This window comes from Nocardia sp. (assembly GCF_025465275.1).
Taxonomy (GTDB): Bacteria; Actinomycetota; Actinomycetes; order Mycobacteriales; family Mycobacteriaceae; genus Nocardia.
In genome coordinates, this window is the sequence record NZ_JAODNK010000086.1 from 1 (window position 1) to 56,108 (window position 56,108).

General features: G+C 67.2%; 57 protein-coding genes and 1 pseudogene (1 of these 58 running past the window's edge). 29 read left to right on the forward strand and 29 right to left on the reverse strand.

Features of this window, described 5'->3' with window-relative positions:
* Positions 1-34 precede the first annotated feature (34 nt).
* Both JWN03_RS20380 and JWN03_RS20385 read right to left on the reverse strand, forming a co-directional pair.
* Positions 35-1,078, reverse strand: coding sequence for a heme/hemin ABC transporter substrate-binding protein (locus JWN03_RS20380; RefSeq protein ID WP_297617224.1), 1,044 nt, complete (start codon positions 1,076-1,078; stop codon positions 35-37).
* A gap of 21 nt (positions 1,079-1,099) precedes the next feature.
* Positions 1,100-2,056: an aldo/keto reductase gene (locus JWN03_RS20385; protein WP_297617226.1), complete on the reverse strand. Its 957-nt coding sequence runs from the start codon at positions 2,054-2,056 to the stop codon at positions 1,100-1,102.
* Positions 2,057-2,265: 209 nt separating this feature from the next.
* On the opposite strand from JWN03_RS20385, the gene JWN03_RS20390 reads away from it, so the two are divergent.
* The 5 genes from JWN03_RS20390 to mshC all read left to right on the forward strand — a co-directional run bounded on the left by JWN03_RS20390 (position 2,266) and on the right by mshC (position 6,853).
* A complete protein-coding gene (locus JWN03_RS20390) occupies positions 2,266-3,201 on the forward strand; it encodes an undecaprenyl-diphosphate phosphatase (RefSeq protein WP_366914456.1) in 936 nt (311 codons plus the stop codon).
* A 16-nt stretch (positions 3,202-3,217) separates the two neighbouring features.
* On the forward strand, positions 3,218-3,952 hold the full coding sequence (locus JWN03_RS20395; protein WP_297617232.1) for a histidine phosphatase family protein: 735 nt from the start codon (positions 3,218-3,220) through the stop codon (positions 3,950-3,952).
* Between the two features lie 26 nt (positions 3,953-3,978).
* On the forward strand, positions 3,979-4,566 hold the full coding sequence (locus tag JWN03_RS20400) for a DUF3090 domain-containing protein (protein WP_297617235.1): 588 nt from the start codon (positions 3,979-3,981) through the stop codon (positions 4,564-4,566).
* A gap of 3 nt (positions 4,567-4,569) precedes the next feature.
* Positions 4,570-5,355, forward strand: coding sequence for an SCO1664 family protein (locus JWN03_RS20405; protein ID WP_297617238.1), 786 nt, complete (start codon positions 4,570-4,572; stop codon positions 5,353-5,355).
* Positions 5,356-5,614: 259 nt separating this feature from the next.
* Entirely contained in the window at positions 5,615-6,853 is a 1,239-nt protein-coding gene (gene mshC / locus JWN03_RS20410) for a cysteine--1-D-myo-inosityl 2-amino-2-deoxy-alpha-D-glucopyranoside ligase (RefSeq protein WP_297617241.1), read from the forward strand.
* Positions 6,854-7,160: 307 nt separating this feature from the next.
* On the opposite strand, the gene JWN03_RS20415 is transcribed toward mshC, so the two are convergent.
* The gene (locus tag JWN03_RS20415; protein WP_297617244.1) at positions 7,161-7,769 is read right to left on the reverse strand and encodes a TetR/AcrR family transcriptional regulator; all 609 of its coding nucleotides are present in this window, start codon (positions 7,767-7,769) and stop codon (positions 7,161-7,163) included.
* A gap of 88 nt (positions 7,770-7,857) precedes the next feature.
* On the opposite strand from JWN03_RS20415, the gene JWN03_RS20420 reads away from it, so the two are divergent.
* The 3 genes from JWN03_RS20420 to JWN03_RS20430 are packed head-to-tail and all read left to right on the forward strand — an operon-like array spanning position 7,858 to position 10,321.
* On the forward strand, positions 7,858-8,283 hold the full coding sequence (locus JWN03_RS20420) for a nuclear transport factor 2 family protein (protein WP_297617247.1): 426 nt from the start codon (positions 7,858-7,860) through the stop codon (positions 8,281-8,283).
* Complete coding sequence (locus tag JWN03_RS20425; RefSeq protein ID WP_297617250.1) at positions 8,280-9,122, forward strand: NmrA family NAD(P)-binding protein; 843 nt, start codon at positions 8,280-8,282, stop codon at positions 9,120-9,122. Before JWN03_RS20420 ends, JWN03_RS20425 begins: the two co-directional genes overlap by 4 nt.
* Positions 9,119-10,321 (forward strand): alpha/beta hydrolase family protein, encoded by a 1,203-nt coding sequence (locus JWN03_RS20430; RefSeq protein WP_297617253.1) that lies wholly within the window; start codon positions 9,119-9,121, stop codon positions 10,319-10,321. Before JWN03_RS20425 ends, JWN03_RS20430 begins: the two co-directional genes overlap by 4 nt.
* Positions 10,322-10,503: 182 nt before the next feature.
* Here the strand turns inward: JWN03_RS20430 and JWN03_RS20435 are convergent, their stop codons facing one another.
* Positions 10,504-10,770, reverse strand: a complete 267-nt coding sequence (locus JWN03_RS20435; RefSeq protein ID WP_366914454.1) for a Tn3 family transposase — start codon at positions 10,768-10,770, stop codon at positions 10,504-10,506.
* A gap of 574 nt (positions 10,771-11,344) precedes the next feature.
* Between JWN03_RS20435 and JWN03_RS20440 the strand changes: the two genes are divergently transcribed.
* Together JWN03_RS20440 and JWN03_RS20445 are read left to right on the forward strand one after the other, a co-directional pair.
* Complete coding sequence (locus JWN03_RS20440) at positions 11,345-14,302, forward strand: crotonase/enoyl-CoA hydratase family protein (protein WP_297617259.1); 2,958 nt, start codon at positions 11,345-11,347, stop codon at positions 14,300-14,302.
* Positions 14,303-14,685: 383 nt separating this feature from the next.
* The gene (locus JWN03_RS20445) at positions 14,686-15,591 is read left to right on the forward strand and encodes an alpha/beta fold hydrolase (RefSeq protein WP_297617262.1); all 906 of its coding nucleotides are present in this window, start codon (positions 14,686-14,688) and stop codon (positions 15,589-15,591) included.
* 223 nt (positions 15,592-15,814) lie between these two features.
* On the opposite strand, the gene JWN03_RS20450 is transcribed toward JWN03_RS20445, so the two are convergent.
* Positions 15,815-16,711 carry an SDR family oxidoreductase gene (locus tag JWN03_RS20450; protein ID WP_297617265.1) on the reverse strand — a complete coding sequence of 299 codons (897 nt, stop codon included), beginning with the start codon at positions 16,709-16,711 and terminating at the stop codon, positions 15,815-15,817.
* A 131-nt stretch (positions 16,712-16,842) separates the two neighbouring features.
* On the opposite strand from JWN03_RS20450, the gene JWN03_RS20455 reads away from it, so the two are divergent.
* Positions 16,843-17,433, forward strand: a complete 591-nt coding sequence (locus JWN03_RS20455; RefSeq protein ID WP_297617268.1) for a TetR family transcriptional regulator — start codon at positions 16,843-16,845, stop codon at positions 17,431-17,433.
* Positions 17,434-17,575: 142 nt separating this feature from the next.
* Here JWN03_RS20455 and JWN03_RS20460 read toward each other — a convergent pair whose 3' ends face one another.
* Positions 17,576-18,007: a helix-turn-helix domain-containing protein gene (locus JWN03_RS20460; protein WP_297617271.1), complete on the reverse strand. Its 432-nt coding sequence runs from the start codon at positions 18,005-18,007 to the stop codon at positions 17,576-17,578.
* An 81-nt stretch (positions 18,008-18,088) separates the two neighbouring features.
* Here JWN03_RS20460 and JWN03_RS20465 point away from each other — a divergent pair, with 81 nt between their 5' ends.
* Positions 18,089-18,928 carry a class I SAM-dependent methyltransferase gene (locus tag JWN03_RS20465; RefSeq protein ID WP_297617274.1) on the forward strand — a complete coding sequence of 280 codons (840 nt, stop codon included), beginning with the start codon at positions 18,089-18,091 and terminating at the stop codon, positions 18,926-18,928.
* Positions 18,929-19,026: 98 nt separating this feature from the next.
* On the opposite strand, the gene JWN03_RS20470 is transcribed toward JWN03_RS20465, so the two are convergent.
* From JWN03_RS20470 to JWN03_RS20490, 6 genes and pseudogenes are all read right to left on the reverse strand, one after another.
* Complete coding sequence (locus tag JWN03_RS20470) at positions 19,027-19,683, reverse strand: enoyl-CoA hydratase-related protein (protein WP_297617276.1); 657 nt, start codon at positions 19,681-19,683, stop codon at positions 19,027-19,029.
* On the reverse strand, positions 19,680-20,303 hold the full coding sequence (locus JWN03_RS20475) for a TetR/AcrR family transcriptional regulator (protein WP_297617279.1): 624 nt from the start codon (positions 20,301-20,303) through the stop codon (positions 19,680-19,682). The genes JWN03_RS20470 and JWN03_RS20475 overlap by 4 nt, the downstream gene beginning before the upstream one ends.
* Before the next feature lie 175 nt (positions 20,304-20,478).
* The gene (gene fadD11 / locus JWN03_RS20480) at positions 20,479-22,275 is read right to left on the reverse strand and encodes a fatty acid--CoA ligase FadD11 (RefSeq protein WP_297617282.1); all 1,797 of its coding nucleotides are present in this window, start codon (positions 22,273-22,275) and stop codon (positions 20,479-20,481) included.
* 306 nt (positions 22,276-22,581) lie between these two features.
* Entirely contained in the window at positions 22,582-22,872 is a 291-nt protein-coding gene (locus JWN03_RS20485; RefSeq protein ID WP_297617285.1) for an SAM-dependent methyltransferase, read from the reverse strand.
* A gap of 1 nt (position 22,873) precedes the next feature.
* Positions 22,874-22,951, reverse strand: a pseudogene (locus JWN03_RS45535) (hypothetical protein); the annotation flags it as partial.
* A 112-nt stretch (positions 22,952-23,063) separates the two neighbouring features.
* A complete protein-coding gene (locus JWN03_RS20490; RefSeq protein WP_297617288.1) occupies positions 23,064-23,681 on the reverse strand; it encodes a TetR/AcrR family transcriptional regulator in 618 nt (205 codons plus the stop codon).
* A 94-nt stretch (positions 23,682-23,775) separates the two neighbouring features.
* Here JWN03_RS20490 and JWN03_RS20495 point away from each other — a divergent pair, with 94 nt between their 5' ends.
* Positions 23,776-24,600, forward strand: coding sequence for an SDR family oxidoreductase (locus JWN03_RS20495; protein WP_297617291.1), 825 nt, complete (start codon positions 23,776-23,778; stop codon positions 24,598-24,600).
* Between the two features lie 14 nt (positions 24,601-24,614).
* Positions 24,615-25,685, forward strand: a complete 1,071-nt coding sequence (locus JWN03_RS20500; RefSeq protein ID WP_297617293.1) for an NAD(P)H-dependent amine dehydrogenase family protein — start codon at positions 24,615-24,617, stop codon at positions 25,683-25,685.
* A 372-nt stretch (positions 25,686-26,057) separates the two neighbouring features.
* Here the strand turns inward: JWN03_RS20500 and JWN03_RS20505 are convergent, their stop codons facing one another.
* The 3 genes from JWN03_RS20505 to JWN03_RS20515 all read right to left on the reverse strand — a co-directional run bounded on the left by JWN03_RS20505 (position 26,058) and on the right by JWN03_RS20515 (position 30,035).
* Positions 26,058-26,771: a hypothetical protein gene (locus JWN03_RS20505; RefSeq protein ID WP_297617296.1), complete on the reverse strand. Its 714-nt coding sequence runs from the start codon at positions 26,769-26,771 to the stop codon at positions 26,058-26,060.
* 19 nt (positions 26,772-26,790) lie between these two features.
* A complete protein-coding gene (locus JWN03_RS20510; protein ID WP_297617298.1) occupies positions 26,791-28,536 on the reverse strand; it encodes a hypothetical protein in 1,746 nt (581 codons plus the stop codon).
* A 620-nt stretch (positions 28,537-29,156) separates the two neighbouring features.
* A complete protein-coding gene (locus JWN03_RS20515; RefSeq protein WP_297617301.1) occupies positions 29,157-30,035 on the reverse strand; it encodes an endonuclease/exonuclease/phosphatase family protein in 879 nt (292 codons plus the stop codon).
* A gap of 74 nt (positions 30,036-30,109) precedes the next feature.
* Between JWN03_RS20515 and JWN03_RS20520 the strand changes: the two genes are divergently transcribed.
* Together JWN03_RS20520 and JWN03_RS20525 are read left to right on the forward strand one after the other, a co-directional pair.
* Positions 30,110-30,967, forward strand: coding sequence for an alpha/beta fold hydrolase (locus JWN03_RS20520; RefSeq protein ID WP_297617304.1), 858 nt, complete (start codon positions 30,110-30,112; stop codon positions 30,965-30,967).
* 84 nt (positions 30,968-31,051) lie between these two features.
* Positions 31,052-31,432 carry a hypothetical protein gene (locus JWN03_RS20525; protein ID WP_297617307.1) on the forward strand — a complete coding sequence of 127 codons (381 nt, stop codon included), beginning with the start codon at positions 31,052-31,054 and terminating at the stop codon, positions 31,430-31,432.
* Positions 31,433-31,434: 2 nt separating this feature from the next.
* Here JWN03_RS20525 and JWN03_RS20530 read toward each other — a convergent pair whose 3' ends face one another.
* Together JWN03_RS20530 and JWN03_RS20535 are read right to left on the reverse strand one after the other, a co-directional pair.
* Positions 31,435-31,956, reverse strand: a complete 522-nt coding sequence (locus tag JWN03_RS20530; protein ID WP_297617310.1) for a hypothetical protein — start codon at positions 31,954-31,956, stop codon at positions 31,435-31,437.
* Between the two features lie 12 nt (positions 31,957-31,968).
* Positions 31,969-32,712, reverse strand: coding sequence for an SCO6745 family protein (locus JWN03_RS20535; protein WP_297617313.1), 744 nt, complete (start codon positions 32,710-32,712; stop codon positions 31,969-31,971).
* 217 nt (positions 32,713-32,929) lie between these two features.
* Here JWN03_RS20535 and JWN03_RS20540 point away from each other — a divergent pair, with 217 nt between their 5' ends.
* Both JWN03_RS20540 and JWN03_RS20545 read left to right on the forward strand, forming a co-directional pair.
* A complete protein-coding gene (locus tag JWN03_RS20540; RefSeq protein WP_297617316.1) occupies positions 32,930-33,640 on the forward strand; it encodes a metal-dependent hydrolase in 711 nt (236 codons plus the stop codon).
* Between the two features lie 157 nt (positions 33,641-33,797).
* Entirely contained in the window at positions 33,798-34,292 is a 495-nt protein-coding gene (locus JWN03_RS20545; protein ID WP_297617319.1) for a phosphoribosyltransferase, read from the forward strand.
* A 72-nt stretch (positions 34,293-34,364) separates the two neighbouring features.
* Here the strand turns inward: JWN03_RS20545 and JWN03_RS20550 are convergent, their stop codons facing one another.
* Both JWN03_RS20550 and gloA2 read right to left on the reverse strand, forming a co-directional pair.
* Positions 34,365-34,856, reverse strand: coding sequence for a peptidylprolyl isomerase (locus tag JWN03_RS20550; RefSeq protein ID WP_297617322.1), 492 nt, complete (start codon positions 34,854-34,856; stop codon positions 34,365-34,367).
* Positions 34,857-35,061: 205 nt separating this feature from the next.
* Positions 35,062-35,448, reverse strand: coding sequence for an SMU1112c/YaeR family gloxylase I-like metalloprotein (gloA2, locus tag JWN03_RS20555; RefSeq protein ID WP_297617325.1), 387 nt, complete (start codon positions 35,446-35,448; stop codon positions 35,062-35,064).
* Positions 35,449-35,823: 375 nt separating this feature from the next.
* Between gloA2 and JWN03_RS20560 the strand changes: the two genes are divergently transcribed.
* Positions 35,824-36,285 (forward strand): phage tail protein, encoded by a 462-nt coding sequence (locus JWN03_RS20560; protein ID WP_297617593.1) that lies wholly within the window; start codon positions 35,824-35,826, stop codon positions 36,283-36,285.
* Between the two features lie 7 nt (positions 36,286-36,292).
* On the opposite strand, the gene JWN03_RS20565 is transcribed toward JWN03_RS20560, so the two are convergent.
* The 5 genes from JWN03_RS20565 to JWN03_RS20585 form a co-directional block, all read right to left on the reverse strand.
* Positions 36,293-37,189, reverse strand: a complete 897-nt coding sequence (locus JWN03_RS20565; protein WP_297617328.1) for a fructosamine kinase family protein — start codon at positions 37,187-37,189, stop codon at positions 36,293-36,295.
* 236 nt (positions 37,190-37,425) lie between these two features.
* Positions 37,426-38,220 (reverse strand): helix-turn-helix domain-containing protein, encoded by a 795-nt coding sequence (locus JWN03_RS20570; RefSeq protein WP_297617331.1) that lies wholly within the window; start codon positions 38,218-38,220, stop codon positions 37,426-37,428.
* Between the two features lie 353 nt (positions 38,221-38,573).
* Entirely contained in the window at positions 38,574-39,440 is an 867-nt protein-coding gene (locus tag JWN03_RS20575) for an NAD(P)H-binding protein (RefSeq protein WP_297617334.1), read from the reverse strand.
* Positions 39,441-39,797: 357 nt separating this feature from the next.
* A complete protein-coding gene (locus JWN03_RS20580; protein ID WP_297617337.1) occupies positions 39,798-41,756 on the reverse strand; it encodes a CocE/NonD family hydrolase in 1,959 nt (652 codons plus the stop codon).
* Between the two features lie 178 nt (positions 41,757-41,934).
* Complete coding sequence (locus JWN03_RS20585; protein WP_441343034.1) at positions 41,935-42,471, reverse strand: sugar O-acetyltransferase; 537 nt, start codon at positions 42,469-42,471, stop codon at positions 41,935-41,937.
* 84 nt (positions 42,472-42,555) lie between these two features.
* On the opposite strand from JWN03_RS20585, the gene JWN03_RS20590 reads away from it, so the two are divergent.
* Together JWN03_RS20590 and JWN03_RS20595 are read left to right on the forward strand one after the other, a co-directional pair.
* Positions 42,556-43,455 carry a TIGR03619 family F420-dependent LLM class oxidoreductase gene (locus JWN03_RS20590; RefSeq protein ID WP_297617343.1) on the forward strand — a complete coding sequence of 300 codons (900 nt, stop codon included), beginning with the start codon at positions 42,556-42,558 and terminating at the stop codon, positions 43,453-43,455.
* A 94-nt stretch (positions 43,456-43,549) separates the two neighbouring features.
* Positions 43,550-43,903 carry an iron chaperone gene (locus JWN03_RS20595; RefSeq protein ID WP_297617346.1) on the forward strand — a complete coding sequence of 118 codons (354 nt, stop codon included), beginning with the start codon at positions 43,550-43,552 and terminating at the stop codon, positions 43,901-43,903.
* Between the two features lie 75 nt (positions 43,904-43,978).
* On the opposite strand, the gene JWN03_RS20600 is transcribed toward JWN03_RS20595, so the two are convergent.
* The 3 genes from JWN03_RS20600 to JWN03_RS20610 form a co-directional block, all read right to left on the reverse strand.
* Positions 43,979-45,262: a DUF4153 domain-containing protein gene (locus tag JWN03_RS20600; protein ID WP_297617349.1), complete on the reverse strand. Its 1,284-nt coding sequence runs from the start codon at positions 45,260-45,262 to the stop codon at positions 43,979-43,981.
* Between the two features lie 1,598 nt (positions 45,263-46,860).
* Complete coding sequence (locus tag JWN03_RS20605; RefSeq protein WP_297617596.1) at positions 46,861-47,808, reverse strand: HAMP domain-containing sensor histidine kinase; 948 nt, start codon at positions 47,806-47,808, stop codon at positions 46,861-46,863.
* Between the two features lie 251 nt (positions 47,809-48,059).
* Positions 48,060-48,749 carry a response regulator transcription factor gene (locus tag JWN03_RS20610; protein WP_297617352.1) on the reverse strand — a complete coding sequence of 230 codons (690 nt, stop codon included), beginning with the start codon at positions 48,747-48,749 and terminating at the stop codon, positions 48,060-48,062.
* A 156-nt stretch (positions 48,750-48,905) separates the two neighbouring features.
* Here JWN03_RS20610 and JWN03_RS20615 point away from each other — a divergent pair, with 156 nt between their 5' ends.
* The 4 genes from JWN03_RS20615 to JWN03_RS20630 all read left to right on the forward strand — a co-directional run bounded on the left by JWN03_RS20615 (position 48,906) and on the right by JWN03_RS20630 (position 51,905).
* Positions 48,906-49,457: a hypothetical protein gene (locus tag JWN03_RS20615; protein WP_297617355.1), complete on the forward strand. Its 552-nt coding sequence runs from the start codon at positions 48,906-48,908 to the stop codon at positions 49,455-49,457.
* A 274-nt stretch (positions 49,458-49,731) separates the two neighbouring features.
* The gene (locus JWN03_RS20620; RefSeq protein WP_297617358.1) at positions 49,732-50,301 is read left to right on the forward strand and encodes a copper chaperone PCu(A)C; all 570 of its coding nucleotides are present in this window, start codon (positions 49,732-49,734) and stop codon (positions 50,299-50,301) included.
* On the forward strand, positions 50,294-51,511 hold the full coding sequence (locus JWN03_RS20625) for a Dyp-type peroxidase (protein ID WP_297617361.1): 1,218 nt from the start codon (positions 50,294-50,296) through the stop codon (positions 51,509-51,511). Before JWN03_RS20620 ends, JWN03_RS20625 begins: the two co-directional genes overlap by 8 nt.
* A 58-nt stretch (positions 51,512-51,569) precedes the next feature.
* The gene (locus tag JWN03_RS20630) at positions 51,570-51,905 is read left to right on the forward strand and encodes a YnfA family protein (protein ID WP_297617364.1); all 336 of its coding nucleotides are present in this window, start codon (positions 51,570-51,572) and stop codon (positions 51,903-51,905) included.
* Positions 51,906-52,001: 96 nt separating this feature from the next.
* Here JWN03_RS20630 and JWN03_RS20635 read toward each other — a convergent pair whose 3' ends face one another.
* Positions 52,002-52,619, reverse strand: coding sequence for a TetR/AcrR family transcriptional regulator (locus tag JWN03_RS20635; RefSeq protein WP_297617367.1), 618 nt, complete (start codon positions 52,617-52,619; stop codon positions 52,002-52,004).
* Between the two features lie 81 nt (positions 52,620-52,700).
* On the opposite strand from JWN03_RS20635, the gene JWN03_RS20640 reads away from it, so the two are divergent.
* From JWN03_RS20640 to JWN03_RS20650, 3 genes are read left to right on the forward strand one after another with little or no spacing between them, the layout of a single operon-like run.
* Positions 52,701-53,051, forward strand: coding sequence for a hypothetical protein (locus JWN03_RS20640; RefSeq protein WP_297617370.1), 351 nt, complete (start codon positions 52,701-52,703; stop codon positions 53,049-53,051).
* A 7-nt stretch (positions 53,052-53,058) separates the two neighbouring features.
* Positions 53,059-54,351 (forward strand): MFS transporter, encoded by a 1,293-nt coding sequence (locus tag JWN03_RS20645; protein WP_297617373.1) that lies wholly within the window; start codon positions 53,059-53,061, stop codon positions 54,349-54,351.
* Complete coding sequence (locus JWN03_RS20650; RefSeq protein WP_297617375.1) at positions 54,348-55,046, forward strand: SGNH/GDSL hydrolase family protein; 699 nt, start codon at positions 54,348-54,350, stop codon at positions 55,044-55,046. Before JWN03_RS20645 ends, JWN03_RS20650 begins: the two co-directional genes overlap by 4 nt.
* Before the next feature lie 73 nt (positions 55,047-55,119).
* On the opposite strand, the gene JWN03_RS20655 is transcribed toward JWN03_RS20650, so the two are convergent.
* Positions 55,120-55,470, reverse strand: coding sequence for a hypothetical protein (locus JWN03_RS20655; protein WP_297617377.1), 351 nt, complete (start codon positions 55,468-55,470; stop codon positions 55,120-55,122).
* 207 nt (positions 55,471-55,677) lie between these two features.
* On the opposite strand from JWN03_RS20655, the gene JWN03_RS20660 reads away from it, so the two are divergent.
* Positions 55,678-56,108, forward strand: partial view of a glycosyltransferase family 9 protein gene (locus tag JWN03_RS20660; RefSeq protein WP_297617379.1) — the beginning only. Its footprint extends 559 nt past the window's final position; 431 of the gene's 990 nt are visible here — the first part of the coding sequence; the start codon lies at positions 55,678-55,680; its stop codon lies beyond the right edge, outside the window.

Consider the following 56,108-nt stretch of genomic DNA (forward strand, 5'->3'; position numbering starts at 1 on the left):
GAATCCTGTGCGTCGGGAGGGGTGGGGCGGTGGGTCATGCCGTTTTGTCGCCGTAGACGGCCTTGGCGAGGGCGGCTACTACGCGGCCGGTGTTGGGGCCGAAGCTGAGCAGGACGGCGTCGGACATGTCGACGACGCGTTTGTTGCGGCCGGCGGGGGTTTGGGCGATGCCGGGGATTTTTGCCAGGCCGTCGACGCCGCCTACGGAGGCCAGGCCGTCGGACATGACGAGGATGACGTCGGGGGCGGCGGCGATGAGGGCTTCGCTGGTGATCGGGACGAAGGGTTCCTTGACGCCCGAGGCGGTGCCGGCGTCGGTGCCGCCGATCGCGGCGACCAGTGAATCCGCGCCGGAGCCGGGGCCCGCGATCATGGTGATGGCGGTGCTGCGCAGGTAGAGGAACGCCATGCGCAGTTTCGGGTCCTGCTGCGGCACCGTCGCGATGGCGGCGGCGATCTCGTCGTGGGTGCGCTGGCCGAGCTTCTTGCCCGCATCGGGGACGCCGAGCGCGTTGGCAACCGCTTCGATCTGCGGGACGACCGCGTCCATGGTGCGCTGTGGGTCGAAGTAGACGACAGTGATGCCCAATGCCTTCAGCTGATCACGCATGACCGGGGTGGCACTGGTGCTGTCGGTGAGGAATACCGACGGACGCTGCGCCGCAATAGCTTCCACACTCATGCTGCCCGATCCGCCGGCCACGTTCGGTACATCCTTGACGGCCGGGAACGCAGCGGAGGTGGAGCGCCCCACCAGTTTCGACCCCAGCCCGAGCGCGTACACCGTCTGGGTGAGGGTGCCGTACCGATCGACCGCGATGATCCGGCTCGCATCGGTGACAGTCACGTCGCCACCTTCGAAGGAGTGCACCGTCACCGGCAACGTCGGGGTCGGCTCAGGCCCGATCGGCACCGGATTCGTATCAGCGATGGCGGCGGTGGCGGGCCCGCGCTGGCCCGCCGCCGTCGGACCGCTGCTGCTGGTGCAGGCGGTGGCGCCGATCAGCACGGTCGCCCCGAGCAGCACCAGCAGTGTGCGCAGGACGACGCCGGATCGGGCACTCACGGAACACCTCATGCAGGTAAGGCTAGCCAGGGCTCATTCTGTCCGTGCACTGACGTCGCCCAGTGCGGCGGCAATGGCCCGGGGCAGCTCCAGGGTTTCCGCGGCCAGCACGCCGGTGAGCTGGCCGATATCGCGCGCGCCGACCACCATGGTCGCCACACCCGGCTGGTCGCGAATCCACGCCAGCGCCACCGCCAGCGGTGAGGTGCCCAGGCCGTCGGCGGCGGTCACCACCGCATCGACGACCCGCACCGCGCGGTCGTCCAGGCCGGCATTGATTTCGGCGGCGGTCGCCTCGTCCGCGCCGCGCGAGTCCGCGGGCACCCCGTCCCGGTATTTACCGGTGAGAATGCCGCCCGCGAGCGGTGCGGTGGCGATGATGCCGAGCCCGTGATGCTGTGCGGCAGGGACGAATTCGTGTTCGACGCCCCGCGCCAGCAACGAGTACGGGGTTTGCGCGGCGGTCAATGGCGCGGCCGCGGCGAGCGTCGCCAGCTGCCAGCCGTCGTAGCCGCGCACTCCGGCATAGCGCACGCGCCCGGTGCGCACGGCGTATTCGAGTGTGCCCGCGACCTCTTCGAGCGGGGTGTGCGGATCCCAGGCCGCGACGGTCCACAGATCCAGGTGATCGGCGCCCAGCAGCGACAGCGTCTGATCGAGCTGGCGCATCATGGTGCGCCGCGAGGCGTCGACCCTCCAGCGCACCGGGGCGGGCCCGGCGGCCGGATCCGAACGCACCGGCGTCTGCCCCGAGCACACACTCAGCACCAGATCCTCGCGCCCGATTTCCCGCACCAGCGGTCCGAGGATGCGTTGTGCCGCACCATCGCAATAGGCGGGTGAGGCGTCGACGAGAGTGCCGCCCGCTTCGGCGAAGGCGACCAATTGTGCGGCCGCGTCGTCGGTATCGGTCTCTCTGCCCCAGGTGTGAGTGGCCAGGCCGAGGCGGGAGACTCGAAGTCCGCTGCGCCCCACCGTCCGCTGTTCCATCACCGCGCTTGCACTTTCGTCACACGCGTCAGCCTAAGCGCACATGTCCCCGCAGCCCCGCTATGCCTCGCGCGGCACGTCGGGTGTTCGCGGTGGCCGTGGCCGCGGCGGCGGCGCGGCCTGTAGGGTCGCGGCGAGTTTGCGTACGGGTGCGCCAATTGCGTACCGGCAGCCGACGATTCGGAACTGGAGTGTGTGTGGGCGAGTCGATGACGTGGGTGCAGGCCCTGATTTTGGGTCTGGTGCAGGGCTTGACGGAGTTTCTGCCGATTTCGTCCTCGGCGCACATGCGCATCGTGTCGGCGGTGTTCTTCGGTGACGATGCGGGCGCGTCGTTCACCGCGGTCACGCAGCTCGGCACCGAGGCCGCGGTGCTGGTGTACTTCGCCAAGGACATCTGGCGAATCCTGGTGGCGTGGTGCACGACTGTGTGGTGGAAGCTGACCGCCTACCACCCACCGCAGCTGCCCCTGCACGAGCAGCCGACCACACATCTGCCCGTCTACACCGAGGACGGTGCGATCGAATTCGTGCTCGACGAGGACGAGCAGCGCGAGCTCGACTACCGCGTCGGCTGGTATGTGATCATTGCCACCGTGCCGATCGGCGTGCTGGGTTTCCTGCTCAAGGACCAGATCCGTACCGGCGCACGCAATTTGTGGTTGATCTCGACCATGCTCATCGTGTTCGCGCTGGTGATCGCCGTCGCGGAGTACTACGGCAGCAAGCGGCGCCCGATCGAGGAACTGACCACTCGCGATGGACTCATCATGGGTTTCGCGCAGTGCCTGGCGCTCATCCCGGGTGTGTCGCGATCGGGCGCCACCTCCTCGGCGGGCCTGTTCCTGGGCCTGACTCGCGGCGCGGCCGTTCGGTTCTCGTTCCTGCTGGCGATTCCGGCGGTGGTGGCCTCGGGCCTGTTCAGCCTGCCGGACGCGTTCGAACCCGCCGGTGAGGGCCTCAACGCGTCGGGCACCCAGATTCTGGTCGCGACCATCGTCTCGTTCGTGGTCGGTTATGCCTCGGTGGCCTGGTTGTTGCGCTTCGTCACCAAGCACTCGCTGGACTGGTTCGTCGGCTACCGCATCGTGCTGGGTCTGACGGTCATGGTGCTGCTGACGACCGGCGTCGTGTCCGCGACCTAACCAGTAGGCTGTCCCGGTGACGGTGATCCTGTTGCGGCACGGCGTCTCCACGTCGAACACTGCCCACACTCTGGCCGGCCGCAGCGCGGGCGTCGATCTGACCGACCGCGGGCGTGAGCAAGCGCAGATGGTCGCGCAGCGGCTCGGGGCGCTGCCGATCGAGCACATCGTGACCTCGCCGCTGCTGCGGTGTCAGCGCACCGTCGCTCCGCTCGCGGACAAGCTCGGTATCGAAGCCGAACCCGAGGAGCGGCTGCTCGAGGTCGATTACGGCGACTGGACCGGGCGGGCACTGTCCGAGCTGGTCAGCGAGCCGCTGTGGAAGATCGTGCAGCAGCATGCGTCGGCGGCGGTATTCCCCTCCGGAGAAGGTTTGGCGCAGGTGCAGTTCCGTGCCGTGTCCGCTGTGCGCGAACACGACCGCCTGTTGGCAGAGAAACACGGTACTGATGTGTTGTGGGTGGCGTGCACCCACGGAGATGTCATCAAGTCGTTGCTGGCGGATGCGTTCGGCATCCATCTCGACGGTTTCCAGCGGATCGTGGTCGAGCCGGCCTCGATCAGCGTGGTCCGCTACAGTCCGACCGCTCCGTACGTGTGGCGGTTGAACGACACCGGCACGGATCTGTCGACACTGGCGGCGATTTCGCCCCGCACCGGTGGTGAATCGAGATCCGGACCGGTACCCGGCGGCGAAACGGGCACTACAGGTAGTGGCGATAATGGGGTTACGGAGCGCCCCGAGTCTTAGTGGTGAGTGAGCTTTCAGGAGGTGCCATGGGCCGAGCAATCCATATTTTCCGCACCCCCGATCGTTTCATCGCCGGCACCGTCGGCGAGCCCGGCGACCGCGCTTTCTACCTGCAGGCCGTGCAGGACCCGCGCGTGGTGAGCGTGTTGCTGGAGAAGCAGCAGGTGAAGGTGCTGGCCGATCGGATGGGTCTGCTGCTGGACGAGGTGGCGCGCCGCTTCGGCACCCCGGTGCCGCCGCAAGCGGCCGCTGTCAGCGATGTCGCACCGCTGGTCACACCCATCGAATCCGAATTCCGGGTCGGCACCATGGGTTTGGGCTGGGACGCGGATGCGGGCGCGGTGGTGGTGGAGCTGCTGGCCATCACCGAAACCGAGGTCGACGAGTCGGTGGTGCTCGATGACACCGAGGAGGGCCCCGACGCAGTGCGGGTATTCCTGACCCCGATCCAGGCGCGCGAATTCGCCTTGCGTTCCACGCGGGTGATCGAGGCGGGCCGGCCACCGTGTCCGCTGTGCGGGGAACCGCTCTCGCCCATCGGCCATATGTGTGTACGCACCAACGGGTACAAGCGGGGCGATATCTTCGGCGCCACCACCGAGCTAGAGGACTGAATCTTGACCGACCACCCGCTGCACACCGCCGATCTGACGGTGATCGGGCAGGTCACCACCGCCAGCAATGTGACGCTGGTGTGCGAGACCGACCCCGCCGAGTCCGGCGGAGCGGCCGTGCGCGTGGTGTACAAACCGGTGCGCGGGGAACGGCCGCTGTGGGATTTCCCCGACGGCACCCTCGCACAGCGCGAAGTCGCCTCCTACGTGGTGTCGGAGGCCCTGGGCTGGGGCGTGATTCCCGAGACCGTGCTGCGGGACGGGCCGTACGGGCCGGGCATGGTGCAGCGCTGGATCGACAGCATCGACGAGGGCCCGGAACTGGTGGACCTGGTCGCGGTGGGAGAGATCCCCGAGGGCTATCGGGAGGTGCTGCGCGCCCTGGATCCCTCGGGTCATCCGGTGTCGCTGGTGCATGCCGACGATCCGCGACTGCTGCGCATGGCGGTCCTGGATGTGCTGATCAACAATGCCGACCGCAAGGGCGGTCATGTGCTGTCCGGGGACGACGGGCGGGTGTACGGGGTCGATCACGGCATCTGCCTCAATACTGAACCGAAGCTGCGCACGGTGCTGTGGGGGTGGGCGGGAGAAACGCTTGCCGACGAATTGCTCACCGACATCACAGTTTTGGTGAAAGCGATCTCCGGTGAGCTGGGCGGGCGACTGTCGGAGTTGATCACCGACGCGGAAGTGGAAGCGCTCGCGGCGCGCGGGCAGGCGTTGCTGGAACAACCGGTGCTCCCGCAACCGACGGGGCAACGCCCCATTCCGTGGCCCGCGTTCTGATCCGGCTGTGTCTGATCCGGCTGTGTCTGATCCGGCTGTGTCTGATCCGGCTGTGTCTGATCCGGCTGTGTCTGATTCAGCTGTGTCTGATTCAGCTGTGTCTGATTCAGAAAACGTTGCTTGCATCATGATTTCAACCATTGACGTGCGCTATCACCCCATTGAAGTGCAGGTCGGCACTGTCGTTCCCGGGTGGTCCGGGGTACCGGTGACCGGGGGCGCGCGCCTTGGACGCCGGTCACACAGTTAATCTCGATTCATGCAGTCCTGGTCCGATACCGCTGTCCCGACCGTCCCCGGATCCGGACCGGCGTTACGTTTGTTCGACACCGCCGACCGGCAGGTGCGCCCGGTGACCCCGGGTAAGACCGCCACCATGTACGTCTGCGGCATCACCCCGTACGACGCCACCCACCTCGGGCACGCCGCCACCTACCTGACCTTCGATCTGGTCAACCGTTTGTGGCGCGATGCCGGGCACGAGGTGCACTACGTGCAGAACGTCACCGATGTCGACGATCCCCTGTTCGAGCGCGCCGACCGTGACGGCATCGACTGGCGCGATCTGGGCACCCGGGAGATCAACCTGTTCCGTGAGGACATGGAGGCGCTGCGCGTGGTGCCGCCCGCACAGTACGTCGGCGCGATCGAATCGGTGCAGGAGGTGGTCGAACTGGTCGACAAACTGCTGGCGTCGGGGGCCGCGTATGTGGTCGACGATCCGCAGTACCCCGATATCTACTTCCGCCACGACGCCACCGAGCAGTTCGGCTACGAGTCCGGCTACGACCGGGCGACGATGGACCGGTTGTTCGCCGAGCGCGGCGGCGACCCGCAGCGCGCGGGCAAACGCGATCCCATCGACGCGCTGCTGTGGCGGGCCGAGCGCCCGGGTGAACCGTCCTGGCCGGCGCCCTTCGGTGCGGGCCGTCCCGGCTGGCATGTCGAGTGTGCGGCGATCGCCTTGAACCGGGTCGGCACCGAATTCGATATCCAGGGTGGCGGCAGCGACCTGATCTACCCGCACCACGAGTACTCCTCCGCGCACGCCGAAGCCCTCGTGAAGGGCCGCCGCTTCGCCCGCCACTACGTGCATGCCGGCCTCATCGGCCTGGACGGCGAGAAAATGTCCAAATCCCGCGGCAATCTTGTGCTGGTCTCCAAGCTGCGCCGCTCCGGCACCGACCCCTCCGCCATCCGGCTCGGGCTGTTCTCCGGCCACTACCGCCAAGACCGTGAATGGTCCGACGCAGTCCTGACCGAAGCCCTCTCCCGCCTCGACCGCTGGCGCTCCGCCGCCGCGCTCCCCTCGGGCCCGCCCGCCGAAGACACCGTCGCCCGCCTGCGCCAGCACCTGGCCGACGACCTCGACACTCCCAAAGCCCTTGCCGCCGTGGACAGCTGGGCCCAGCAGGCCCTCGAGTACGGCGGCCCGGACACCTCCGCCCCCGGCCTGATCCGCGACGCGGTCGACGCCCTGCTGGGCATCACCCTGTAGTCGAGGACCCTCGGGATCCACTCACACATAGCTCGTCTCATCGAAGGCCCCCGCTACGCCCACTGGGGTTCCGGTAGTAATCGCCGAAAAAACAACGGATATGGCGTAGGCCCTGGTCAGGGAGGCTTGCTGACTTAATCGTCGTTGGGGTGCTGAAGAACTTGCGCCTGCACAATGTGCGGGTTTCGAGAGGACTTTTGCGAGTGGTGGCCTGCGATTTCGTGATCGCCGCGGAGACGCTCGCAGAGCTCTCGCACCTGATCGTTTGTGAGAAGCCCTACCCGTCAAGAACTCGCCCGATTCTCGATCAGGGCTCGGCGACCAACCCCTGTTGCGGGTCGGAGTCCAGGACCCTGGTGGCGAAGTTCGCCAGCTGCGCCCGCATCCTTTCGCGCGGTATGCGCTCTTGTCCGGCCAGTTGCTCGACGAGGTCCGCTCGGATGGCGGCGAGTAGGGCGTGGGCGGTGAAGTCGCTGTCGGTCAGGCCGGGGATCTGCTCCAGTACGGCTTGGACCAAGCCGTGCCACCGCACGTAATGCTCGGCCTGATACGGGCTGCTGCTCCCGCTTTCCTCCAGGGCCAGCGCGAGGCGCCGGTTGTCGAGTTTGAAACACAGGACAGCGTCTAGCAGGGCGGGCACGCGCTGGTGCGGTGGGGTAGCGGGCCCCAAGGGAGGTGGTCCGGCTTCGATGGCCTTCCTGATCGGTTCGAGTCGCGCCTCGTACAGCGCGCGGAGCAGCCCGGCGCGGTCGCCGAAGGCCCGGAAGAGCGTGCCCTTGCCGACGCCGGCCGCTGCTGCGATGTCGGCCATGGTGATGTCGTCGGGACTCTCGCCGCGGGCGAAGAGGGTGTCGGCGGCCGCGAGGACGGCATTCCGGTTACGGGCGGCGTCCTTGCGGACCTTGTGCTCGGGCATGCGGTTCCTCCGTTTGCAAAGCGGACCCAGGGTCCGTATCGTCAAAAGCGGACCTAAGGTCCGGATTCTATGCGATGGAAGGAGAGCAATGTCCGCACCGACTTCTCCGGCGGATCTCTACCGCCACAGCCTGAGGCTGCTACTGGACAAGAACATCGCCGGGTGGGTGGGCCTGTGGGCCGAGGACGGCATCATGGAGTTCCCCTTCGCTCCACCGGGCTGGTCCGAGCGGCTGGAGGGCAAGGAGGCCATCGCGGCCTACATGCGCAGCTACCCCGATCACATCGATCTGCACGACTTCCCTGACCTGCGGATCCACCAGACCACCGATCCGGACACCATCGTGGTCGAGATGCGCGGCGTCGGCCGTCTGGTGCAGACCGACGCTCCCTTCGACATGACCTACATCGCCGTAGTCACGGTTCAGGACGGGCACATCGTCTCCTACCGTGACTACTGGAATCCCCTGGCCGTCCTCGAACCCGGCACCGACTTCACCGGGAGCCGCCGATGACCACCACCGGCGCCACTTTGGTCATCGGCGCCACCGGCACCACCGGCAGCCGCACCACAGCGCAGCTGACGGCCGCCGGTCACCGTGTCAAAGCGGCCAGCCGTCAAGCCACCCCGATCCCGGGCGCCGAGCCGGTTCTGTTCGACTGGTACGACCCGGCCACCCACACTGCCGCCCTCGACGGCGTCGACCGCATCTATCTCATACCGCCCGTGGGCGAGTCCGACCCGGCACCGGTCATGCTGCCTTTCCTCCGGCAGGCCCGCACCGGCGGTGTACATCGCGCGGTGCTGCTGAGCTCCTCGGCCATACCCGAGGGTGGCCCTGCGGTGGGAACGGTGCATCAGGCCCTGCCCGATCTGTTCGAACAGTGGGCGGTGCTGCGGCCCTCGTGGTTCATGCAGAACTTCACCGGCACGCACGCGCACGCCCTGAGCGTCCGTGAAGACGGCATTATCTGGACCGCGACCGGGAGCGGCCGGGTCGGCTTCATCGACGCCGAGGACATCGCGGCCGTCGCCGTCCACGCTCTGACCGACCAGCAAGCCCCCAATACCGACCTCGTCCTCACCGGGCCTGAGGCCCTCAGCTACGACGAGGTCGCCTCGATCGTCACCGAGGTCACCGGTCGGCCCGTGGTCCACCGCGGTCTGTCCTACGAGCAGTTGCGCGATCGCCTCACGGCGGTGGTCCCGGTGGAGTTCGCCGTGATGCTGGCCGGCATGGACCGTGCCATTGCCGAGGGGGCGGAGGACCGCGTCACCGACACTGTCCAGCGCCTCACCGGTCGGCCCGCGCGGGCTTTGCGCACGCTTTGTGAAAGGGAGATGCTGCGATGAAGCAGCTGATGTTCCCAGACGATCAGCAGTTCTGGTTCGAGACTCTGCGCACTCTCGGCCTGGCCGTCTACGGCGGCTCGGACGTCGGTGAAGTCGTCGCAACCGCCTCGCAGGTCACCTCAGGGGACTACGACGGCTGGCACGATGCCTGGCTGTCCACCGCCCAGCGTCTGGAGGCCGAGGCCCGCGCAAGCCACCCTGTCAGTGCCCGGGACGGGCTACTGCGTGCTTCCACCTACTACCGGGCGGCCGAGTTCTTCCTGCACGGCAACCCCAGCGACCCCCGCATCGACCACGCCTACCAGCGTGGTGTCGCTTGTTTCCGTGATGCCGTCACCAGCATCCCCGGTATCACCCCCGTACAGATCCCGTATGAGGGCACCGTGTTGCACGGCTACTTCTATCGGGCGACGGGTGAGGGCCCGAAGCCGACCGTGGTCATGCACAACGGATTCGACGGCGCCGCCGAGGAGTTGCATTTCTCCGGCGCTGTCGGCGGACAGGAACGTGGGTACCACGTCCTGACCTTCGACGGCCCCGGGCAGCCTGCGGCCATCCACCGGGACGGGCTGACCTTTCGACCGGACTGGGAGAACGTGGTCGGTCCCGTCCTGGACTTCCTCACCCACGACCCGAGCGTCGACCCGGCCCGCATCGCGCTGCTCGGCGTCAGTCTCGGCGGCTACCTAGCGCCCCGCGCGGCGGCCTATGAGCCACGCCTGGCCGCCGTCGCCGCTGTCGACGGTGTCTTCGACGCCGTTTCCGCTTTGACCGCGCACCTCCCGCTGCCGCACGATGAGGTGGTCCAGCGCGCGGCAGCCGAGCACGACGAGGAATTGGACCGGATGATCGCCGACGCCCGTGAGCAGAGCCCGACTCTGCGCTGGGCCTGCGACCACGGGCGCTACGTCACGGGGACCTCGACCGACCGGAAATTCCTGGCCGCGTACGCCCGCTACAACCTGGGCGACGGAAGCGCGGAAAAGATCACCTGCCCCGTGCTGGTGTGTGAGGCGACCGCTGACCTGTTCTACTCCGCCGGCAACGAGTCCGACGCTCGCAAGCTATACCGGCACCTCACCGCGCCGAAAAAGCTCTTGAGCTTCACCGAGGAAGAAGGCGGCGACGCCCACTGCCACCCGGGCGCGCTTCGCCTGGCGGTGGCACGCATCTTCGACTGGCTCGACGACACGATCTGACCCGTCCAACGTCATGCGGATCGTTGGGGTTGCGCACATCGGAAACGAATCGCCTCTCAGGTGGCAGGGCATCCAGGGGCAACGCGGGGTCCCAGGTCCAGCCGGGTGGTCCGCATCGCGCCGGCGGATCGAGGTCGAGCACCCAAAAGGGTGGCGGCTCTCGCCGATGTTTCGGACCCCGATCAGAACAGGGTGTCTCGCACGCGTAGTGGCCGGTACCCGGTAGGCCCGAGCTGGGCCAGTTCGGCATCGATGTCGACCTCTATCGCACCGAAGAAGTTGATGTTCTCGCTGTGCGCCGGGGACACATGAGCCAGCACCTCGTCATCCACCCGGCGGCCCTCACGCCGCATCTGCTCCACCGCGAGCCCGAAATACTCTGTCGTCCAGGCGATTACCGCATCAGCGCCAAGCCAAGCACTACCAGCCCAAACCTGCATCCCGAGCACGAAACTAATTCTCCACCAAAGGATTACGCCTATCCGTTGTTCTTTCGGCGATTCCTACCGGAACCCCCCACTCCGGCAGCGCGGGCCTTCGAGTTCTCGTACACGAGTGGCCCCTTCGCGGATCGGCGACAGTCGTTCTTGCCCAACGGGCGATCGGCTGGACCGCGCGGCCGGTGTGCACAGCGGGCTCAGCACCCACACCTGCGGCGCGCGCTCCGCCCCCGCCGGCTATCTCGCGGCAGGTACGGGGCCTGGTGCTGTGGGCCGGTTACCGTCCCTGCCGACGGACAGCGGGTGCTCGGCGGCCTGCGTATCGCCGCATCCGGCCTGAGCGGTCAGGAATCGGCGCACGGCAGCAAATTTTGCCGCCCACGCGGTTTTGCGACCGCTCAGGCCGCGCCGCGCCGACCACGTTCACCTCTGCCGTGCTGATCATCGATCCTGCGGTGGGCGGCAAGGGGATTGCTGGTCGCGAGGCTGGGGCGGGGCAGTTGTCTGCGCCCTCTCCCGCTCACGGCGTGTTGGCGATACGGTGAGGCCTAAATGCTCTCATCCTCAATGAGGAGGTTCGACGGTGACTGCGGTACCCGGGTTCGATAAATTCCGTGCTGTGCGCAAGCAGCTGCGTGCGGGCGGTGATCTGCTGGGGGCGGTGCGCCGGGATCCACGGATCGTGCGTGATCTGGTCGCCGGATTCACCGGGCGTGCCGCCCAGGAGGAGCCGGTAGACCTCGGGGAGCATATTCCGCCCGCCGGGTTGAGCGAGTTCACCCGCAGTGCGCACGCGCAGCAGGGTGTGGACAGCGATGCGGCGGCGACACTGGCGTATCTGCTGGATTTGCAGCAGATTCCGGAGTGGATCACCTTCCATGCGGGCTGGCGCGGGGAGGCTCCCGGGCAGGCCGAGGCCGGGCAGCAGTTCGGGCAGGTCGCGAAATTCATGGGCATTCCCGCGGAGCTGCGGTGGACGGTGGTCGAGACCGGCGATGCGGGGTTGCAGTTGCGTGGCACCGGGCCGCAGGGGTTGACCCTCGGTTTGTGGATCACGGTCGCGGCGCAGGGGCCTGGTGCGATCGTGTACCTGGATGCGGGTTTGGCCGGGCAGCCGATCGACGGTCCGCTCGGGGCGACGGTGGCGCGCAGTCTCGGTGATTCGCTGCGTGATTCCCTGGCCGCCCTGCCCGCGAAGGTCGCCGATTCCGGCACCAGTTCACGGCCCTCTCGTAAGGCGGTGCGGCACAAGGCTTCCGGTGTGGTGCTCGCGCCGACGACACCGGTGCTGGTGGGTGTGGGTCAGGTGGTGAACCGGGTTCCGGACTCGGGGTATGTGGATCCGTCGGCGCTGGCGGTGCGCGCCCTGCGCCAGGCGGCCGTCGATACCGGTGCCGGGCACGCTCTGCTGGCGCGCGCGGATGCGGTGTTCACCGTGGCCCCGACGTCCTGGCAGTACCGGGATCTGGGTGCGCTGGTCGCTGCCGCGGTCGGTGCGGGGCAGGTCGATACCGTGCAGTCGAGTCCGTTCGGTGGTGACGGCGGCCAGCTGGTGATCAATGAGGCGGCGGCCGCGATCGCGGCCGGTGACTACGACATCGTGCTGGTGACCGGCGCCGAGGCCGGTGCCACGCAGGCGGCGGCGCAGCGTGCGGGAATCGAACTGCCATGGCCGGTGCAGGATTCGGCCGTGCGGCCCACCCGCACCGTCGGCATCGACAAGCCTGCCAACAATGGCGCCGAGACCGCGGCGGGCCTGCTGGCCCCGATCAATATGTACGCCTTGCTGGAGTCGGCGAACCGGCATCGCCTGGGCCACACCCCGGCCGAGCATGCGCAGGCCGTCGCCGAGTTGTGGTCGCGATTGTCGGCGGTGGCGGCGGCGAATCCGAATGCGTGGCAGCCGCACGAGGCCGGCCCCGCCGAGATCGCGACCGTCACCGAATCCAATCGCATGATCTCCGCGCCGTATACGAAACTCGAATGCGCCAACCTGACCGTCGATATGGCCAGCGGCATCATCATGTGCAGCGCCGCCGCCGCGGAGGCAGCCGGTATTCCGCAGGACAAGTGGGTGTTCCTGCATGCGGGGGCCTCGGGCGCCGACGAGTGGTTCGTCACCGAGCGCACCGAATTGGCGGCCTCCCCGGCGATCCATGCGCTGGGTGCGGCGGTGCTCGAGCACACCGGGCTGAGCGCCGAGGACCTGACTCATGTCGATCTGTACGCCTGCTTCCCGGTGGCGGTGCAGATCGCCGCACGCGAACTGGGTTTGCCGATCGACGATCCCAAGCGTCCGCTGTCGGTGACCGGCGGGCTGACCTTCGGTGGCGGGCCGGGCAACAATTACGGCGGGCACGCGGTCGCGACCCTGGTGCAGCGGTTGCGGGAGGACCCTGCCGCGTTCGGGCTGGCCACCTCGCTGGGCTGGTATCTGACCAAGCACGCCATGGGCGTCTATTCGGCGACCCCGCCCGAGACCGCCTATCGGCATCTGACTCCGGTGATCGAGCATCCCCCGGCCCGGCGCGCCCGCACCGGCTACGAGGGTCCCGCCGTGGTGGAGGCCTACACGCTGCCCTACGGCCGCGACGGACTGCCCGAGGCTGCCATCCTGAGTCTGCTCACCGACAAGGGTGAGCGAATCCTGGTGCGCACCACCGAGTCCGGCACCTTGACCGCTCTCACCGACGATGACTGGCTGGGTCTGCCGGTGACCGTCACCGGCGATCAGGTCAGCGTCACCGGCACCGAGCGCCTCGAGTTGCCCGCACCGCCCCCGGCGCCGGTGCTCATCGAGCGCCGCGGCCACGTCATGATCATTACGATCAATCGCCCGCATGCCCGCAATGCCATCGATCTGGCGACCGCGCTGGGCCTGGAACGCGCCATCGACGCCTACGAGGCCGACCCGCATGCCCGGATCGCCATCCTCACCGGTGCGGGCGGATATTTCAGTGCCGGAATGGATCTCAAGGCCGCCGCCCGCGGCGAGGTGCCGATCACCGAGAAGCGCGGCATCCTGGGCATCGTCTCGCAGCCCCCGCGCAAACCCCTCATCGCCGCGGTGGAGGGTCCCGCGCTGGCGGGTGGCTGTGAACTGGCCCTGGCCGCCGATCTCATTGTGGCCGCGGAGAATTCGACGTTCGGCATCCCCGAGGTCAAACGCGGTCTGGTCGCGGTGGGCGGCGGTGTACTGCGCCTGTCCCAGCGCCTGCCCCGCGCCCTCGCCATGGAGTTGACGCTCACCGGTGACCCCATCACCGCCGCCCGCGCCGCCGCCCTGGGCCTGATCAACCAGGTCGCCGCACCGGGCAAGGCCCTGGACGCCGCGCTGGAGCTGGCCGAGCGCATCGCCGTGAACGCACCCCTGAGCATCGAGGCGGGCAAGCAGATCATCGACCAGTGCCCGGATTGGTCCACCGCCGAAGCCTTCTCCCGTCAGGGCCAGGTCGCCGCGGCCGCCCTGTCCTCCGAAGATGCCGGCGAAGGTATGCGCGCCTTCGTCGAAAAACGCTCCCCGGTGTGGCGCGGCCGCTGACGCCGGACCTCCATGCGCTCGATATCCCTCACATCGAGGAATCTCACCGCGGCGGGATGGCACCGCCGATCGCGGCTGGCGGGTCGAGCCCGGCGTGGTCGCATGCTGACGAACTGCGCCGGGTGTGACACCCGCGGCGGATGCGGTACGTCGGCGGGCACTCCGGACGTACGGGACGGCAATAGCTTTGGCATCGGGCGGGACGGCGGTGACGCTCCCACTGAGCGGATGCAATCGCGGGCGATCGCGCGGATCGAGCGGTGAGCAAATATGGTGTCGCACAGCTGTTCTCGGCCGGTCACGCGGCCGGGAGCGCTGGTATGTGAATGATCGACGGCCTCGCCCGGAACGTGAGCGGTGGCCGAGTTCGAAGAGAGGTACCTATGACATCGGCTGATTCCGGTGAGTCCGCGCTCGAACTGCGCCGTGACGGGATGGTGTTGTCGGCCCGGCATTTCGGCGCCGATGACGGGCCGCTGGTGATGCTGTTGCACGGGTTTCCCGATACCCCGCACAGTTGGGACGGGCTGATTCCGGCGCTGGTGGGTGCCGGGTATCAGGTGCTGACGCCGTGGTTGCGCGGGTATACGCCCGATTCGGCGGTGCGGGGCGCACGGTACGACCTGATGGCGGTGGCCGAGGATATTGCCGCCTGGCATCGTGCGCTGGGTGGGCCGCCGACCCATCTGGTCGGTCACGATTGGGGTGCGTTCGCTGCCACGATTTTGGCGAAACAGCATCCGAAGCAATGGCTTTCGCTGACATTGCTGGCGATTCCGCCGTTCGGTGGCGGGTTCGCGCCGGGGGCCGCACGGTATCTGCCACGACAGGTGCTGATGTCCTCCTACATCCCGGTCATGCAATCGGGAGCCTCGCCGCGGCTGCTGAATCGTGACGGTGCGGCATTCGTGCGGCGGCTGTGGCAGCGCTGGTCACCGGGCTGGGAGTTCACCGACGCCGAATTCGCGCCCACCGCAAGCGTTTTCACCGACCGCGAAACGGCGTGGGCGACCACCCGCTACTACCGCTCCCTGTTCACGGTGCATCGCGCCCCGACCCGGGAATTCCATCGCCTGCTGCTCGCCGCCCCCGCCCCGATCCCGACCCTCGCCCTGGCCGGGCAGCGCGACGGGTGCATGTCACCGGATCTGCAACGCGTCCTCTCCGTAAGCGCCGGTGTCCCCGCCGCACAGATCCCCGACAGCGGCCACTTCCTGCATGCCGAACAGCCCGCAGCCGTCGCCGCACACCTGCTGCCACACCTGCACGCGCATTCCCGTTGGCCATAGACCCGATTCCTCAGCTGTGAGCCCGATTCCGAGCAGACCACGCCCACACGTGGGTGCGCCGATTCGGTTGCGGCAGCGGCCGTCGACGAGAGCCCAGGCCACCGGACTGCGCCTGTAGCCGCTGCCGGGGTTCGCGGTAGTTATCGCCGAATCGCACGCAGTTCGAGATGTTGCCCGGTCGAGAGTGATTCGGTGGTCCGAGACGCATGGGCCGCCGATCCGGTCAGTGCCCCGAGTACGCGCCGGCGTCGATGTCCTCGATGAGGGTCGGTCCGGTGGGCGTCCAGCCGAGCAGTTCCCGCGTTCGGGTGCTGCTCGATGCCAAGTCCATGGCGAAGAAGGTGCTCATCCAGCCGAAGTGGTCCTGGAGGTCCTCGGGGGCGATCGAGGCGACGGGCAGGTCGAACCTGCGGCCGATCGCCTCCGCGATCTCGCGGGTGGTGACACCCTGTTCGGCGACCGCATGCAGGCGGGCGCCCGCAGGCGCCTTCTCGAGGCCGAGGGCGGTGAGGCGAGCCGCGTCGGATCGGTGCACGGCGGCCCATCGGTTGGTCCCGTCACCGGGGTAGCCGGAGAGGCCCTTCGCGCGGGCGACCGCGGCGATGATCGCGATGAATCCGTGGTCGCGGGTGCCGTGCACGGTGGGTGCGAAGCGCAGGCTCACACTGTGCACGCCACGGTCGACGAACTCGAGCCCCAGGTTCTCGCTGCCGCCGCGCGGGGAGTCCGGGCCGTGTGCCGGGGACGCGTCGTCCTCGGTGGCGGGCCTGCCCTGCGCGAGGCCGGCGACGCCCGCTGCGAACAGGAACGGCCGGTCGCTGCCTGCGAGGGTGTCGCCGATGGTCTGCACTGCGGCCCGCTCGGCCGCGCTCGACACGGCCGGGTTGGCGAAGTCATGTTTGTTCGCGAGATGGATGACGGCCTCGGCGTCCTGCGCGCCGGCGCGGATGCTCCCGAGGTCGTCCAGGTCCCCGCGGCGGACATGGACGCCTTGGGCTTCGAGGGCCGCGGCGGAGGCGTCGGACCTGGCCAGTCCGGAAACCTTGTGGCCGTGGGCAATCAGTGCATCGACCGTGGCGGAGCCGATCCATCCGGAGGCTCCAGTGACGAAAACGTGCATGGTGTGATCTCCTACGCCGCCCCGCCGGTGAACGGGGCGATTGATCCGAGCGGTGGGTACCGCAACTGATGTCAGTCACTGACATACCTTACTCCTTCATGTCAGTGACTGTCATCGCTACACTCGACCGCATGGCACGTTGGGAACCGGGAGCCCCGGAGCGGCTGCAGAAGGCAGCGCTCGAGCTGTTCGCCACCCGCGGGTACGAGCAGACGACCGCCACCGAGATCGCACAGTCCGTCGGCCTGACCGAGCGCACCTTCTTCCGCTACTTCAGCGATAAGCGCGAAGTCCTGTTCCACGGGCAGGACGCATTCGTGCAGGCGTTCCTCACCGGCGTGGACACCGCGCCACCGGATGCCCCTCCGCTCGAGATCGTCGCCTGCGCCCTGCAGTCCGCGGCGTCCTCGTTCCCGGACGAGCGCCGACCCCACTCCCGCACGCGACAATCGGTGATCGAACAGAATCCGGCACTGCGAGAACGCGAGTCACACAAGCTCGCCGGCCTTTCCACGACCCTCGCCGACGCCCTGCGCGCCCGTGGCGTCGAGGACCTCGCCGCCACCCTGGCCGCGGAGTCGGGCGCCACCGTCTTCGGGATCGCGTTCACCCGATGGATCCGCGAGGGCGAGCAGCGATCGCTCGCCGACCTCTGCGCGGACGTGCTGCGCGAGCTGCTCATCCTGGCCGCACAGGCGACGGCCGCACGCAGCATCCCGTGACCGACTGAAGGCGGATGCCACCGGGTGCGCGAGTCAGCTCCGGCTGCGCTTGCACGGGCTGTGGTGTGCGGCAACCAGGCTCAACGAACAGGAGGTAGCGGCGCCACACCGTGCGCGCCACACCGCGGAGGGCGAGGCACGGTCACGCCGGTCCCGAGGGGACCTTCTTCGGATAGCCTGCGCGGCCTGCGGCGAGGATGTCCGCGAGCATGGCCCGGAAGGTGGGGCATTCCATGTGACTGGGGGCAGGGCAGGCGGCGGCGTGGCGGAGACTGTCGCGCATGGCGGCGAGCTGGGTGATGGTGTGGTCGAGTTCGTCGGCGCGGGCGCTGAGCATGGCGCGGTCGATATCGGGGCGGCCGTCGGGGGCGAACATGTGCGCGATGTCGTCGAGGGAGAAGCCGGCGGCGCGGCCCATGCCGATCAGGGCGAGCTGGTCCAGGACCGCGGGGGCGAAGAGGCGGCGCTGGCCGCGCCTGCCGGTGGAGGCGATGAGTTTCTTCTCCTCGTAGTACCGCAGCGTGGACGCGGGTACTCCCGAGCGGGCGACCACGTCACCGATATCCAGGTCCACGGCAACCCCTTGACCTCAAGTCGACTTGAACTGACAGAGTGGAGTTTCCACGTCCGGTGTCAGCAAGTAAAGGAGACTCCCATGGTCACCCAGCCGCAGCCCGCCGAGCAGACGACGCTATGGAACGGCCGGTCCGGGCAGGCATGGTCGCAGTCGGTGGGGCTGATGGATCAGGTGCTGCAACCCTTCGAAACCCTGCTGCTGGAATCGATCGCCGCCGGGTCGGGTGTGCGGATCCTGGATGTGGGGTGTGGTGCGGGCGCCACGACGCTCGCCGCCGCCCACCGCGTGGGGCCCGCCGGCGCGGTGGTGGGCGCCGATATCTCCGAGCCGATGATCACCGCCGCCCGTGCCCGTGTGGACGCTGCGCAGGCCCCGGTGAGTTTCGTGCTCGGTGACGCCCAGACCTATGCGTTCGATGCGGCGAGCTTCGATCTGATCATGTCCCGCTTCGGTGTCATGTTCTTCCCCGATGCGGTGGCGGCCTTCACGAACCTGCGCCGCGCCGCCCGCGACAGCGCCGCGCTGCGATTCCTGTGCTGGCGCGGCGTCGCGGAGAACCCGTTCATGACGACCGCCGAGCGCGCCGCAGCTCCACTGCTGCCGAATCTTCCTGCGCGCCAACTCGATCAGCCCGGCCAGTTCGCCTTCGCCGACGAGCAGCGGGTGCGCGCCATTCTCGACCAGAGCGGCTGGAGCGCTATCGGTTTCCGGCCGGTCGATGTGGAATGTGTGCTGCCCGAACAAGAGCTGATCCGCTACTTCACCCAGTTCGGCCCCGTCGGCTTGCACCTGCCCGACGTGGACGAGGCGACGCGCACCGAGGTCGTGCGGACCGTGCGCGCCGCCTTCGAACCGTTCGTACACGGCGACCAGGTCCGCTTCACCGCCGCCTGCTGGGTGGTCGACGCCGCCGCCTGATCCCACATCCCCCGACTGCGGCACATCACGACCAACAGGTGACAACAGCCGCGCGCTCGAGCTGCTCTATCGCGGCGCAGCGACCGCCTACCACCGACCTACAGCGTGGTCAGCGCCGCGACAGCGTCGGCGAACATGACGTGCTTGATCGCGGCGAAGGTGCCCGGATCCTTCGCGCCGAGCGGAGTGAGCAGTCCCCGTGCGGTATCGGTGACCTCGGCCTCGGGTGCGGTGGCGTCGATGAGGTCGTAGGCGAGGGCTTCCGGTGCCGGGAATCGGTGCCCGGTGGTCATGGACGCGATCGCCGATTTGGGGGTGAGTTTGGATTGGATGAGCGCCGCCATGCCCTTGGTGAAGGGGATGCGGATATCGGCTTCGGGGAAGCAGAAGTAGCCGCGGTCGGTGCGCATGACCCGGAAGTCGTGGGCGATGGCGAGCATGGCGCCGGCGCCGAAGGCGTGCCCGGGCAGCGCGGCGGCGGTGGGCAGCGGGAAGGCCAGCACGCGTGCCAGCAGCGCCTGCACCTGGCCCACATACCAGTCGGCGCGATCGCCATTGGCGCTGAGCCATTCCAGGTCCAGGCCGTTGGAGTAGAACTTGCCGCTCGCGGTGGTGAGCAGGGCGTGCGACCCGTCGGAGGCGGCCGTGTCGAGGGCGGCGTTGATCTGGTCGAGAAGTGCTGGGGAGAAACGGTTTTCGTCCCCGCCGAGGTCGAGGACGGCGATCTTGTCGTGGTGGGTGAGGGTGACGGTCATCGGTTGTCCTTCGCGGGTTGTGGCTTCTGTGGTGGTGGTCCGACGGCGAGCACCGCACGCACGGCGGCACGCAATTGTTCGCGGGCGAGAGGTGCGGCGAAGCGGTCGCGTTCGATGAGGATCGCGGTGGGCAGATCGACCAGGCAGATGGTCAGGACGTCGACGGCGGCGCCGTCGGCGCGCCCCCACAGCTCGCGGGCCAGCCGCTTCATGAGCGCGATCAGCGCACGCTGGGGAACGTCGAGTGCCTCGCGCACCGGATCGGACAGGTCTTCGTCATCGAGCAGGTCTTCGCGGCGCACGGTGAAGAACATTTTTGTCGAGAGCGGGAACCGGTGCGCGAAGTCGGCGGGCGCTTCGGCCGCCGCGATCACCGCCTCGTCACCGGTATGCCCCTGCACGAGATCGGCCTGCAGGCTGATGAATCGTTCGGCGGCGCGAATCCAGGTGCGTGCCAGCAGTTCCGCCCGGGAGGCGAAGGTGTGGTAAATCGCGCCGTTGGAGACGCCGGTGGCGGCCGCGACCGCACGAATGGTGACCGCGGCGGGCCCGGACCGTGTCGCGAGCGCCTCGGCGGCATCGAGCACCGTATCGGGGTCGTGCATGCGCGGTCTGGGCATACCTCGAACATAACAGAGCAGATGCTCCGTTACTACGGTGGTATGCGCCACGCGGGGGCCGGCGAGCGCCGCGACCGCGGACCACCGATCGGCCGCACCGCCGGGTGCGCTCCGGCGTTATGGACCGTGCCGATCCCGGCGGTGATGCCTATCGATCACCGCCACACGCTGTTCGCTACTGCGGTGCGGGTTCGTGCACGCCGTCGGCCAGGACCGCGGCGTACATGCTTTCGATCTCGGCGCCGTATTTCTCGGCGATCGGGTTGCGCCGCAGTTTCATCGTCAGGGTCACTTCGTCCCCGCCGGGCTCCCAGAAGGTCGGCAGGATGGTGAACCGTTTGATCTGCTCCACGCGCGAGAGGTGCGCATTGCCGGCGGCGACCCCGCGCGCGATCTCGGCGATCAGACCTTTGTCGGCCGCTAGCGCCGCCGCGGACGCGTCGGTCAAACCATGTTGCGCCGCATAGGGTTCCGCGGATTCGACGTCGAGCACGATGAGCGCGGTGTTGTAGGAGCGGCGGTCCCCGATGGTGGCCAGGGCGCCGATCAGCGGGGCGGCGGCTTTGATGGTGTTCTCGATATTGGCCGGGGACATGTTCTTGCCACCGGAGCTGATGATCAGTTCCTTCTTGCGGTCCACCACCCGCAGGTAGCCGTCGGCGTCCTCGGTGATGATGTCGCCGGTGTAGAGCCAGCCGTCATCCAGGGCATCGGCGGTCTTCTGCGGTTCCTGCCGGTATTCGCGCATGACGAGCGGCCCGCGCACCAGGAATTCACCGTCTTCGGCGATCTTCGATTCCAGCCCGGGCAGCAGTTTGCCGACGGTGCCCAAACGCGCCTGTGCGGGCGGGCTGACACTGGCCACGCACGTCAGCTCCGACATGCCCCACACCTCGGAGATGGGAATACCGAGCCCGAAGAAGAACCCGAGCGTCTCGGCCGGAATCGGCGCGGCCCCCGACAGCGCCCATTTGAGTTGATCCAGACCGAGTTTGGCGCGCAGCTTGGACAGCACGAGCTCATCGGCATGCGCCCATTCGGCGGCTTGCACATCATCGAGCGGCGCCCCCGCCAATTGCGCGGCCGCCTTCCGCCCCGCCACTTCCAGGGCCCACTCCAACGCCGCCCGCTTGTCCGCGTCAGCTTCGCCTGCGACCGAGAATTCCACTGCCGCTTTGAGTTTCTCCCACACCCGTGGCACCGCACCCCAGATAGTGGGCCGGGCGTCGATGAGCGCGGCAGGCAATTGCGTGCGATCGGGCACGGTGGTGATCTGACTGCCGTAGTACTCGTGCAGGTAGAGGTTCGTCACCCGGTCGGCCATATGCGCGGTCGGCAGATACGAGGTGATGCGATCGCCGAACTCCACCGGCATGACCGATGCGTACGCCTGGCATTCGAAGGCCAGATTGGCGTGGCTGATCTCCACACCCTTCGGATTGCCGGTGGTCCCGGAGGTGTAGCAGAGCGTGACGATGTCCTCGGGTGTCACCGCCTGCCAGGTGGCCTCGAAATCGAAGTCCTGGCGCACCAGCGACGTCATCTGCGCCACCGACAGCGTGCCCGGCACCGGCCGGTCTACACACACGATCGTTTCGATGGGCACCCCGCTGGCGCGAATCCGATCCACGTATTGCGCTTCGCAGATGACGATCCGATTCCCGGCATTGGTGAACACATAGTTCAGTTGCTGCGGCGAGAGCGTGTTGTACACCGAGAACGAGGTCGCCCCACTGTGCTGCGCCCCCACCTCCAGGGGATAGAACTCCACCCGATTGGCCATCATCAAGGCGACGGTGTCCCCGCGCCCGACCCCCAGCGCATGCAACCCGCCCGCCACCGCCCGCACCTGCTCGGCATACTCCCGCCAGGTCAGCGACTGTTGCCCGCCGACCGACCGCACCGCCACCGCCTCCGGGTCGATCGCAGCGGTCTGCTGGAATGCGGCAGGGGACGTATTCGGTTTTGTCATCACAGCTCTCGATCCACTCACCGACACCTTCCCAGACAGTAGATCGTGCCGGGCTCGGATGTGAGGCGTTTAGACACATCAGCGGGTCGCCATGGACCGGCCAGGGCGGCGCTGCAGGCGATCTCAGGCCTCCCCGGCTGATCAGCTGCACGTCGGTCAGGCCGGGCATTGCACAGATCCGAGACGCTAAAGATTAGCTACACTGCGCGACAGCGGGCCTAACCAGGGACCCGCCGGATACGTCACTGTGACGTATCCATAGCGGGAAACGTGAGAGAACCGGTAGGGGAGTCCACCACTTCCGGACTACGGCTTGCGGGCGATACCGCCGATCATCAACCGCTCATCCAGAGACAGCAGATCAGGCAGGATGCCGGTCGGTCGCCACTTCGGCAGCGGCACCAATCCCGGTTCCACCAACTCGAAGCTGCCGAAGAAACGCAGAATCTCCGCACGGGTGCGGAACCGGCCGGTGCCGAGGAACTGCAGAAAGGTTTCCTCGAGCTCCCGGGCTTCCGGGCCCAAGTCGCAGCAGTGCGTGATGAACAGCCAGGTGCCGGGCAACGAGTCGATCGGCTTCGTAGTTGTCCTTACCACCCAGCACGGCGTCGTAGGCGCGCGCGATACTCGGCTGCGAAGTGTCGACCCTGACCGGCTTCCCCTCGGTGTGCGACACCGTGTGATCCCCTCAATTCCTCGTCGTGGCTGCACATCTCGCCAACCAGCCTAGACGCGACGGGCGCGGCGCAGTCGGTGTACGCAGACCGGCGTCGGCGATAACCGCGAGTTCAGGAAGGCTGTTCGGCCTCGGCCTGCCGTGTCGCGGCGCGCTCACGGGCGCCGACAATGCCGTAGAGCACGAGATCTTCCAGCGACGCCGCGAATCCGTCGAGATCGTCGATATCGCGAATACACATGGCGAACAACGCGGCCCCGGCCACGGTGTCCAGCACGGTATTGGGATCCAGTCCCGCCCGGCCCGGGGCGGCGTTCTCCCGCAGATACCCGGTCAGCTCTTCGCGGGTAGGGGTGTCGAGCCGGGCCGACAATTTCCGGTACAGGCTCGGGTCCTCGCGCATCTCGGCCATCAGCCCGGGCATGGCGGCCCGGGTCTCGGCCGAACCGAACAGCTGGATGGTCCCGCGAATCACCTTGCGGACCTCCGAAAGCAGGTCGGGCGCAACCTTTTCCGAGCCGACGTCCGGGAACACCGCCTGGGCGATGAGGTGCGCCTTGGAGGGCCAGCGCCGGTAGATCGAGGGCCTGCTCACCCCCGCGCGGGCGGCGATCGCATCGATGGAGGTGGCGGCATACCCCTGTTCGACGAGCAGCTCGCGGGCGGCGTCGAGCACGGCGCGGTCCACCGCGGGGTCGCGGTGCGGGCCCAGCCGGTGGCGTGCGGTCACGAAATCCGTCCTTGTCGGTCGGGTCAGGAGTCGTTACAGTCTGTCACATCTAAGTCGTTACATCGTGTAACTGCTGTGGACTCGAGGAGGAGTCGTGTCAGCTGCCCCGCACGCCGCACCCGCCGATACCTATCGGCCGGTACCGCTACTGCAGGACAAGGTCATCGTGGTCTCGGGCGTCGGCCCCGGCCTGGGCCACTCGTTGACCATCGAAGCAGCCCGCATGGGCGCGAACCTGGTGCTGGCCAGCCGCACCGAAAAGCGCCTCGAGAAAGTTGCCGAGGAAGTCCGCGCACTCGGCCGCACCGCCCTGGTGGCACCCACCGATATCACCGACGAAACCCAGCGCCAAGCCCTCGTCGAACGCACCCTCGAAGAATTCGGGCAGGTCGACTGCCTGATCAACAATGCCTTCGCCATCCCGCCCATGTACCCGATCACCCAGATCAACCTGGACGCGCTGCGCACCGTCAACGAAACCAACGTCTTTGCCCCGCTCCGGCTTTCGGCACTTTTCGCCGATGCCCTGGAACGCTCGCGCGGCTCGGTCATCATGCTCAACTCGTGCGTGTCCTACAGTTCGCAGCCCGAATACTCCGGCTACAAACTCTCCAAGGGCACTCTCCAGCATCTGGCGTCCTCACTGGCGACCGAACTGGGCCCGCGCGGCATCCGCGTCAACAGCGTCGCACCCTCGTATGTGTACGAAGACATCAACAAGGCCTACTTCGACTGGCTCGCCAGCCAGGCCGGTGTCACCCACGAGGACATCTACCAGCAGAAGGCCGAACCCACCGACCTCAAACGCCTCGCCGGGCCCGACGAGGTCGCCCGCGCCACCCTGTTCCTGGCCAGCGACCTCGCCACCGCGGTCACCGGCCAGATGCTCACCGTCGACTGCGGCGAATTCCACCGATGACCACAGGAGAACCCATGAAGAAGCGAATCGTGCTGTGGGGGACCGGCGTCGTCGGCTCGATGGTGCTGACGGAAATCCTGAACCACCCGCACTTCGAACTCGTCGGCGTCGGCGTGAGCAACCCCGACAAGGTCGGCAAGGATGCCGGCGAGCTGTGCGGCGCCGCGAAAACCGGTGTGCTGGCCACCGATTCGGTGAACAAGCTGATCGCACTGCGCCCGGACGCCGTCGTGCACTACGGGCCCACCGCCGCCCTGGCCGATGAGAACATCCGGGTCATCGGAAGCTTCCTGCGCGCCGGTATCGACGTGTGCTCGACCTCCATGACGCCGTGGGTGTGGCCGGCCATGGACAAGCTGCCCGATGTGTGGCGCGATCCGATCACGCAGGCGTGCGCCGAGGGCGGAGCGTCCTGCTTCACCACCGGTATCGATCCCGGCTTCGCCAATGACCTGTTCCCGCTGACGCTCATGGGCCTGTGCGGTGAAGTGCAGTCGGTGCGCGCCTCGGAGTTGCTCGATTACACCGACTACGAAGGCGATTACGAGCTGGAGATGGGCATCGGCCACCCGCCGGAGTTCACGGCCATGCTCGAGCATCCGGACATTCTGATCATGGCGTGGGGTGCGACCGTGCCGATGATCGCCGCAGCCGCCGGTATCGAACTCGACGACATCACGACCACCTGGGAGAAGTGGGTGACACCCGATGACCGTGAGTCGGCCAAGGGAATCATCAAGGCGGGCACCGTCGCTGCCATCCGCTTCAGCATCAACGGTATCTACAAGGGCCGTGAGGTGATCACCCTCGAGCACGTCAATCGCATCGGCCTGGACGCGGCGCCCGACTGGCCCGCCGGTACCCGCGACGATGTCTATCGGGTTGACATAATCGGTTCCCCGTCGATTTCCCAGGAAACCTCGTTCCGGTTCACCGACGGTTCCGGTCGCACGCCGGCGGTGGCGGGCTGCCTGTCCACCGGTCTGCGCGCACTCAATGCGGTACCGGCGGTCAATGAGCTGCCGCCGGGTTGGGTGACCGCGCTGGATCTGCCGCTGATCCCGGGCAAGGGCACTATTCGCTGAATCGTCGCCAGCGCCAAGGACTTCCCGACCTACCCTCAATACGTCACAGTGACGTATTGAGGGTAGGCGCCAGGCCATGGGGGAGCAGGGACCGAGAGGGCCTGGACGTCCCGAATCGCGCCTTTCGTCCGATTTCGGAAATTTTCCGGTGAATCCAGATTTAGCCGAAAGAATATTTCCGGCAACGGGTTTCGCTACAAAGCGCCGTCACGCAAGGCGGCAACAGCGAAACCTGAGTGACGACCGAGGCGAGGGCGGGCAGTCGCCGAAACCTGCCGAGAACGCCGAATGCGCATGTCGCACAGCAACATTCCCGGCTCCAGCCAACCCCGTAAAAGTACCGATAATCTACACTATGTAAAGTTACGGCAATTACCGTCGTCCGATGACATGCGAGCTCCCATTGTCCTTCTCCACGACAATGCGAGACAGATCGCCGGGCTCAGCCGGATCGAACCACACCGTCACTTCGTCGCCGACCGCGATGGGTCGTGCCCGAAGCTGCAGAGCCTTGGGCGTCACCCACCGGTCCACCCCTGCCGCATCGACGAACTGGACGGTAATCGTCGCCAGCTTCGGCGACGGCGTATGCGCGAAACCGGCCAGCCCGTTATCGGTGACAATCCCGGTCACCTTGATACTGCTTGTCCGGACCGCCACCGCAGCAGCTCGTCGGCGAGCGCGAACGACAGGCAGGATCAGCAGTCCGGCCACAGCAAGGGCCGTGACCGACAGCAGCCCGCCGCCAACCCATTTCACCACTACCCCGCTACTGACGACCAGAATCGAACCCGCGACGAAACTGGTGCAGGCGAGGTAATCGATCGGCCCCACCGCAGTGCGCGGCCGCCCGCTTACCGCCGTATGCGTGAGCCACGCGGTGGTGGCGAGCATTCCGAGGAATACCAGTGGCAGCGGCGGGATCAGCCCCAGCAGCCACATCGGTTCGGTGGCAATACGAGTGCCCGAGAAAGCCATCAGTCCCGCACCGGCGGTACCCATCAGGAGGACTACACCCTGCTTGGTCAGCGACGGCCCCGAACGATCAGGAAGCCGCACTCGGGAGCCCGGAGGAACTGTGCTCATCTCCCCCATCCTGGCAGGTTCACTTGTGCCAGTAATTCTCCGGGCCCGCCTGTTTGACGGCGGCACTGGCAGCGGCGTCGAGCCAGTCGGTGATGCTCTTGTCCTGGGTCAGGTTGATGTACAGCGCGGTCGACTCGTACACGTAGCGGTACTGATGCGAACTCCAGCCGCTGCGGGTGGCATAACCGGAATTGCCGTCACACACCGACGAACCGGTCCCGGATTTCGGGCACCAGATCGCCCAGTCCTGGTTCTGGCCCTTGATGGCGCTGTACAGGTTGTCCGCATCGGCGACGGCCGGCAAGGCGACCACATCGATCGACACCAGGATGTGCTCGTCCCGGTCGATGTAGGAACCGGCGATCATGTGCTCGCAATTGTAGGAATTGAGAACTGATTTCACGTTCCTGGACATATCCGGGGTGATGCAGTCGTTCACGCCTGCTGCCCGCATCGTGTACTCGACATTCTTCGAATCGCGGAAGCTCTCCGGCAGCAGCGCATCGGAGCTGAACGGTGTCTTGTCGGTGACCGCCGAATTCAGGGTGCCCCAATCGAAGACGGGCGTGGTCGTCGGCGGCGTGTACGAGTAACTGCTGGTGCTGTACGGATTCGAGTAGGTCGTATAGGCATCGGTGCTGTCGTTGGGGTCGTTCGTTTTGAACGCGGCGAAGCCGATGAGGGCGATCACTCCGATGCAGGCGGTGATCGCAGCCAGGATTCCTGCGACCTTGCTACCGGAGGCGGGAGGGTGCGCGGGTCTGCCGTCGGAGAACGGGGTGGTGAGCAGCGGTGTAGCAGGTGCCCCTACATGATCGGTATGCCAGGCGGGAGGTGTTCGTGGAACAGCTGTTTCGGGGACGGCATTCTCGACGGTTTCCTCGGCCGGGGATATCGCGGCCACCACGGTCGCCTCTTGATCGCCCTGCGGTGCGGGTAGGTCGATGAGCGCGAGCGCGTCGGGGCGGTAGGCCCCGCCGTCCGGAGTCAGGAATGCGGCCTTCAGCCCCGCCAGCCATTCCCCGGCGGACGGACGCGCGTGCGGGGCAATCGAACCGGAGAACGCCCGGTCGACCAGTGCCCGCAGTGCCGGGTCCAGCTCGGCCGGGATACCGGAGGGCAGTTGCCGTTCCCCGGTAGCGACCTTCGGCGCGGCCTGGGACAGGAACAGCCCCCGATAGATGAGACCGGCAAGAGTGAGGCGGTCACCATCCCCCTGCGCGGGCCGTAGCCCGTCACAGTCGATGAGGTGCGCGTGTGGCTGGGACCGGTTCCACGCCACGTTCTGCTCGGACAGTCCGCCGTGCGCCAGGTCCCGTTCCTCGAGTACCACGAAGAGGTCGCATATCCGGATCAGCACGCCCACACGGAAATACGCGGCAGGTCTCTCGAGCACCAGTTGATCGAAGGTGAGCGGCATTCCGTCCGGCTGCAGGAATTCGGCCGGGATCAGGGGCGTGATCACCCCGATCAGGGCGCGTTCCTGCAGCACCAGATCGATGGGCCAGTTGATCGAGGCGGCCGCCCATTCCTCCGACCCGGGCTGTCGTTCCACGGCGAGCACGATCTCCCGCCCGAAAAGCACTGCCCTAGAGGCACATCCGATCACCTCCGCATCGGTCAGGGGCACACCGTACTGCTTGTAGACCCGCTCCCGCCCCGACCGATCCCGGCACCCGTAGCTACTCCCCTGCCCGGCACCGATCGTTTCCAATGCCACGTCGTACACCTCACCGGATTCCCCGGTCACCGAAACCTGCAGCACGCCCCGTCCCCTCCTCCGCGGCACCCCTGCACCGCCCTGCTACGGCGAATCGACTGTGCCACAACCGACAACAGGGCACAAAACGGACGACTCCCCGTCACCGCCCCACGCATTCATGATCACCAGGAACTGAGGGCGCATTCCACTCGGCCGATGCCGCCCTCAGTTCCTGCTGATCAACCGTTCAAAGCCGACGACTCGCATCCTTTGGCGGGTGCAGCGCGGGGTGGGAGTTCTAACGCGGCGGTATCTGCCGCGAAGGGCGCGGCGGGGCATATATAGCGCATGACTGAGATGCTTTCCCACTGCCAGGCACGTCGCCGCGAGCGGTGACCAGCGGCGAGACGGGATCAGTAGCCGAGGGCCGAGGCTGTGGTGGCGGCCATTGCTGCGGTGCCGGCGGGGTTGGGGTGGAAGGGTGAGGTGGTGGTGGCGGGGATCAGTGGTTCCACCCAGCGCTCGCCCGGGGATTGACACATGTCGTGACCGCTGATCGCGGTGGCGTCGACAGCGATTGCACCATGTTCGGCTGCGACAGTGCGGAATGCCAAGTGGGCCTGGCATTCCGGAGACCCCGCCGCGCGCGAGTACCGAGGTCGGCAGCGATCAGCCGTGCAGCATCATGCGGCCGAGGGTTTCTGGGGCCAGGCCACGTCGACGACCAGTCCGAAGTGGTCACTGGCATGGATACCGGTCAGCGGCTCATGGAAGGCGAGGTCCGTGCGCAGGATTCGGCCCGCTCCGCCCGGCCGCAGGAATGGGTCGCCGATGAAGACATAGTCGATGCGCTGAGGCGGGACGTTCAAGGCGCGAGCCTGCGGGTTGGTCAGCGGGTCGTAGGTATTGCCGGGTTCGGTGGGGCGCAGGGTCGACCAGGAATCGACGTAGGAGGTGCTGCGGCCTTCGATGACGGCATTCGCATTGAGGAAGCGCATCTCGTCCGAGAGCGGCTTGGCATTGAAGTCACCACACAGGACAGCCGGCAGTGGCGTATCGGGATTGCGGCGCGCCCGAATCGCGTCATCGATTGCCAGTACCTGCTGCACCCGCAGATAGGCCTGCGCGGGTGGCGGGGCCAGATGTGTACTGAAGGCGTCGATTCCGGCGGTGTGCGCGTAGAGCAGCTCGCTCTGGATCCGCCAGGAGGGATGCGGGTCGGGCGGGGCAGGATCCAGGGGCAGCGGCAGCACTTCGTGCCGGTCGATGGGCCAGCGGCTGAGAATGGCGGAGCCGAAGCGCAGTGAGCGGTCGGCCCAGGCGTCCTCAGGGAAGGAGTAACCGCCGAAGCACCAGTGCCAGCGCCCGGCTGGGGCATGCTCGACGAGCCAGCCGGCGGTATTGGTGCCGGTCCCGCTCTCCCACACTTCCTGCAGGCAGACCAGGTCCGGGTCGAGGCGGTCGAACCAGGCGAGGATCTCCTCGCGCCGCCGATCCCAGTGCGGTTCCAGCAGTGAGCCGATATTGAGTTGCACGATCCGCAGGACGTCGGATTCGGGCATGTCCACCTCGCATTCCGTACCGGCCCAACGATATCCGCGAGCCTGCCAACTGTAACGTGTTCTACTCTGACCGGGTGGCTGTCACATACGAGAACACCAAGCGCGAAGTCCGCACCGATCAGGGCGTGATCCGCTACCACGAAGCCGGCGACGGACCGCCCCTGCTCCTGCTGCACGGATCCGGCATCGGAGTGACGGGGTGGCGCAATTATCGCGGAAACCTCGCCGTCTTCGCCGAACACTTCCACTGCTACGTACTGGAATTCCCCGGCTTCGGCGTCAGCGATCCCGTCGAGCGCGGCGGGCATCCGGTGCTCACCGCCGGGGATGCCGTCATCCGATTCATGGATGCACTCGGCATCGAATCCGCGCCCATGATCGGCAATTCCATGGGCGGCGTGGTGGCGGTCAATGTCGCCATCAAACATCCCGCACGCGTCGAGAAGGTCATCTCCATCGGCGGCGTCGGTGCGAGCATCTTCAGCGCCAACCCCAGCGAAGGCACCCGCCTGCTGCAGGAATTCGCCGACAGCCCCAGCCGGGAAGGGCTGCTGCGCTGGCTCAACTGCATGGTCTACGCCCCCGAGACCGTCACCGACGATATTGTCGAGGAACGCTGGGCGGTCGCCAATCAGCCCGATTCACACCAGACCCTCGAAGCCATGTACGGCTCGGAATCCTTTGCGCTGCAACAGCAATTCCTCGCCAACTCCCCCACCCCGCCCTACTGGTCCATGCTGCACAAGGTCCAATGCCCGACCCTGCTGACTTGGGGCGGCGACGATCGGCAATGCCCGCCCGATATGGCCATGATCCCACTGCGGCTCATCCCGGAGGCCGAACTGCACGTGTTCCCCAAGTGCGGTCACTGGGTGATGATCGAAGCCAAGCAGGCCTTCGAACGCGTCAGCCTCGAATTCCTGCAGCGCTGAAGCGGTTCGGGAGGTGTGCCGCAGCCCGGCGGCACACGCTGCCTTCGCCCGGCCCGCACCTCGCGGTTGTGCCAAGCTGTGCGCATGTCCGAGCGTGCGGTGACTTCACCGAATATGACTGATCAGGGGCACATTCCGTCCGTGCTGCGGTTCAGCACCGAGCTCATCGCCTGGATCGCCGCACCCTGGGCGGTAGCGGACAGATCGTCCGTGCTGCTGGCGCTCATCGTTTTCGTGGTGCTCCTCGGACTGCCGACAGTCTTCGGCACCGTCGGGGACAAGAAGCAGGTGATGGTGGCATCACCGGGCTGGGTGACCATCGCACTGGTGGTCCTGCTGATCGCCGCCGCCGTATGGGGCGCCTGGCTGGTGTGGCCCGTCTGGGCGGCCATCCTGGTCTCCGTGCTGGCGGCAGCCGCCGTCATCGCCGAGATTCCGCGCTGGCGCTGGCTCCTGGGGGCGTAGAGCTACCAGACCAGGGAGACATCGCGGACTCGGACCCGGCCGAAGAAGCGTTTACCGATAGCCGGACCGTCATGGTTATAGCTGTTCATGATGTCCGCCAATTCCTCCGCGAGGGCCTGGAGCGCGGGACTGACAAGCCCCGCGGAATCCCAGCCCCAATCCTGCGGCACATCCTCGATGGTGATGACGATGCTGCTCTCCCCCGGCAATGCCGCGACCACATAGCCGATCCCGGCGGCAGCGTCCCGGATCGGATCGGTCACCGCCGGCTCGCCCGGCCGCGCCGGTTCGGTGAAAACCACTCGCGCAAAGGCGATATCGGCGCGGATCAGATCCGCGACCTCCGAGAGATCCGCATGCCTGGCGGCACGGTTGTACCGCGCGCCATAGATGCGCTCATCGGCCGCCACCCGGACCGACTTGGCGAGAATGCGATCGAGCATCCGCTGGGCGGCCGCCCGTTCCTCGGCACCTGTCGCAGGGTGATCGATCAGTGCGCGCAGCCGGGCAATTCGAGACAGCATCGTCCACTCCGCTCAGCGTGCGAAAACCGTCGCCTGACAAGCGGTCAGGAGCTCGGTCAGCTCCTGCGCCGCACTCGAATCCAGCACCGCGAACGACGGGGCGATGAGATCCTCGGTAATCGTCTCGGCCTGCATCCAGCGGCCCTTCAATTCCGCGGTGATCTCCTCGAACGGTTCCGGCCAGCCGAAATGCCGCGCCTGCTCCGGACCGGTCGTCCGCGCCGAACCGGCGATGAGCACCGCCTGCTGCGGAGTCAGACCGCTGGCCCGCACCCCGATCAAATGCAGACCACCACGCAGCTCACGCAGCACATGGATCAGTTGCAGCACCCGGCCGGGCGCATCATCGGCATGCGATAGCGCCCGCCAACCGGCGAAGAGCGGAACCCCGGCCGGATCAGCCGCATCCACCACCGGCTGCAACAACTCGGCCAGGCGCTCGGCCTGATCGAAGTTCGCCAGCTTGCGGCGGCCGAAGTCCTGGCAGGCAGCCAGATAGCCCGCCGCACCCTTCGCGGCAGGCATCGCCGCCGTGGACTCCCAGGCCGCGCGAATCGCCTCGGCACGGAAGAAACCGAATGCGGCCGCCACGACATCGGCGTCCACATCGCCCAGGACACCTCCGCGGCCCCGCGTATAACCGGGCATGAATCCCTCCACACCGGTGGAGGCGGAGAACGCCTTCGCCTCCCGGGAGAACATGAACCCCCCACCGATCTGCTGGACCTGATCCTTCACCGCGGACGCAACCGACATGTCCGTTCCTCTCTGAGCGGAAAGCGCAATCCACCCGAGACTATTTCACTGCTCGATCGGCACCGTCCAGGGGCCTGCTCCCCCGCCTTCCGGAGCCGAATTATTCGCAGTCGCAGTATCTTTCACCACACGGTCCGAGATCGACTGGTGCTCAACACACCTCGGCGCACACCCAGACCTGAACGTAGGCCCAGTTCCATGCGCTAACCTTCAATCGGTGCTAGGACATTCACATGCAACTAGTGGCGCGCTCGCCTGGTCAGCAGCCGCCGCAGCATTACCGCTCACCGTTTTGACCTATCCCGCAATAGAATCCGGGCAGATCAGGCCCGTCGACCTGGTGATGGGCACCTTCCTCACCGCAGGCGCGGCGCTGCTGCCCGACGCCGACCACCCCAACGGCACCATCTCCCATGTGCTGGGCCCGGTTTCACACGCCGCCTGCAAGGTGATCTCGAAAGTGTCCGGCGGACACCGGCATGCGACGCACTCCTTCGCGTTCGTCGCCGCCATCACCTACGGCACCTGGGCCGGTGAACACTGGCTCGGCCGCTACTTCACGCTCGGGCTGGTCTTCTTCCTGCTCGCGCTCGCCATCCGGGCGCTGAACCTCGCGCCCACCGGTGACGGTGCCAAAGCCTGGGTCACCGTCGTAATCCTGGCCACCTGCGGCACATTCGCCATCGACCACTGGATCAGCGACAAACCCCTCTGGCTGCCCTTCTCCGTCGGCCTGGGCTCCTTCGCGCACCTGGTTGGGGACTGCCTCACCGATCGCGGCTGCCGACTGCTGTGGCCGCTGCAGATCCGCACCCGGATCCCCATCATCGAGCGCACCGGCAACAAGATGGAGACGTTCGTCCTCGTACCGATCTTCGCACTCGGCACCATGGCTCTGCTCTGGTACACCATCACCCATCAACCGTGATCACTCCCCAAGGGTGACAAGGGAATTCCGGGGGCCGCGCCCCCGGAACCCGCCGCATTTCCGGGACGTTCCGCCCACCCTGGGCGGAACCCGGCCGCACAGTCCTGACGTGCTCGTATGATCCGTTGGTCAGGTGTACGAAACCGATGGAGGCGGAATGAGCGATCGCGAAGAACTCGACTGGGAACTGTTCGGCGACGCCAGCCGGGAGCTGGCACAGCAAATCGCCGACGACGGCTTCGAACCCGACCTGATCCTGTCCATCGCGCGCGGCGGACTCTTCGTCGCCGGATCGCTCGGCTACGCCCTCGACGTGAAGAACCTGCACGTCATGAACGTCGAGTTCTATACCGGCGTAGACCAGCGCCTCGACCTGCCCGTCATGCTGCCGCCCGTACCCAATGCCGTCGACCTCACCGGCGCGACCGTGCTCGTCGCCGACGACGTCGCCGATACCGGCGCGACGCTCAAGCTGGTCCGCGACTTCTGCAAAGACCATGTCGCAGAGGTACGTTGCGCGGTCATCTATGAAAAGCCGCGCTCCGAGGTGAACTGCGAATACGTGTGGAAGCACACCGATCGATGGATCAACTTCCCGTGGTCAGTGCAACCGCCCGTCGTCAAACGCGCGGTGCGCGTACTCGACGCCTGACCCCCCGGCACAGCAACGCGCCGGGTTCGAATCATCGAACCCGGCGCGTTCTCGTTCTACTGGGAAGAAGCGTCAGACCAGTTCGGCGGACAGAATGGTGACGGCATCCACCGGCACATCCTGGTGGCCGGACTTGGAGCCGGTACGCACGCCCTCGATCGAGTCCACGACGGGAATGCCGTCGACAACCTTGCCGAACACGGTGTAGCCGAAACCATCCTGGCCCGGGTAGTTCAGGAAGTCGTTATTGCTGGAGTTGATGAAGAACTGCGCACTGGCCGAATGCGGATCGCTGGTGCGAGCCATGGCAACGGTGTACTTCTCGTTGCGCAGGCCGTTACTCGCCTCGTTCTCCACCTTGTTCGGCGCCGGCTTCTGCTTCATATCGGCGGTCATTCCGCCGCCCTGCACCATGAAACCGCGGATCACCCGGTGGAACACGGTATCGGTGTAGTGGCCCGCCTTGACGTAGTCGACGAAGTTCGCGACGGTCTTCGGCGCCTTGGCCTCGTCGAGTTCCAGGGTGATATCCCCGGCGGAGGTCTTCAGGAGCACTGTGGTCATGTCGCCCATCGTATGGGAGCCCGAAACCGGGCGACCGCCCGGCATCCCAGCGGCCCTTCCCTATCTATGCGGAAAGGGTGATTGATGTGGGACAAGACGTTTCGCGGTAGGTGACTTCACGGAGCTTTCGCAAAAGCAAGTACATGCATAGATGCGCATATTTCAATTATCTAATTGCACTACCTTCGGCGGAGCCGCGCCGGCCTCACACCTCGTACAGCTCTAGCGGCAGATTGTCCGGATCGGCGAAGAATCCGAACCGCTTCCCCGTGTACTCATCAACCCGCACCTCCTCCACCCGAACGCCCTGAGCTGCCAATTCCGCCAGGGCCTCCCCCACATCCGCCACCACGAAGGCCAGGTGCCGCAGGCCGGCCGCCTCGGGCCGCGAAGGCCGCGGCGGCGAATCCGGGAACGAGAACAACTCCAGCTGCCCACCATCCGGAAGCGCGAGATCCAGCTTGTACGAACGCCTTTCCGCCCGATAGTGCTCGGCCAGCACCCGCAGGCCGAGCACCTCGGTATAGAACGCCTTCGACTTCTCGTAATCCGACGCGATCACCGCGACATGATGGATTCGCTGCAGCTCCACGTGCCAGACGTTAGCCCACCGCACCGACATTCAGCCGCAACCCAGGCACCCCTCTCCTTCTTGAGGCTGCTTTTTCTAACGGGCGGTTCTACTGGCGACTTCCTGCGACACACCGGGGTGTCACATGCATAGATGCGCATATTTCCATGTTCACATGAAATACATCCGGCTACTCGGTCCTGAATTGCTGCAGCGACGTGTGGCGTTCCCCCAGCTCGCGAAGGCGGATTGCGCGAGCGCCGCCGCGGCCGCAGCCATGGCCCTCCCCCGAATCGAAAGGCATCGATGGTTACCGACAGCTCGCGTGGCGAGGTTGTAGTGTCGGAACGGATGCGTTCAGGGATGTAAATGAACCTACGGACCGAGGGATACGCCATGTCTTATGCCGTGGATTTCACCGATGTCTCGACCGTCGGACTGCAATCGTCGCCGGTCGCGGACGCGCTCGCCGGCCTTCGGGCGAACGAGGCCCGGTACTTCAAGAACAAGTACGACCACGTCTTCACGGTGGAGCCAGCGGGCAAAGCCCAATCGACCATCGACTGGGTCCATAACATCCTGGAGAAGGAGCGTGGCATCGTGATCGCCTCGCCCCCGCTCGAGGCAACGGCCTTCCAGGTCCAGAACATCAAGATGGCCTACGTCTTCTACGAGAGCGGCCTGTCGATCAACGTGATGTACACGATCGACGACGGTGGGAAACGCGCGGTGGGGTTCAAGCTCTCCGACGGGATGGAAGTCCCCGAGGAGCTCTCGGCGTTCAAGTTCGCGCGGCAGAAGTCGAAGCTGGCCGGAACGATTCGCGGCTCCTACTTCGTGATCAAGAACGAATACTGACGCCCGGCTATCCCGCGAGCGCCGAGGCCGCAGCCGCCAGCAACATCCCGCGATACGAGCCGCCGAACAGCACCACATGCACCAGCAGCGGATGCAGTTGATGCAGCGGAATGCGTTGCCGCCAACCCGAAGCCAGGGGTGCGGACTCCCGATAGGCGGCGAGAATCAGCTCGAGGTGCGGGGCGCCGAACAGGGCGAGCATGGCCAGATCGGTCTCCCGATGCCCGCCGTGCCCGGCCGGATCGATGAGCAGCGCACGCTGCCCGGACCAGTGCACATTGCCCGACCACAGGTCACCGTGAATACGACTCGGCGGTTCCGGCGGGCCCGACAGATGGCCGATGCGCTGCATGACCCGTTCGATCAGCCGAATGCCGTCCCGGCCCAGGTATTGCGCCGCGGCCGGGAGGTACGGAGCCAGCCGCCGCTCGGCGTACCAGCTCCCCCACTCCCCCGCACTCGGCGAATTGTCCAGCGGCAGTGTGGCAATGAAGCCGGGCCAGGGTGCGCCGTAGGTGGCCGGCGACGTGGCGTGCAGTTCGGCCAGAGCGCGCCCGAACTGTGCGGCGGCGGCCGGTGACGCGGATTCCGGCGCCAGCCACGGCAACACGAGCATGCGATCGTCATCAGCGATCACCGGCGGGACGATCGCCGCGTCAGCTTCGGCGAGCCAGCGCAGACCGGCCGCTTCCGCCGCGAACACTCCCCCGGGCACGAACAACTCAGCGTCCGAATCGAGTCGATCCGCCGAGGGTTCGGCATCGTCCGGCGCCGCTTTGACGAATACCGAACGGCCGTCGGCCAACTCGCCTCTGTACAGGGTCCAGGCATGCTGCCGTCCAAGGCTGGCCAATCGGTCGACCGGCACACCGGTGAGTTCGCACAGGCGCGCGGCGACGTCCATGAATACACATTGTGTCGGATTTCGACTCAGGTGGTACTGGCTCGAGCGGCCAGAATCGCCATGAGCGGCAGATCGGTGGGTTGTGACCACAGAGGCCGAATCGGTCGTGACGAGTCTGTGGCTGGCGGGCGACCGATGGCGGAGTCGATCTCGCACGTCGGCCCGGCGAGGTTCACCGGGCGCGGCGGCCGGTGCGGTGCGGACATCGAATTACGAGCACAGGCCGCCTGTTGTTCCTAGGAGTCGGCGCGGATGGCGATGCGTTCGCGCAGGAGGGCTGCGGTGACCGCGTCGGCGGGGAAGAAGGCTTCGATCGCCAACTCGGCCACGGTCACGTTCATGGGTGTGCCGAATACCGTGGTGACGCTGATGAATGCGAGTTCGTGGCCGTCGTAGCGGTAGCGCATCGGGACAACGGCCTGGTCCGGGTCCGGTAGTCCGGGGGATTCCTCGCCGCCGGGGTAGCCGCGCAATTCTTGGAGGAGCGCGATCAATTCGGGTGCGCCGCTGACATCGATCTGCCGTTGCAGTCGCTCGAAGAGGTGGCCGCGCCATTCGGCGAGGTTGATGATGCGGCTTGCCAGACCGTCCGGATGCAGGCTCAGGCGCAGCACATTGACGGGCGCCTCCAGTAGCCGCGGGTCGGCGCCTTCCAGGAACAGTGCGATGCCCGCATTGGCGTCGACCATGTTCCAGCCGGCGTCGACGGCCAGCGCCGGATGCGGTTCGTGCCCGGCGAGAATCTGCCGGATGGCGCTGCGCACCGGTTCCATGGCGGGGGTATCCAATTCGGGTTCGGCGTAGACGGGTGCGTAGCCGGCGGCGAGCAGCATCCGATTGCGTTCCCGCAGCGGGATCTCCAGCTCATCGGACAGGTGCAGGATCATCTGCCGGCTCGGCGTGGCTCGACCCGTCTCGATGAAGCTGAGATGCCGGGTGGAGGTCTCCGCCCGCCCAGCCAGTTCGAGCTGGCTGAGCCGTCGCGTGACTCGCCAATGCCGTAGGAGGTCGCCGGCAGTCTGTGTACGCATGCGTTGATCGTACGAATCTGCGGCACCGCAAACCATTACCCGTCAGGTAATGCCCTGCGACGCCTGTTCGCACACGATGCATCGGACGCATGGAACCGGTTGCCGCAGCACCGCTTCCGAGCCGCAGCCGGCGCCCGATGCCAGTCCGCATTGGTCATGTATGCACGACGCGGCGGGACGCGTCGCCGAGAACGGACCGCATCGGGTTGGGCCGACCTTGCTGAACTGTGTGCGGCGAAACCGGTCTGAGCAGTCAGGGATCGGCGGTTGGCGACAGATTTTGACGTGGCGCGGGGGTTTGTGACCGCGTAGGCCGGAATTTCGGCTGCTGGAATCTCGAGGTGCCCCTTACTTCAGTGGCCGGGGCGGTGGGTGGCGAAGTCGGCGAGGGTGATCGGGGGGTGGCCGCCGTACTGCTGGATGGTGGGGGTCACCTGGTAGAGCCCGGTGCCTTCGCCCAACAGGCGGAAGATCTCCCAGAGTTTGGTGAGGTGTTCGGCGGCGTGCGGGCTGCCGTAGACATCCAGGGCCCAGCGGCGCCAGGTTTCCGGGTCGGTATCGCGGTAGGTGCGGCCGAGGGTATGGGCTGCGGCGCCGATGGATTGGACGTCGCCGGTGAGAAGTAGGACCGGGTCGGCTTTGATGTCGAGGTCGCTGAGCAGGCCCGCGGCCACGCGGGCGACATCGCTCGCGGCGACGAGCGGTAATTCGGTGTGCGCCGGGCCCATGGGCAGGGTGAGAGCGGCGGGGTCCCCGGTGTCGGCGATGCGGGCGAGGTTTTCGTAGAAGACGGCCGCGCGCAAGTGGATTGCGCCGACCTCCGCCCAATCGAGGAGTTGTTCGGCCACCCAGTGCTGGCGCATGCGCGGGGTGAGCGCCTGCGGTCCGGCGGCGAGCTGGGAGACGGCGACAACACGCTCGATCCGGGCTTCACGGGCACAGACCGCGAAAGCGCCTGCGGCATCGAGGAGTCCGTCGATTACAGGATAGGTGAAGTACGCGGCCCGCACACCGTCCATGGCAGCGCGGGTGAAGGCGATCTCGCGGAGGTCCCCGACCAGGACGTTCGCGCCGAGTGCCCGTAGCACCATGGCACGTTCGTCATCGGTATGGACGAGAGCACGCACGGGGATGCCGCGCCCGAGGAGTTGCGCTGTGAGGTGCCGCCCGGTCGATCCCTGCCGTCCCCCGGCGGCACCGGTGACGAGTACCGGTTCCATCATCCAACGGTACGGCCCAGGCCATTGCGCCACAGCCCGTTTCACCCCCCGTCGCGAGATCCATCAGCATGCCGCGCGTGGCGACCTTCGATGAGCGCTGCACGAGCCGGCGGAGCGTCGCACGGTCTATCGGAGAGCTCGTATCCGCGCTCGGGCCGACCGACGAGCTGATGCAGCCGAAGGCACTCCGTGCAACCAGGCCGGTGAGCGCCATTCACATAGCGGCGGTCCGCAAAACCGTCCCATCGCCGAGTGGGCTCTGGTGGAGGATTTTCTCGGCGTTTCCCGCCACCAGAGCCCACTCGATGTCGTTCGCTTGTGCGTTGGCGGCGCACCGCTTGGGGTGTGGTTTGCCCGTTATGCCGTGACGGGTGGTTCCTCGAGGGTTGCGGGGGCGGCCAGGAAGGTGAGCCGGCTGGGGTGGCGGGGGTCGAGCACGATGGCTTGGTCTTTGATGTGGCGGGAGACAACCGGGGTGAGGAAGTAGCGAGGCCAGCTGGTTCGGGCTACGGCTACCCGGAGGCGGTGGCCCTCGTGCAGGACTGCCTCCGTGGGGGTGATGTCTATGTCGAGATCGTGGGGGGTGCCGGGTTGGACGGGGAGGACGGTGTCGGCGGTCAAAGGATGGTCTGCGGTGAGGAGTTGGCCGTCGACGTAGTGGCTGGTGCTGTCGTGCACGGCGCGGCGGCTGGAGCGCAGGGCGCCGCGGGCGATGACCGCGGAGGAACCGTCCGGGGAGACATCGCAGATCGTGACTGCCCAGAAGGCGTCCGTACCACTGGTGACTACCCGCAGATGCAGGTTGAGCGGACCCGAGAGCAGCAGATCCTCCGGCAGCGGCGCACTGGTGAAGGCGACGGCCGCGGCCTCGTGCGCGCGATCGTCGACGGCCCAGTCGCGTCCGAGCAGGGTCGGCAGGCCCATCAGGATCCAGCTGCTGGTCTGGGAGGTGATGCCGGGTCGCTTGCGCGGCATGCGGATTCGGCCGGGGTAGCGGTCAGGTGTGTCGGTCAGGGAGCCGTCGTCGGCGGCGTGTGATGCCGCGCCGCTGGCATCGGCGGACAGGTACCACTGGTGGACGCGGGCGTCGGGGTGCGGGAAGGTGTCGCGACTGACCCAGCCGCCGCCGAGCTGTCGGACGGTGACGGGCCCGTATTCGTCTATCCCGTTGTCGATGCCTTTGACCCAGCGGTCGAAGAAGGCGCATTGCAGTTCGTCGAGGCGTTGCGGGTGGTCGGCGGAGCCGAATCCGGTGCCGGGGCCGACGTGATAGCTGTCCTCGACGACGAGTTGTGCTGCGCCGGCGGGCAGTCGGAGCCGCTGGTGCAGGGCGGGCGCGGAGCGCACGAAGACGTCGTGCCAGCCGGCGTGGATCCAGGTGGCGGCGGTGAAGTTCTCCAGCCGAGGTCGCCGGTCGGTGGCTTCGTCATCGTAGAAGTGCTGGTGGTGTTGATCGGACAGCAGTGCTCCGGCGACATCGGGCAGCCGGGTGAAAGGGCTGGCGAGGCGGTCGCGCAGAAACTGGCCGACGGCACCGGTTTTCACCAGTCCGGGGACCGAGGGCAGCCATTTGGTGCCGTTGACGGCGGCGATCCAGGCCAGATTGAAGGTGGACTGGGTGCCGCCGGTGAGCATGATGTCGCGGGTCGGGTCTTCCGAACCGACCAGGGCGAAGACCGCTTTCAGGCCTTCGGGCCGGTGTCCGGCGGTTTGCAGGGCGGTGATGGCGAGGTAGGAGATGCCGGTCATGGCGAGGTCGCCATTGCACCAGGGCTGATTGCGCACCCACTCCAGGACCTCGAGGTGGTCACGCTGTTCCCGCGCGGACATGAGTTCGAGTCGCCCGGTGGAGGTTCCGGTGCCGCGCACATCGACCGCGACATGGATGTAGCCGCGGGCGATCAGGGTTCGGTTGGCGCGTATCGATTCCAGCGCACCGCCGCCGAGCGCACGCAGCATTTCCCGGCCGCCCGCACGCCCGTGTGCGGACGGCGGGACCGCCCGGTACACCAGGGGCCCGAGCGCCGAGACCAGGTTGATCAGCGGGTTGGCACGGGTCATCAGGGTCTTGTTGTACGGGCTCAGGGTGATGACCGCCGGGAGTTCCTCGGTGACCACAGTGCCGTGCCGATCGGCGGGCCGGGTGATGTCGGCGGACAGAATTGTCCCGTCGCTCAAGCGGATTCCGATCCCCCGATCCACGTGAATGCGGGGATGAATGGCCGGCCCGAGCTTGAAGCGTGCGTTCGGGGGCAGTGTGGCGCCGCGTGCGCCTATCGCGGCCGAAGCGGAGGCGGATTCCTGCGAAGGCGACATGTTCGGCTCCTTTGCCGAGGCGGCTCGCCAGCACGCGAGCCCGGTGTCTCAGACGGTAAGGGTTTTCTGCGGCGCTGTCACTACGGCAGCGAGTCCGAATTCCGGCAGGCGGATTGTGCAATCGACCAAGACACACGATGTTGCGGGACAGAGATTCTCGCGATCCGCAGGTCACGGTTCACAGCGCGCGGATCACCCGCGCCGGATTGCCCGCGGCGAAAACCCGTTCCGGCAGATCACGAGTCACCACACTGCCGGCACCGACCACCGTGTCCGCGCCGATGGTAACTCCCGGGCACACGATCACCCCGCCGCCGAGCCACACATTGTCACCGATCACGATGGGCGCGGCGCTCTCCCAGCGTTGTCGGCGCAGTTCGTGATCCTCCATCGGATGCAGTGCGGTGAGCAGTTGCGCACGCGGGCCGATGGACACGTCATTGCCGATGGTCACCGGCGCGCAATCGAGCACGATGGCGTCGTAGTTGAGGAAACTGTTGTCTCCCAGCCGGATCAGATGCCCGTAATCGCATTGGAAGCGCGGCATGATCCAGGAACCTTGCCCGATCGCCCCCAGCAGATCGGTGAGCAGGGCGTGCCGCTGCTGCTCCTCCCCCGCACCGGCGGCATTGAACCTGTCGAGCAACTCCTGGCAGTGGCGGCGTTCGGCGACGAGTTCGGGGGCGTTGTCGCGGTAGAGCTCGCCACGCAGCATGCGGTCTTTGTGTTCTCCCACGCTCCCATCCTGCCGAATAGCGGATTGTGCGCCGGCGGCGCTGCATCTGGTATCAACGAAGAAGTGAAGATCGGATTCTCGCTTCCCCAGTTCGGTACTCAGGCCTCCCAGGGCATTCAGGTGATGCGCTATGCGGTGGCGGTGGAACAGGCCGGGGCGGACAGCCTGTGGGTCGGGGATCGGCTCATCGCCGCGACCGACCCGACGATCGGATACGGCGGCAAGGACACCATTCCGGACGAATTCAATTCGATTCTCGACCCGTTCCTGGTACTCGCGCTCGCGGCCGCGGTCACCGAGCGGGTGCGGCTGGGCACCAATGTGCTTATCGCGCCGCTGTATCGGCCCGCGCTGCTGGCGCGGTCGCTGACCACCCTGGATGTGGTGAGCGGCGGGCGGTTGGTGCCCGGGTTCGGGATCGGGTGGTCGCCGGACGAATACGAGGCGGCGGGGGTGCCGTTCACCCATCGCGGGGCGCGACTGGACGAGACTCTCGATGCGCTGGAAGCCATCTGGACCACTGATCCGGCCGGGTACGAGGGGCGCTTCGTCTCGGCGCGGGAGCATCGCAGCGAGTTGAAGCCCGTGCAGCGGCCGCGGCCGCCGATCTATCTCGGCGCGTTCAGTCCGGCGGGGCTGGTGCGGATCGGGCAGCGAGCCGAGGGCTGGCTGCCGGTGGTGCCGGTGCCCGGGCCGCCCGGGTGGGGTGCGCGGCTGCTGCACTTGCGCGCGATCATCGATGAGGCCGCGGTGGCGGCGGGGCGCGACCCGGAGCACATCGACACGATTCTGCGGGTGAATGTCGCGGCCGGCAGCTCGGTATCGCAGGTGGTCGACACCATCGAACAGGTTGTCGCCGAGACCGGATTCGAGGATGTGTTCATCGATCTCATGTACCTCACCGATTCGGTGGACGGCATGCTCGCTGCCGCCATCGAGCTGCTGGAGCGATTGCGCAGGTGAACTGTGCGCGGTTCACGGGGTACGGGGTGCGTGCCGCCGGTACCGTCATAGACGGATGCTGTGTACCCCGGCCGATGCGCGGAAGGCGGCAGTCATGTCGGAGGCTTCGACCGTCGACGAGTACATCGCGGACTTCCCCGATGCGGTGCAGCAGGTTCTGCAGCACGTGCGCGAGACCATCCGGGCGGCGCTACCGGACTGCACCGAGACCATCAGCTATCAGATTCCGACCATGCAGGTCGGCTCGCAGGCGGTGATGTACTTCGCCGGGTGGAAGAAGCACGTCAGCATGTACCCGGTGCCCGAAGGCGATACCGCGTACGCGCGGGCCATCGCGCCGTATCAATCGGGCCGGGGGACGCTGAAGTTCGCGCTGGACAAGCCGATTCCCTATGACCTCATCGGGCGGACGGCCACACTGCTCGCCGAACGCAGCGCCCGCCACTGAGCGGACGACGCTCCATGGCGGGCAATTCGATTCCGTGACAATCGGTTTCGCGTTGCCGGGTATGTTCGCTGAGATTCAGCGGCCGGACGATCGGGAAAGATTCCAGCCCTGCCAGGTATCGCGGTCGAGCCCGGCGCGGACATCCTTCGCGATCTCCTCGCGCTGCACCGCGGGCAGGCGGTCGGTGGCTGGAAGGATATCGGCCGAGAGCCTGCCGAGGTAGCCCGAGTCGAGGGTCTTGCCCGCCTGCCAGCGATCGATATTGCGGTCGGCCACCAGGCGTTCCGGATTCACCACCGCCAGCACCAGCAGGGTGGCCAGGGCCGCGCCTGCCGCTGCCCGGGGCACCCATTCCCGGCGCAATCGCACCAGGCTGGCCAGGACCAGCAGGTAGACCACTCCGATCCAGAGTTCGAACACCTCCACCAGTAGTCGCAGCACCGTGAATCCGTAGGCCTGCTGGTAGGTCCACATGCGATGCAGCGCGGACGCCACGATCACCAGCGTCAGCACACTCACCGCGGCCACCCCGATCCGCAGCCACAGCCGATCCCCCGCCGACTGCTGCGCCGCCCACCGCTGCACCACCGCTATCACGGCGAGCGTCAGCATGGTGACTATCGAGAGCTCCCAGAACCCACTGCGCGCGTACTCCGCATAAGTGAGATCCGCCGTCCGCTGCACATACCCGTCGCCGCCGAACATGACCGCCAGCTGCGTGCCCACAAATACCATGAACAAGAGGGTCAACGCCCCCATCGGCAGGCCCCATTCGGTCCGGGACAGCCGCCGAATATGCGGCGCCGCAACAGATTCCGCACCTCGGGACGCAACAGACGCTGCCCCGCCGGCAATCACCAGATCCATCCAGCCGGTCACCCGCGACGGCCCGTCCGCCGGAGGAGGTGGACCCGCCAGCACATACAGCGCCCCGGAAACCCCCAGCCCCGCAATCGTGAACACGAACCCCCACTGCACCAGCAGAGCGGTATCGAGCGCCGGCACCACATCATCGACCAATCGCGCGAACACCGGATCAGCCCCCACCAGCAGCGGCACGAACACCACCAGCAGCAGCACGGTCGCCGCGACCGACCACCACACCCGCGGCCCGACTCTTCGTCGACTCCCGGCCCCGCTCCCCACTCCCCGATACAGCCACGGCACCGATGTCACCGCCGCCCACGGCACCGCCACCATGTCGAAGAACACCCCGAACACCGACCGCCGCCCCACGACCGCAAAGGATCCAGCCACCCCCGCCCCGATCACACACAGCACAAACAACCACGGCGCAGCCCGAACAACCCCGACGCCCAGCAATCCCAATGCCAAAGCGCCCCACCACAACCGCGACAACGGTGCATCCCCACGCGAATCCCCCCACAGCCCGCGCACCCGCGCAGCGCTCCAACCACGCCGTACCCTCGACTGCTCAGTGTCTTCCCGCAACGACGGCTCAACGTCGGCAGGCGCAGGCAGGGAAGATGTGCTGCCGTCTTCCCGCCCAACGTCGTCCCGCTTCGATCGCTCAACGTCCTCCCGCATCGATGCGCCGCCGGAATCGTGCAACCCTGCGGCGGCACTCCCCGTAGCCGCCGCAGTTGCCTCAACCGACGAATCCGCCAGGGTGCCACCTGCGGTTTTGCGAGCCTTCGCCGCCGTAACCGGGGTAGCGACACCACCCACCGCACCAGCGCCAAACCCAGACTCCGCCGCCAACGCCTCAACCGATGCCTCCGCGGTGGTGCCACCTGCGGTTTTGCGAGCCCCCAACGCCGCATCCCGCCGCCCGACACGATCAACCGCACAGACCGCAGCGGCAATCGCACAGCCCGCGAGCAACCACCCGATCCCCGGCCGATCCAGCGGCACCAGCACAGCCGCAGCCACCCCCGCCCCGCCCACAGCGAGCAACGTCCCACGCGGCATCGGAACAATCGCCGACCTCGGCGGAAGCCGCAGCGGCACAGTCCGTCTCGGAAATTGCGGGACAGTGGACCCAAGCCCGCCGCCCGGCGGAACACCATCGCCCCCAACCCCTACCTCCGACACCCACCCCGTCACCTCGGCCACCCACCCCGGCGGCGGACTCGCCGACCAAACCGACGCCGCGCCCGATACCCCCGACGCCGCGCCGGATACTGGCGCCTCGACTGTCTCCGATACAGGCGCAGACCCGCCCGCAACCGCCAAATCGGTACTCGCCGGAGAGACCGCGCCCAGCAAATGCGCCTGCGAGGCAGCGAAACCAGCCGATTCAGAACCCGCAGAACTCGCGCCCGGCGTGAGGTCCGAAGCCGACTTCATCGCCGATGGTTCCGGTCCCCGAACTGGTCCCGCCGATGCCCCGGCCGGATTCAACTCGCCCGAAACCGTGGGCAGCACGCCGTCTTCCACGAATTCGATTGCGCTAGTGCCTGTTTCAATGGATGGCTGCCGCTCGGTCGATGAGGACGCGTTGGGCAGCACTCCACCCGTCGGCTCGGTTCGTGCGGCCGGCGCGCCAGGCGTTCCGGCCGCGTCCGACTGCTTCGAGCCGGTTTCCGATTCGGTCAGCCGTGGCGTCTCGACCGGTCCGGAAGCATCGGAGAGGGCTCCAACGGACCGTTGGGCCCCTGCTGCGGAGTGACCCGGCGTCGTTACTACGTCCGACACTGTTGGACCGGTTCTCGCTTCACCGGAGGGGAGCGTCTCGGGCGGTCTCGATGTGGTCGGTGGTCCACCGGCGGGCGGGGTTGCCTCCCCGGGCGATGGGGCCGGAGCGGGGGCGGCGGGCGTGGGCTCGTTGGGGAGTTGCTGAGTGGGTGGGGTCTCGGGGTCGGGTGTGGGGATGGGGTTTTCGGGCATGGGTGATCCTTCGATAGGCGTGCGGGAATGGCCCGGGAGCCTGGGGCGGCCGGGTGGGTGGGATGTGAGATCTGGGTGGGACCGGTGGTGACCGGGCGCGGTGGGAGTTAGGTGTTGGGGAGGGTTACGCGGATTCGGGAGCCGGGGGCGGTGACGGCGATGGTGCCGCCGTGGAGTTCGACTATCCAGCGGGCTATGGCCAGGCCCAGGCCGGTGCCGCCGCCGCTGGTGCTGCCGCCTCGGGTGAAGCGTTCGAAGATGCGGGCGCGTTCGGGGATGGGGATGCCGGGGCCGTCGTCCTGGACTTCGATGACCGTGTGGGAGCGCAGGGTGTGGGCGGTGAGGCGGACTTCGCCGTGGGCGGGGCCGTGGCGGGTGGCATTGTCGAGGAGGTTGAGCAGGACCTGGTGCAGGCGGGCGCGGTCGGCGCGGACCGTCAGGCCGGGGGTGGTGGCGATGGTGAAGCGGACGGGGCGGCCGATGGCGGCGGCCATGGCTTCCGCCTCGGCGACAACCTCTTTCAGCAACGGCTCCACCGGAAGATGTTCCATTTCCAGGCGGACCGCGCCGGCCTCGATGCTGGAGAGCGCCAGCAGTTCCGAGACCAGCAGGCTGAGGCGTTCGGTTTGCGCGAGAGCGGTGCGCAGGGTGGCCGGGTCCGGTTCGGCGACACCGTCGACGAGGTTTTCCAGGACCGCACCCAATGCGGTGATGGGCGTGCGCAATTCGTGCGACACATTGGCGATGAAATCGCGGCGCTGCTGATCGGCGGCGCCCAGATCGGCGGCCATCTGGTTGAACGCCTCCGCCAGCTGCCCGACCTCGTCACGGGAGGTGGCGCGCACCCGCCGCGAATAGTCGCCCTGCGCCATGCGTTTGGCGGCCGCGGTCATTTCCCGCAGCGGCAGCGTCATACCGTGCGCGAGCACCTGTGAGGTCACCAGCGCGATCAGCATGGCGGCCAGGGTGGTGCGCGGTGGCAGCCAGCCGATGCGCGAGGCGAAGAACCCGAACGCCACCGCCCCCGACCCCAGCATGAGAATGGCCAGTTTCATCTTGATCGACCGCACTCGGTCCAGTGGCCGGGGCAACCGCGCGGTGAGGCGATTGCCTGCCTCGCGCAACGACCCCAGACCACGCGCCGCACACCCCCGCGCAGGACGAGCGCCCGAAGCGGACGCCGCCGCACTATCGGTTGAACGCACCTCACTGTCGGCAGCCAGGGCTCCCGGTAGGACAGCAGCGGCGGATCCGGGAGGCAGAGTGTCGTCCGTCGAAGGCAACTCGCTGGCGGCACGCGGCGTGCTCATCGCGCCTCCAGCGCATAGCCGACGCCGTGAACGGTGCGGATGAGATCCGGGCCGAGTTTGCGGCGAAGCGCTTTGATGTGGCTGTCGACGGCCCGAGTCCCGGAGGCATCGGCCCAGCCCCAGACTTCCGAGAGCAGGCGGTCACGGGCCAGGACCGCGCGCGGGCGGCGGGCCAGGTGGACCAGAAGTTCGAATTCGAGTGGGGTGAGCTGGGTTTCGGTATCGGCGCGCCAGACCCGGCGCTGGTCGATATCGATACGCAAATCGCCGACGATGATGGTGGCGCCGGGGGCCGCGGTGCGCTCGACGCGGCGCAGCAGGGCGTGGATACGCGCGGTCAGGACGCGCATGGAGAAGGGCTTGGTCAGATAGTCGTCGGCGCCGACACCCAAGCCGATCAGCATGTCGGTTTCATCGGTGCGGGCGGTGAGCATGAGCACCGGCACGGGCCGGCGGGCCTGAATGCGGCGGCACACCTCGAGGCCGTCGAAGCCGGGCAACATGATGTCGAGGACCACCAGATCCGGGTGCAGAGTGTCGGCGGCCGCGACGCCGGCGGGGCCGTCGTGAGCCAGATCTACGGTGAAGCCCTCGGCGCGCAGGCGGGCGGCAATGGATTCGGCGATGGTCGGCTCGTCCTCCACCACCAGAATCCGCCGCGCACTGCCCTGCTGGCTGATTTCCATGCTGGTGACACTAGGCAGTGCGCGTGGAGATGGTTCGCACCGCTTGTGAAGATCCTGTGGAGACCGCCGTCAGCGGCCACCCTGCGGCAGTACGCGGCGCTGAGGACGTCCGGGGCTGGACGAGGGCGCGAACAAGCCGCGCCGTAGCATGACCGCGTGCAATTACCGACGGATCACACCGCGCGCCTGCGCGGCGCTGCCGTCGGCGCAGCCTCCGGGGCGGTTGCTCTCGGGGCGCACGGGCTCGGCGGCGGGAATGCCACGCCTGAGGGATCGTCACTGGCATTGCTGTTCGCGGCGTGCGGGTTGATCGGTGTGGTTGTTGCCTCACTGCGGCCTCGGTACGGGCTGATCTCTCTCATGGGCATGCTGGCCGCAGGGCAGGCCATCGGGCATATCGCGCTGTCCACGTCGCCGGAACATCATCATCACGCCGCGTCGCCGATCATGCTGATCGCGCATCTGGTGGCGATTCCGTTCGGCGCCATGGTCATTCGGGCCGCCGAGGCCGGAATGCGGCGGGCTGTCACCAGCGTGCGGCGATTCATGGTGGTGCTGGGTATCGCGCCGGTGCCGCCCGCGCACCGTGCGCGTACGACCACTCCCGATGATCGGGCGGTGCTGCGGAGGCTGTTGGTCAGCCCTGGAATCGGGCGACGCGGGCCACCCGAGTTCGCATTCCCGTTCCTTCACCCCGTACCGGCGTAGTAGCTCCGCGCAAACGCCGCTGGTCGTCACGCCACATGGGCGCGATACCGACGCAGCTCGCTGAATGACCCACCGGGTTACACCTCTGGCGCGAGTTGCCTTGTCCGCGATACCGACCGACCGATTCGGCACGCTCGAGTAGCGCGTCTCAGGTCGCGTTGCGTGGCTCTCCACCTGTGCGGCCATCACTTCGATATCCGGCATACCGGATTCGCGGTCGCGGCCGACACGGTCCGGGGTTCCGCTGCCTCCCCTCATCGATCGGAGATTCTTCGTGTCCGCATCTGTTCTCCGCGGCCTGCGCGCTCCCCGCGTGGTCCGCCGCCTCACGGCCGTCGCCGCCGTCTCGGCGCTCGCCGTATTCCCTGTCGCCTGTTCCTCCGATTCCGGTTCCACCTCCGCCGCCAAGGCCGCGGACAAGGTGACCATGAGCGATCAGTGGATCAAGGCCGCCGACAGCGGTATGTCCGCCGCGTTCGGCACGCTCGACAATGCCGGTGACAATCCGGTGCAATTGGTCGCCGCCTCCAGCCCAGCCTCGGCGCGAGTCGAGATTCACGAGGTGGTCACCGATGGCGTCGGCGGCGATAAGACCATGCGCCCCAAGGAGGGTGGACTCACCATCCCCGCGCACGGGTCGGCCACGCTCGAGCCGGGCGCCGAGCACCTCATGTTCATGGATCTGAAGCAGCCGCTGCGCACCGGTTCCGATACCCAGATCACGCTGGTGTTCTCGGACGGTTCCACGACGACCGTCACCGCGCAGGTGCGTGACTTCGCGGGCGGCCAGGAGAATTACGCTCCCCCTACCAGCGGCGCCGAGAACCCCGCGCACGGTGGCTGAGCAAACCCCCTCGCAGCCCTCCCGGCTCAGCAGGCGGCGTCTGCTGGGCGGGGGCGCCGCCGTGGCCGGAGCCGCGGGCGCTGCCGGAATCGGCTGGGGTGCGGCCACTCTCACCCATCACGAGCACCATGCCGATCCCGCGCTCGAGACCGTCCCGTTCTATGGCCAGCACCAGGCGGGCATCGATACCGAACCACCGGGTGCGGCGGCCTTCGTCGGCTTCGATCTGAAGCGGGGTGTCGGGCGTGAGGACATCATCGGCGTACTGAAGATCTGGACCGACGATGCCTCGCGCCTGACTCAGGGCAAGCCCGCCCTCGCCGATACCGAACCGGAGCTGGCCCAGCGCCCCGCCCGGCTCACGGTGACGGTCGGGTTCGGGCCGGAGCTGTTCACGGTGGCCGGACTCGAGGACCGGCGCCCGAGCTGGCTGAAGCAGTTGCCGCCCTTCACCATCGACCGCCTCGATCCGGTCTACACCGGCGCGGACCTGCTGCTGCAGATCTGCGCCGACGAGACCACCACCGTGTCGCATGCGGTGCGGGTGCTGTCCAAGCATGTGAAATCGCTGGTGCAGGTGCGGTGGGTGCAGCGCGGCTTCCGCAATGCGGCCAAGGGCCAGACCATGCGCAATCTGCTCGGACAGATCGACGGGACGGTCAATATCGCCCCGCGCACAGTCGATTTCGATCGCCTGGTCTGGGATGACGGCAGCCGGCGGCCGTGGCTGGCGGGCGGCACGTCCCTGGTGTTGCGGCGCATTGCCATGAAGTTGGACACCTGGGACGAGCTCGATGCCGACGGGCGTGCCATTACCCTCGGCCGGCACGATTCCACCGGCGCACCGCTCTCGGGCACCCGGGAATTCGACGAACCGGATTTCGCCGCCGTCGACAAGTACGGCATTCCGGTCATCCCGCCGTCCTCGCATATCGCGCGCGCCCATCACGCGCACGACGGTGAGCGGTTCCTGCGTCGTGGCTACAACTACGACGAAGCGCCCGCACCCGGCCAGGTGTCGAATTCGGGTCTGTTGTTCGTGTCCTGTCAACGCGATGTCGAGGCGCAATACCTGCCGGTGCAGCAGCGACTCGCGGAGTTCGACGCGCTCAACCAATGGACGACACCGGTCGGTTCTGCCGTCTTCGTCATCCCGCCCGGCGTGCCGGCGCCCGGCGGATATCTGGGACAGCAGTTGTTCGACCACTGATCCGACCCGGCCGGACCTTCCATGAGGGGCGGCCCGGCCGGGCCCTAGGGTGACCGGCATGACCGTGCTGCGTTCGATCATGCTGTTCGCACTGGCCGCCGTCGCCGAGATCGGCGGGGCGTGGCTCATCTGGCAGGGCGTCCGCGAACATCGCGGATGGGAGTGGATGGGCGCCGGAGTCATCGCGCTCGGGCTGTACGGGTTCGTGGCAACCCTGCAGCCCGATGCGAGCTTCGGCCGCATCCTCGCCGCCTACGGCGGAGTGTTCGTGGCGGGATCGCTGCTGTGGGGCATGGCATTCGACGGTTTCCGGCCCGACCGCTGGGATGTATCCGGCGCACTCGTGTGTCTCGCCGGCGTCGCGCTCATCATGTACGGGCCTCGTTCAACGTGAAACCACCTGTGGCCTCGATGCATTCACGCACCCGGTGCGAAACAGGGTTCGAGACCACCTGAGGCAGTGAGTGCAGAATTGCACTCGCAGAGGCGATTACGCATTCGCCCCGATCAGCGCATCGACAAGAGTCCGCGCAGTCGAAACGGCACTCTCGTCGCCGAGGCGAGCAGCGGTATTGGCGGCCGAGACCAGCGCGTCGAGCTGGAACGCCAGCGCGTGCGCGTCGTGCACACCTGCATAGCCCTCCTGCTGCGCCCGCCGAATCTCCTTCTCCAGCAGTGCAAACCAATCCGACCGGTCGGCCGCCAGCGCATCGCGCACCGGACCGGGGCGGCTGTCGAATTCCGAGAGCCCCGCGACCCGGAAGCAACCACCGGGCAGGACGGGTTCATCGATATACGCGAACCAATGGCCGATGAAGGCACGCAGGCGCGCTATGCCCTTCGGCTCGGACAGCGCCGGTCGCACCACATGATCGATGAACACCTGACGCGCCGATTCCACGGCAGCCAATTGCAGGTTCTCCTTGGTGCCGAAGAGTGTCGCCACGCCGCTCTTGCTGACGCCGAGGTCGGTGGCCAGCCGGCCCAGGCTCAATCCGGTCAGTCCCTCCACCGAGGCCACATCGGCGGCATGCCGGGCGATAGTGGCGCGGGCGCGAGCCCCCTTGAGTAAGCGCTGATCGGAAACCTGCTGCTCAGCAGTGTGCATCGGGTCGGACATCCTTCCAGTCTCGCATTATCTGTTGCAAAAACGCACGATCGGTCGTACTTTTCAACAATACGAACGATCGTGCGTACAGTTTTCATCCGGCTTGTCACCTCCGCTCGAAAGCCCCGACATGACAGACATTTCCGCGCGGCCGCCCGCCGTGCCTCCACACCCCACCCAATCCGGCATCCCACGCACAGCTGCCACCAGTGCCGAACCGCTCACCACACCCCCGACACCGCCCTCGCCGACGCCGGCACCACCCTCATCGTCACCGCCACCGTCGGCCTCATCGTCACCGTTCGGACCGCCATCGCCGTCATCGCCGTCGTCATCGCCGTCGTCATCGCCCGCATCGGCAGCGCCCGCCGACCGGTCGACCACACGCGCCCTGCTCGTGGCATGCGGTGCAGCATTTGTTGCCTTCCTTGACCTTTCGGTGGTCAATATCGCCTTCCCTGCCATCGGCCGCGATTACCCGCACACCTCACCGGCCACCCTCACCTGGGTTGTCAGCGGATACGCGGTCGCCTTCGCCGCACTCCTCACCCCCGCCGGACGCCTCGCCGACGCACTGGGTCGGCGACGCGTATTCCTCGGCGCGCTGGCCGGATTCGCCCTGACCTCACTGCTGTGCGCCCTCGCCCCCGGAGCCGACTGGCTCATCACCGGGCGCTTCCTCCAAGGCGCGACTGCTGCCTTCCTCATTCCCGCCGGTCTCAGCCTGGTCCTGAGCGTCACGCCGCCACAGCGCATAGGCGTGGCCATGGCCGCATGGACGGCGGCCGGCGGATTCGCCGCGACGATCGGACCGGCCGTCGGCGGGGCACTTGTCGAAGGGTTCGGCTGGCGCTCGGTTTTCGTCATCAATGCGCCGATCGCGGTGGCACTCATCGCACTCGGACTCACCCTGACCATCCGCGAGACGGGACACTCCGACGGACTGCCCGATCTGCTCGGCACCGCCGCCACCGGGCTCGGCATCGGCGCCGCGGTCGCCGCGGTGACGCAGGGGCAGCAGTGGGGCTGGGATTCCTGGCGCACGCTCGCCTGCGGGACGGGCGGACTGGCGCTGCTCGCTCTCGCCCTGTGGCGGTTGCGCTCGCATCCGCGTCCGGCCATTGCCGTCACACTGTGGCGCAGCCACCGGTATGCGCTGGTCAATGCCGTGGCGTTCGTATTCGGCGCGGGCATGTTCGCCTGGCTGCTGGCCGGACCGCTGTGGTTGGCCAATGTGTGGCACTACTCGGTACTGCAGTCCGCGGGCCTGATGACCGTCGGGGCCATCGCGTCCATGGTGACCGCGATACCTGCCGGACGCGCCCCCGAGAATGTGCAGCGGTGGCTGGGGGTCCTGGGCGCACTCATGTTCGCGGCATCCACCTTCTATATGAGCACCGATGTCTGGAACGCCACGCCGGCGCTCTGGAAAGCATGGCTGCCCGCGGGCATTCTGGGCGGCGGCGGAGTCGGCCTGGTCATCACGGTGCTCGGCACGGTCGCCGCGAGATCGCTGCCACCACAACGCTTCGCCGCAGGCGTCGGCATGAACCTGACCGCCCGGCAGTCCGGCGGCGCGCTCGGCGTAGGAGTGCTGGCCGCGGTTTTCGCCGCGCACCCCGGGAATCCACTCGCCGCGTTCCACACCCTGTTCGCGGTGTGCGGAGTCATTTCAGTCGTCGCGGCCGTACTCGCCGCCCTGCCCGCTCGTGCCGAGGAGGCAATCGCATGACCAGTTACGACCTACGAACCCGCAAAGACGATCCGGCCGCGTTCGAGGACCCGATGCTCCTGTCCGACACCGCTGCCCGTGAGCTGCTCCGCCCGGTGCCGTGGCGACGCTTCGCCGTAATCGGCGACTCCATCGCGGCCGGTACAGGTGATCCCACTCCCGGATTCGCCATGCTGTCCTGGGCCGATCGCCTGGCCGGCTGGTTGCGCGCCGCACATCCGGAGACCCGCTACCTCAATACCGGCCGCATGGGGGCGACCATCGACGAGATCCGCACCGAACAGCTTGCCGCCCTGGATGATTTCCGCCCGGATCTGGTCTTCGTCAACGGCGGTGGCAATGACCTCATGCGCCGCGACGCCGATCTGTCTGCCGTTGAACGCGATCTGGACCGACTGTGCGCGGAGGCGACGGCCACCGGTGCGCGCCTGGCCCTGTTCACCCTCGCCGATGCCTTCACCGGGCCCATGCAACCGCTACGACCCCGCTTCGCCGCGTTCGCCGACAGCATTCGCCGGATCGCGGCCCACCACGACGCCATTCTCATCGAGTTCTGGGGACATCCCGCCCGCCTGCGCCCGGACTGGCTCAGCACCGACCGGATTCATCTGACCATGGCCGGTCAGGCCATCGTCGCCGCCGAGCTCGCGAAAGCACTGGCCCGCCACGCGGACTCGGGACCGGGCGGCGAGTAAGCCGGGCCCCGGAAATACAGAACCGCACAGGGTGCAGTGATGCGCCCTGTGCGGCAATGGTTTCGAGAGTTGCTCAGTGCCAGAGCGTGGCGATGAAGACATTCAGAATCGCCAGCCCACCGGCCGCATGTGTCATCCACGGCAGTGCCTTGCCGCGCTTGGCATCGGCGCGACCCACTTCGGCGAAGCCCGCGACGAGCACCGCCACAACAAGTTTGGTAATGACCTTCGGCATATTCAGGTCCTTGTCGAGCGAGCCGATCGACTCGGCCATCCCGACCAGAATGATGCCGGTGACGAGCTGGGCGCGGGCGCCCCACACCATCAATTCGGAAACGCGCGGCTGGGCGGCGATATATCCGCCGACCACCGCCGCCATACCCAGCAGATGCGATACGACGACCAGGTTGTAGACGAAGTCCATGACTGCACACGGTAGTTGATCGGCACTCGTCAACGACAGGCGGTAGTACCTGAAAAGGCCGCTGATGGGCGGGGGTGAATGTGTTCCACGCCCTACCCGCGAGAGAGTTTCACGCCCCTCCGGGCCGGGTAGTCCACCTCCAGTGACCCTCTGCGTCGAGAGTGCAGGGGCTTCCCGTTGCGGGCAGTAACCGGGCAGGAGAAGCAGGTGGCGGTTGTACTCGTGCTGCGGGCACGTGGACTGGGTGATCTTCTCACCGCGGTCCCCGCGCTGCGCGCACTCCGCCGGGCCAGGCCCGGGGATCATATCGTGCTCGCCGCACCGCACCGGCTCAAACCCATTGTGGACCTCATCGCCTCCGTCGACGAGATGGTGCCGACCACCGATCCGGGCGCAATCCGCTGGGACGGTGAGTCACCCGCACTCGTGGTCAATCTGCACAGCGCCACCGCCGAGAGCATTGTGGAACTCAATCGCACCCGGCCGGACCAGATTCTGACCTATCGCAATCCCGCCTTCCCCGATCTGGACGGACCGGACTGGCCCGCCGATATGCACGATGTGGACCGCTGGTGCTATCTGCTCGAGACCGCGGGCATCAGCGCCGATCGCCGCAATCTGGGCCTGGTGCCGCCGGT

Excerpts from the sequence above, each read along its gene's own strand:
- JWN03_RS20380 (WP_297617224.1), bottom strand. The coding sequence starts at position 1,078 with ATGAGGTGTTCCGTGAGTGCCCGATCCGGCGTCGTCCTGCGCACACTG.
- JWN03_RS20385 (WP_297617226.1), bottom strand. The coding sequence starts at position 2,056 with ATGGAACAGCGGACGGTGGGGCGCAGCGGACTTCGAGTCTCCCGCCTC.
- JWN03_RS20390 (WP_366914456.1), top strand. The coding sequence starts at position 2,266 with ATGACGTGGGTGCAGGCCCTGATTTTGGGTCTGGTGCAGGGCTTGACG.
- JWN03_RS20400 (WP_297617235.1), top strand. The coding sequence starts at position 3,979 with ATGGGCCGAGCAATCCATATTTTCCGCACCCCCGATCGTTTCATCGCC.
- mshC (WP_297617241.1), top strand. The coding sequence starts at position 5,615 with ATGCAGTCCTGGTCCGATACCGCTGTCCCGACCGTCCCCGGATCCGGA.
- JWN03_RS20415 (WP_297617244.1), bottom strand. The coding sequence starts at position 7,769 with ATGCCCGAGCACAAGGTCCGCAAGGACGCCGCCCGTAACCGGAATGCC.
- JWN03_RS20420 (WP_297617247.1), top strand. The coding sequence starts at position 7,858 with ATGTCCGCACCGACTTCTCCGGCGGATCTCTACCGCCACAGCCTGAGG.
- JWN03_RS20425 (WP_297617250.1), top strand. The coding sequence starts at position 8,280 with ATGACCACCACCGGCGCCACTTTGGTCATCGGCGCCACCGGCACCACC.
- JWN03_RS20430 (WP_297617253.1), top strand. The coding sequence starts at position 9,119 with ATGAAGCAGCTGATGTTCCCAGACGATCAGCAGTTCTGGTTCGAGACT.
- JWN03_RS20445 (WP_297617262.1), top strand. The coding sequence starts at position 14,686 with ATGACATCGGCTGATTCCGGTGAGTCCGCGCTCGAACTGCGCCGTGAC.
- JWN03_RS20450 (WP_297617265.1), bottom strand. The coding sequence starts at position 16,711 with ATGCACGTTTTCGTCACTGGAGCCTCCGGATGGATCGGCTCCGCCACG.
- JWN03_RS20455 (WP_297617268.1), top strand. The coding sequence starts at position 16,843 with ATGGCACGTTGGGAACCGGGAGCCCCGGAGCGGCTGCAGAAGGCAGCG.
- JWN03_RS20465 (WP_297617274.1), top strand. The coding sequence starts at position 18,089 with ATGGTCACCCAGCCGCAGCCCGCCGAGCAGACGACGCTATGGAACGGC.
- JWN03_RS20470 (WP_297617276.1), bottom strand. The coding sequence starts at position 19,683 with ATGACCGTCACCCTCACCCACCACGACAAGATCGCCGTCCTCGACCTC.
- JWN03_RS20475 (WP_297617279.1), bottom strand. The coding sequence starts at position 20,303 with ATGCCCAGACCGCGCATGCACGACCCCGATACGGTGCTCGATGCCGCC.
- fadD11 (WP_297617282.1), bottom strand. The coding sequence starts at position 22,275 with ATGACAAAACCGAATACGTCCCCTGCCGCATTCCAGCAGACCGCTGCG.
- JWN03_RS20500 (WP_297617293.1), top strand. The coding sequence starts at position 24,615 with ATGAAGAAGCGAATCGTGCTGTGGGGGACCGGCGTCGTCGGCTCGATG.
- JWN03_RS20505 (WP_297617296.1), bottom strand. The coding sequence starts at position 26,771 with ATGAGCACAGTTCCTCCGGGCTCCCGAGTGCGGCTTCCTGATCGTTCG.
- JWN03_RS20515 (WP_297617301.1), bottom strand. The coding sequence starts at position 30,035 with ATGCCCGAATCCGACGTCCTGCGGATCGTGCAACTCAATATCGGCTCA.
- JWN03_RS20525 (WP_297617307.1), top strand. The coding sequence starts at position 31,052 with ATGTCCGAGCGTGCGGTGACTTCACCGAATATGACTGATCAGGGGCAC.
- JWN03_RS20530 (WP_297617310.1), bottom strand. The coding sequence starts at position 31,956 with ATGCTGTCTCGAATTGCCCGGCTGCGCGCACTGATCGATCACCCTGCG.
- JWN03_RS20535 (WP_297617313.1), bottom strand. The coding sequence starts at position 32,712 with ATGTCGGTTGCGTCCGCGGTGAAGGATCAGGTCCAGCAGATCGGTGGG.
- JWN03_RS20545 (WP_297617319.1), top strand. The coding sequence starts at position 33,798 with ATGAGCGATCGCGAAGAACTCGACTGGGAACTGTTCGGCGACGCCAGC.
- JWN03_RS20550 (WP_297617322.1), bottom strand. The coding sequence starts at position 34,856 with ATGACCACAGTGCTCCTGAAGACCTCCGCCGGGGATATCACCCTGGAA.
- JWN03_RS20560 (WP_297617593.1), top strand. The coding sequence starts at position 35,824 with ATGTCTTATGCCGTGGATTTCACCGATGTCTCGACCGTCGGACTGCAA.
- JWN03_RS20565 (WP_297617328.1), bottom strand. The coding sequence starts at position 37,189 with ATGGACGTCGCCGCGCGCCTGTGCGAACTCACCGGTGTGCCGGTCGAC.
- JWN03_RS20570 (WP_297617331.1), bottom strand. The coding sequence starts at position 38,220 with ATGCGTACACAGACTGCCGGCGACCTCCTACGGCATTGGCGAGTCACG.
- JWN03_RS20575 (WP_297617334.1), bottom strand. The coding sequence starts at position 39,440 with ATGGAACCGGTACTCGTCACCGGTGCCGCCGGGGGACGGCAGGGATCG.
- JWN03_RS20580 (WP_297617337.1), bottom strand. The coding sequence starts at position 41,756 with ATGTCGCCTTCGCAGGAATCCGCCTCCGCTTCGGCCGCGATAGGCGCA.
- JWN03_RS20585 (WP_441343034.1), bottom strand. The coding sequence starts at position 42,471 with ATGCTGCGTGGCGAGCTCTACCGCGACAACGCCCCCGAACTCGTCGCC.
- JWN03_RS20595 (WP_297617346.1), top strand. The coding sequence starts at position 43,550 with ATGTCGGAGGCTTCGACCGTCGACGAGTACATCGCGGACTTCCCCGAT.
- JWN03_RS20605 (WP_297617596.1), bottom strand. The coding sequence starts at position 47,808 with ATGAAACTGGCCATTCTCATGCTGGGGTCGGGGGCGGTGGCGTTCGGG.
- JWN03_RS20610 (WP_297617352.1), bottom strand. The coding sequence starts at position 48,749 with ATGGAAATCAGCCAGCAGGGCAGTGCGCGGCGGATTCTGGTGGTGGAG.
- JWN03_RS20630 (WP_297617364.1), top strand. The coding sequence starts at position 51,570 with ATGACCGTGCTGCGTTCGATCATGCTGTTCGCACTGGCCGCCGTCGCC.
- JWN03_RS20635 (WP_297617367.1), bottom strand. The coding sequence starts at position 52,619 with ATGCACACTGCTGAGCAGCAGGTTTCCGATCAGCGCTTACTCAAGGGG.
- JWN03_RS20650 (WP_297617375.1), top strand. The coding sequence starts at position 54,348 with ATGACCAGTTACGACCTACGAACCCGCAAAGACGATCCGGCCGCGTTC.
- JWN03_RS20655 (WP_297617377.1), bottom strand. The coding sequence starts at position 55,470 with ATGGACTTCGTCTACAACCTGGTCGTCGTATCGCATCTGCTGGGTATG.